56 protein-coding genes and 1 pseudogene (1 of these 57 running past the window's edge) are annotated in these 57,671 nt (G+C 34.1%); 44 read left to right on the forward strand and 13 right to left on the reverse strand.

All coding sequences use genetic code 11. The features are described 5' to 3' along the window. Positions 1-60 precede the first annotated feature (60 nt). The 10 genes and pseudogenes from ACTJFD_RS04915 to fucO form a co-directional block, all read left to right on the forward strand. A pseudogene (locus ACTJFD_RS04915) lies at positions 61-306 on the forward strand (winged helix-turn-helix domain-containing protein); the annotation flags it as partial. Continuing rightward, positions 299-1,426 carry a sensor histidine kinase gene (locus ACTJFD_RS04920; protein ID WP_442260003.1) on the forward strand — a complete coding sequence of 376 codons (1,128 nt, stop codon included), beginning with the start codon at positions 299-301 and terminating at the stop codon, positions 1,424-1,426. The pseudogene ACTJFD_RS04915 and the gene ACTJFD_RS04920, both read left to right, overlap by 8 nt. Before the next feature lie 25 nt (positions 1,427-1,451). Continuing rightward, positions 1,452-2,411, forward strand: a complete 960-nt coding sequence (hemH, locus tag ACTJFD_RS04925) for a ferrochelatase (protein WP_442260004.1) — start codon at positions 1,452-1,454, stop codon at positions 2,409-2,411. A gap of 343 nt (positions 2,412-2,754) precedes the next feature. Next, positions 2,755-3,636 carry a helix-turn-helix domain-containing protein gene (locus ACTJFD_RS04930; protein ID WP_442260005.1) on the forward strand — a complete coding sequence of 294 codons (882 nt, stop codon included), beginning with the start codon at positions 2,755-2,757 and terminating at the stop codon, positions 3,634-3,636. Between the two features lie 20 nt (positions 3,637-3,656). Continuing rightward, positions 3,657-4,589 carry an FAD:protein FMN transferase gene (locus ACTJFD_RS04935; RefSeq protein WP_442260006.1) on the forward strand — a complete coding sequence of 311 codons (933 nt, stop codon included), beginning with the start codon at positions 3,657-3,659 and terminating at the stop codon, positions 4,587-4,589. A gap of 22 nt (positions 4,590-4,611) precedes the next feature. Further along, complete coding sequence (locus ACTJFD_RS04940; RefSeq protein WP_442260007.1) at positions 4,612-5,220, forward strand: NADPH-dependent FMN reductase; 609 nt, start codon at positions 4,612-4,614, stop codon at positions 5,218-5,220. An 18-nt stretch (positions 5,221-5,238) separates the two neighbouring features. Further along, the gene (locus ACTJFD_RS04945; RefSeq protein WP_442260008.1) at positions 5,239-6,426 is read left to right on the forward strand and encodes an NAD(P)H-dependent oxidoreductase; all 1,188 of its coding nucleotides are present in this window, start codon (positions 5,239-5,241) and stop codon (positions 6,424-6,426) included. Positions 6,427-6,514: 88 nt separating this feature from the next. After that, entirely contained in the window at positions 6,515-7,264 is a 750-nt protein-coding gene (locus tag ACTJFD_RS04950; protein ID WP_442260009.1) for a zinc-ribbon domain-containing protein, read from the forward strand. A gap of 601 nt (positions 7,265-7,865) precedes the next feature. Beyond that, the gene (locus tag ACTJFD_RS04955) at positions 7,866-11,333 is read left to right on the forward strand and encodes a hypothetical protein (protein ID WP_442260010.1); all 3,468 of its coding nucleotides are present in this window, start codon (positions 7,866-7,868) and stop codon (positions 11,331-11,333) included. Positions 11,334-11,454: 121 nt separating this feature from the next. Beyond that, positions 11,455-12,594: a lactaldehyde reductase gene (gene fucO / locus ACTJFD_RS04960; RefSeq protein ID WP_442260320.1), complete on the forward strand. Its 1,140-nt coding sequence runs from the start codon at positions 11,455-11,457 to the stop codon at positions 12,592-12,594. A gap of 63 nt (positions 12,595-12,657) precedes the next feature. On the opposite strand, the gene ndk is transcribed toward fucO, so the two are convergent. Further along, a complete protein-coding gene (gene ndk, locus ACTJFD_RS04965) occupies positions 12,658-13,059 on the reverse strand; it encodes a nucleoside-diphosphate kinase (protein WP_442260011.1) in 402 nt (133 codons plus the stop codon). A 200-nt stretch (positions 13,060-13,259) separates the two neighbouring features. Between ndk and ACTJFD_RS04970 the strand changes: the two genes are divergently transcribed. The 9 genes from ACTJFD_RS04970 (at position 13,260) to ACTJFD_RS05010 (ending at position 20,906) form a co-directional block, all read left to right on the forward strand. Then, the gene (locus ACTJFD_RS04970) at positions 13,260-13,895 is read left to right on the forward strand and encodes a hypothetical protein (RefSeq protein ID WP_442260012.1); all 636 of its coding nucleotides are present in this window, start codon (positions 13,260-13,262) and stop codon (positions 13,893-13,895) included. Beyond that, on the forward strand, positions 13,888-14,577 hold the full coding sequence (locus ACTJFD_RS04975) for a class D sortase (RefSeq protein ID WP_442260013.1): 690 nt from the start codon (positions 13,888-13,890) through the stop codon (positions 14,575-14,577). Before ACTJFD_RS04970 ends, ACTJFD_RS04975 begins: the two co-directional genes overlap by 8 nt. An 11-nt stretch (positions 14,578-14,588) precedes the next feature. Beyond that, on the forward strand, positions 14,589-15,497 hold the full coding sequence (locus ACTJFD_RS04980; protein WP_442260014.1) for a hypothetical protein: 909 nt from the start codon (positions 14,589-14,591) through the stop codon (positions 15,495-15,497). A 122-nt stretch (positions 15,498-15,619) separates the two neighbouring features. Continuing rightward, entirely contained in the window at positions 15,620-16,321 is a 702-nt protein-coding gene (locus ACTJFD_RS04985; protein WP_442260015.1) for a GTP pyrophosphokinase, read from the forward strand. Between the two features lie 128 nt (positions 16,322-16,449). Beyond that, a complete protein-coding gene (locus tag ACTJFD_RS04990) occupies positions 16,450-17,244 on the forward strand; it encodes an SDR family NAD(P)-dependent oxidoreductase (protein WP_442260016.1) in 795 nt (264 codons plus the stop codon). Further along, complete coding sequence (locus ACTJFD_RS04995; protein ID WP_442260017.1) at positions 17,241-18,146, forward strand: dihydrodipicolinate synthase family protein; 906 nt, start codon at positions 17,241-17,243, stop codon at positions 18,144-18,146. Before ACTJFD_RS04990 ends, ACTJFD_RS04995 begins: the two co-directional genes overlap by 4 nt. A 2-nt stretch (positions 18,147-18,148) precedes the next feature. Further along, entirely contained in the window at positions 18,149-19,303 is a 1,155-nt protein-coding gene (locus ACTJFD_RS05000; protein WP_442260018.1) for a mandelate racemase/muconate lactonizing enzyme family protein, read from the forward strand. Between the two features lie 14 nt (positions 19,304-19,317). After that, positions 19,318-19,956 (forward strand): bifunctional 4-hydroxy-2-oxoglutarate aldolase/2-dehydro-3-deoxy-phosphogluconate aldolase, encoded by a 639-nt coding sequence (locus ACTJFD_RS05005; RefSeq protein WP_442260020.1) that lies wholly within the window; start codon positions 19,318-19,320, stop codon positions 19,954-19,956. Beyond that, positions 19,953-20,906 carry a sugar kinase gene (locus tag ACTJFD_RS05010; protein ID WP_442260022.1) on the forward strand — a complete coding sequence of 318 codons (954 nt, stop codon included), beginning with the start codon at positions 19,953-19,955 and terminating at the stop codon, positions 20,904-20,906. The genes ACTJFD_RS05005 and ACTJFD_RS05010 overlap by 4 nt, the downstream gene beginning before the upstream one ends. Positions 20,907-20,911: 5 nt before the next feature. On the opposite strand, the gene ACTJFD_RS05015 is transcribed toward ACTJFD_RS05010, so the two are convergent. Further along, a complete protein-coding gene (locus ACTJFD_RS05015; protein ID WP_442260024.1) occupies positions 20,912-21,769 on the reverse strand; it encodes a helix-turn-helix domain-containing protein in 858 nt (285 codons plus the stop codon). Between the two features lie 183 nt (positions 21,770-21,952). Between ACTJFD_RS05015 and ACTJFD_RS05020 the strand changes: the two genes are divergently transcribed. The 4 genes from ACTJFD_RS05020 to ACTJFD_RS05035 are packed head-to-tail and all read left to right on the forward strand — an operon-like array spanning position 21,953 to position 24,560. After that, positions 21,953-22,429: a PTS system mannose/fructose/N-acetylgalactosamine-transporter subunit IIB gene (locus tag ACTJFD_RS05020; RefSeq protein WP_442260025.1), complete on the forward strand. Its 477-nt coding sequence runs from the start codon at positions 21,953-21,955 to the stop codon at positions 22,427-22,429. Positions 22,430-22,452: 23 nt separating this feature from the next. Beyond that, positions 22,453-23,346 carry a PTS mannose/fructose/sorbose/N-acetylgalactosamine transporter subunit IIC gene (locus tag ACTJFD_RS05025; RefSeq protein ID WP_442260027.1) on the forward strand — a complete coding sequence of 298 codons (894 nt, stop codon included), beginning with the start codon at positions 22,453-22,455 and terminating at the stop codon, positions 23,344-23,346. Next, positions 23,333-24,142: a PTS system mannose/fructose/sorbose family transporter subunit IID gene (locus ACTJFD_RS05030; protein WP_442260028.1), complete on the forward strand. Its 810-nt coding sequence runs from the start codon at positions 23,333-23,335 to the stop codon at positions 24,140-24,142. The genes ACTJFD_RS05025 and ACTJFD_RS05030 overlap by 14 nt, the downstream gene beginning before the upstream one ends. Before the next feature lie 28 nt (positions 24,143-24,170). Further along, the gene (locus ACTJFD_RS05035; RefSeq protein ID WP_442260030.1) at positions 24,171-24,560 is read left to right on the forward strand and encodes a PTS sugar transporter subunit IIA; all 390 of its coding nucleotides are present in this window, start codon (positions 24,171-24,173) and stop codon (positions 24,558-24,560) included. Between the two features lie 58 nt (positions 24,561-24,618). Here ACTJFD_RS05035 and ACTJFD_RS05040 read toward each other — a convergent pair whose 3' ends face one another. Then, positions 24,619-25,329 (reverse strand): GntR family transcriptional regulator, encoded by a 711-nt coding sequence (locus tag ACTJFD_RS05040; RefSeq protein WP_442260032.1) that lies wholly within the window; start codon positions 25,327-25,329, stop codon positions 24,619-24,621. A 147-nt stretch (positions 25,330-25,476) separates the two neighbouring features. On the opposite strand from ACTJFD_RS05040, the gene ACTJFD_RS05045 reads away from it, so the two are divergent. Together ACTJFD_RS05045 and ACTJFD_RS05050 are read left to right on the forward strand one after the other, a co-directional pair. Next, positions 25,477-27,246: a glycoside hydrolase family 35 protein gene (locus ACTJFD_RS05045; protein WP_442260034.1), complete on the forward strand. Its 1,770-nt coding sequence runs from the start codon at positions 25,477-25,479 to the stop codon at positions 27,244-27,246. Positions 27,247-27,260: 14 nt separating this feature from the next. Further along, the gene (locus ACTJFD_RS05050; protein ID WP_442260035.1) at positions 27,261-29,261 is read left to right on the forward strand and encodes a hypothetical protein; all 2,001 of its coding nucleotides are present in this window, start codon (positions 27,261-27,263) and stop codon (positions 29,259-29,261) included. A 49-nt stretch (positions 29,262-29,310) separates the two neighbouring features. Here ACTJFD_RS05050 and ACTJFD_RS05055 read toward each other — a convergent pair whose 3' ends face one another. After that, on the reverse strand, positions 29,311-30,195 hold the full coding sequence (locus ACTJFD_RS05055; protein ID WP_442260037.1) for a helix-turn-helix domain-containing protein: 885 nt from the start codon (positions 30,193-30,195) through the stop codon (positions 29,311-29,313). Between the two features lie 130 nt (positions 30,196-30,325). On the opposite strand from ACTJFD_RS05055, the gene ACTJFD_RS05060 reads away from it, so the two are divergent. From ACTJFD_RS05060 to ACTJFD_RS05090, 7 genes are all read left to right on the forward strand, one after another. Continuing rightward, on the forward strand, positions 30,326-33,601 hold the full coding sequence (locus ACTJFD_RS05060) for a DUF5107 domain-containing protein (RefSeq protein WP_442260039.1): 3,276 nt from the start codon (positions 30,326-30,328) through the stop codon (positions 33,599-33,601). Positions 33,602-33,682: 81 nt separating this feature from the next. Continuing rightward, positions 33,683-34,678, forward strand: coding sequence for an aldose epimerase family protein (locus ACTJFD_RS05065; protein ID WP_442260040.1), 996 nt, complete (start codon positions 33,683-33,685; stop codon positions 34,676-34,678). 128 nt (positions 34,679-34,806) lie between these two features. Then, positions 34,807-36,819 (forward strand): hypothetical protein, encoded by a 2,013-nt coding sequence (locus ACTJFD_RS05070; RefSeq protein WP_442260042.1) that lies wholly within the window; start codon positions 34,807-34,809, stop codon positions 36,817-36,819. A 20-nt stretch (positions 36,820-36,839) separates the two neighbouring features. Further along, positions 36,840-37,316, forward strand: coding sequence for a PTS system mannose/fructose/N-acetylgalactosamine-transporter subunit IIB (locus ACTJFD_RS05075; RefSeq protein ID WP_442260025.1), 477 nt, complete (start codon positions 36,840-36,842; stop codon positions 37,314-37,316). Between the two features lie 23 nt (positions 37,317-37,339). Continuing rightward, positions 37,340-38,233 carry a PTS mannose/fructose/sorbose/N-acetylgalactosamine transporter subunit IIC gene (locus ACTJFD_RS05080; RefSeq protein ID WP_442260027.1) on the forward strand — a complete coding sequence of 298 codons (894 nt, stop codon included), beginning with the start codon at positions 37,340-37,342 and terminating at the stop codon, positions 38,231-38,233. Then, on the forward strand, positions 38,220-39,029 hold the full coding sequence (locus ACTJFD_RS05085) for a PTS system mannose/fructose/sorbose family transporter subunit IID (protein ID WP_442260028.1): 810 nt from the start codon (positions 38,220-38,222) through the stop codon (positions 39,027-39,029). Before ACTJFD_RS05080 ends, ACTJFD_RS05085 begins: the two co-directional genes overlap by 14 nt. Positions 39,030-39,057: 28 nt before the next feature. Next, on the forward strand, positions 39,058-39,447 hold the full coding sequence (locus ACTJFD_RS05090; protein WP_442260030.1) for a PTS sugar transporter subunit IIA: 390 nt from the start codon (positions 39,058-39,060) through the stop codon (positions 39,445-39,447). Positions 39,448-39,484: 37 nt separating this feature from the next. On the opposite strand, the gene ACTJFD_RS05095 is transcribed toward ACTJFD_RS05090, so the two are convergent. The 5 genes from ACTJFD_RS05095 to ACTJFD_RS05115 form a co-directional block, all read right to left on the reverse strand. Beyond that, the gene (locus tag ACTJFD_RS05095) at positions 39,485-39,688 is read right to left on the reverse strand and encodes a hypothetical protein (protein WP_442260043.1); all 204 of its coding nucleotides are present in this window, start codon (positions 39,686-39,688) and stop codon (positions 39,485-39,487) included. Then, complete coding sequence (locus ACTJFD_RS05100) at positions 39,654-40,139, reverse strand: NUDIX hydrolase (RefSeq protein WP_442260045.1); 486 nt, start codon at positions 40,137-40,139, stop codon at positions 39,654-39,656. Before ACTJFD_RS05100 ends, ACTJFD_RS05095 begins: the two co-directional genes overlap by 35 nt. 67 nt (positions 40,140-40,206) lie before the next feature. Beyond that, positions 40,207-40,452, reverse strand: a complete 246-nt coding sequence (locus tag ACTJFD_RS05105) for an aminotransferase class IV (protein ID WP_442260321.1) — start codon at positions 40,450-40,452, stop codon at positions 40,207-40,209. Between the two features lie 6 nt (positions 40,453-40,458). Continuing rightward, entirely contained in the window at positions 40,459-41,925 is a 1,467-nt protein-coding gene (gene pabB / locus ACTJFD_RS05110) for an aminodeoxychorismate synthase component I (protein ID WP_442260047.1), read from the reverse strand. Further along, the gene (locus ACTJFD_RS05115; RefSeq protein WP_442260049.1) at positions 41,919-42,488 is read right to left on the reverse strand and encodes an anthranilate synthase component II; all 570 of its coding nucleotides are present in this window, start codon (positions 42,486-42,488) and stop codon (positions 41,919-41,921) included. The genes pabB and ACTJFD_RS05115 overlap by 7 nt, the downstream gene beginning before the upstream one ends. Before the next feature lie 269 nt (positions 42,489-42,757). Between ACTJFD_RS05115 and folB the strand changes: the two genes are divergently transcribed. Genes folB through folP form a run of 5 tightly spaced genes read left to right on the forward strand, consistent with a single transcriptional unit; the run spans position 42,758 to position 45,535 of the window. Further along, the gene (gene folB, locus ACTJFD_RS05120; protein ID WP_442260050.1) at positions 42,758-43,120 is read left to right on the forward strand and encodes a dihydroneopterin aldolase; all 363 of its coding nucleotides are present in this window, start codon (positions 42,758-42,760) and stop codon (positions 43,118-43,120) included. Next, entirely contained in the window at positions 43,089-43,607 is a 519-nt protein-coding gene (gene folK, locus ACTJFD_RS05125; protein ID WP_442260052.1) for a 2-amino-4-hydroxy-6-hydroxymethyldihydropteridine diphosphokinase, read from the forward strand. The genes folB and folK overlap by 32 nt, the downstream gene beginning before the upstream one ends. A gap of 6 nt (positions 43,608-43,613) precedes the next feature. Further along, positions 43,614-44,177, forward strand: coding sequence for a GTP cyclohydrolase I FolE (folE, locus tag ACTJFD_RS05130; RefSeq protein ID WP_442260053.1), 564 nt, complete (start codon positions 43,614-43,616; stop codon positions 44,175-44,177). Between the two features lies 1 nt (position 44,178). Next, a complete protein-coding gene (locus ACTJFD_RS05135; RefSeq protein ID WP_442260054.1) occupies positions 44,179-44,763 on the forward strand; it encodes a non-canonical purine NTP pyrophosphatase in 585 nt (194 codons plus the stop codon). Next, positions 44,753-45,535: a dihydropteroate synthase gene (gene folP / locus ACTJFD_RS05140; protein ID WP_442260056.1), complete on the forward strand. Its 783-nt coding sequence runs from the start codon at positions 44,753-44,755 to the stop codon at positions 45,533-45,535. Before ACTJFD_RS05135 ends, folP begins: the two co-directional genes overlap by 11 nt. A 57-nt stretch (positions 45,536-45,592) precedes the next feature. Here folP and ACTJFD_RS05145 read toward each other — a convergent pair whose 3' ends face one another. From ACTJFD_RS05145 to ACTJFD_RS05155, 3 genes are read right to left on the reverse strand one after another with little or no spacing between them, the layout of a single operon-like run. Continuing rightward, positions 45,593-46,753 (reverse strand): ABC transporter permease, encoded by a 1,161-nt coding sequence (locus tag ACTJFD_RS05145; protein WP_442260057.1) that lies wholly within the window; start codon positions 46,751-46,753, stop codon positions 45,593-45,595. Continuing rightward, complete coding sequence (locus ACTJFD_RS05150; RefSeq protein ID WP_442260059.1) at positions 46,740-47,885, reverse strand: ABC transporter permease; 1,146 nt, start codon at positions 47,883-47,885, stop codon at positions 46,740-46,742. Before ACTJFD_RS05150 ends, ACTJFD_RS05145 begins: the two co-directional genes overlap by 14 nt. A gap of 16 nt (positions 47,886-47,901) precedes the next feature. Beyond that, positions 47,902-48,834 (reverse strand): ABC transporter ATP-binding protein, encoded by a 933-nt coding sequence (locus tag ACTJFD_RS05155; RefSeq protein WP_442260061.1) that lies wholly within the window; start codon positions 48,832-48,834, stop codon positions 47,902-47,904. A gap of 118 nt (positions 48,835-48,952) precedes the next feature. Here ACTJFD_RS05155 and ACTJFD_RS05160 point away from each other — a divergent pair, with 118 nt between their 5' ends. Both ACTJFD_RS05160 and ACTJFD_RS05165 read left to right on the forward strand, forming a co-directional pair. Further along, positions 48,953-50,059 carry a sensor histidine kinase gene (locus ACTJFD_RS05160; protein ID WP_442260062.1) on the forward strand — a complete coding sequence of 369 codons (1,107 nt, stop codon included), beginning with the start codon at positions 48,953-48,955 and terminating at the stop codon, positions 50,057-50,059. Next, positions 50,040-50,672, forward strand: a complete 633-nt coding sequence (locus tag ACTJFD_RS05165; RefSeq protein WP_442260064.1) for a response regulator transcription factor — start codon at positions 50,040-50,042, stop codon at positions 50,670-50,672. The genes ACTJFD_RS05160 and ACTJFD_RS05165 overlap by 20 nt, the downstream gene beginning before the upstream one ends. A gap of 74 nt (positions 50,673-50,746) precedes the next feature. Here ACTJFD_RS05165 and ACTJFD_RS05170 read toward each other — a convergent pair whose 3' ends face one another. Continuing rightward, positions 50,747-52,399, reverse strand: a complete 1,653-nt coding sequence (locus ACTJFD_RS05170; protein ID WP_442260065.1) for a PucR family transcriptional regulator — start codon at positions 52,397-52,399, stop codon at positions 50,747-50,749. Positions 52,400-52,520: 121 nt separating this feature from the next. On the opposite strand from ACTJFD_RS05170, the gene argF reads away from it, so the two are divergent. The 5 genes in view from argF to ACTJFD_RS05195 are tightly spaced (at most 27 nt apart) and all read left to right on the forward strand, a layout consistent with a single transcriptional unit that may run on beyond the window. Further along, positions 52,521-53,459, forward strand: coding sequence for an ornithine carbamoyltransferase (argF, locus tag ACTJFD_RS05175; protein WP_442260066.1), 939 nt, complete (start codon positions 52,521-52,523; stop codon positions 53,457-53,459). An 11-nt stretch (positions 53,460-53,470) separates the two neighbouring features. Continuing rightward, positions 53,471-54,415, forward strand: coding sequence for a carbamate kinase (gene arcC / locus ACTJFD_RS05180; protein WP_442260068.1), 945 nt, complete (start codon positions 53,471-53,473; stop codon positions 54,413-54,415). Beyond that, positions 54,415-55,923 (forward strand): YfcC family protein, encoded by a 1,509-nt coding sequence (locus ACTJFD_RS05185; RefSeq protein ID WP_442260070.1) that lies wholly within the window; start codon positions 54,415-54,417, stop codon positions 55,921-55,923. Before arcC ends, ACTJFD_RS05185 begins: the two co-directional genes overlap by 1 nt. A 27-nt stretch (positions 55,924-55,950) precedes the next feature. After that, on the forward strand, positions 55,951-56,805 hold the full coding sequence (locus ACTJFD_RS05190; protein WP_442260071.1) for a dimethylarginine dimethylaminohydrolase family protein: 855 nt from the start codon (positions 55,951-55,953) through the stop codon (positions 56,803-56,805). 15 nt (positions 56,806-56,820) lie between these two features. Then, positions 56,821-57,671: the 5' portion of an NAD(P)-dependent oxidoreductase gene (locus tag ACTJFD_RS05195; RefSeq protein WP_442260073.1), read on the forward strand. 136 nt of this gene lie beyond the right edge of the window; the window shows 851 of its 987 coding nt (coding positions 1-851); the start codon lies at positions 56,821-56,823; the stop codon falls past the right edge of the window.

A 57,671-nucleotide genomic window follows, 5' to 3' on the forward strand; every position in this document is an offset into this window, starting at 1 on the left:
TTATTAAGTATAGACACCTTATCTTTTTTGTTCAACTAAGTGTAACCTATTCAAGTTGTTCTTAACGAAAGTCCGATTAGTTTAACGCCAAAAGAATTTGGGATTTTAAAATTTTTGCTTGAAAACAAGGGAAAACCACTTACGTCAGAGGCTATTTTTCAAGAAGTTTGGCAAGAAAAATATTTTGAAGCGTCCAATAATACAGTCATGGTACATATTCGTCATATTCGTGAAAAAATGGAAGATACAATGGATAAGCCGAAGTATATTAAAACGGTTTGGGGAGTAGGGTATAAAATTGACTAATAAAAATAAAAGACGTTTTTTTATTTTACTTCTCATCCTAGTTTTGGTCATTGCTTTTTTATATTTTGTCGCAAATGATACGGCACTGGGAAAAATTATCGGTAAGATTGTCAATGAGATGTTTATCGATTTTGAACCACTCTCTCCAGAAAATAGCAATCATGAGTTATCTCGTGTGGACTGGGAATCGTTAAAAAAATTTTTGTTTTTGTCAGCTGTTATTTTTGTTTTATTAACAGGGTTAATTTCCTATTTAATTAGTAAATATCTGTTGAAAAAGGAACGGGAAGATATTAGTCTGTTTATAGCAAATTCTTTATATGCAGATTTGGATAATCTGAATGATGAGTATTCTGATATTCATAATGAATTAGAAAAAATTAAATTTACTAATTTGAAAAACGAAGAGTCTTTACTCCGAGAAACGCAACGTACCAAAGATCTGGTGACTTTTTTGGCGCATGATTTACGTACTCCGTTAGCTTCGGTCATTGGTTACCTAAATCTTTTAGTAGATACAGATGAAGCTCCAAAGGAAGTGCGTTTGAAATATTTGAAGATTACTTTGGACAAAGCCTATCGGTTAGATTATTTAATTGATGATTTCTTTGATATTACTCGCTTTAATTTTCATCATGTCGTTTTAGAAAATACGCCGTTTGATTTGAATTTATTATTTCAACAAATGGTTGAAGAGTTTTATCCGATCCTGAAAAAGAAAAATCAAAAGGTTCGACTTGATTTACCAGAGGTTTTAATCATTGAGGCAGATTCGGCAAAGTTAGCTCGTACATTCAATAATTTATTAAAAAATGCTTCTTCTTATGGTTATGAAAATAGTTTGATTGAAGTAAAAGCAACTGTTAGTGAAGATAAAATTCGTATTGTTATTTATAATGAAGGTAAAACGATACCATCTGAAAAGTTAAATAGTATTTTTGATAAATTTTATCGCTTGGATAATGCTAGAACAACGTCAAACGGAGGAGCAGGATTGGGCTTAGCCATCGCGAAAGAAATCGTTCAAGCGCATGGTGGTGTAATAACTGCTAATAGTGAAGACAATGTCACAACATTTACAGTCGACTTACCCTTAGTACCGTTGAAGGAATTGGAATAAATTAGACAGAATTGGAGTGAAAAAAGTGGTTAGAAAAGGAATACTACTTGCAAATATTGGAACACCAGAAAAACCAGAAAAAAAAGAAGTCCGTCATTATTTGAAACATTTTTTGGGAGATCCACGCGTGATTGATAAGCCGAGATGGCAGTGGTTGCCTATTCTTCATGGGATTATTTTAAATACACGGCCTAAAAAATCGGCTAAGTTATATCGTAGTATTTGGCAAGAAGAAGGGTCTCCTTTACTCATCCATACACAAGAACAAACTCGTTTATTACAAACACTCGTCCCTGAGATGAGTGTCAAGTACGGAATGGCCTATAGCAGACCAACCATTGCTGAATCCTTGCAACAGTTTCATCAAGAAGGTGTTGAAGAAATTGTTGTTTTACCATTGTATCCGCAATATTCAACGACGACAACAGCTGCCATACACGATGCTACCTTTCGATATTATTTAAAAGCTGAGGAAATCCCAACATTACATCTCTTAAAAGAATTTGCGACACATCCTTTGTATCTTACATTATTGAGAAAACAAATAAAAAAAGCGATTGAAGAGGTTCATCCAGATTTACTGATGATTTCTTATCACGGTATTCCTTTATCGTATGTTGAAAAGGGAGATCCTTACAAGGAACAATGTCTAGCGACAACACAAGCTCTTTTCAAGGATTTTTTAATTGGTATCCCTTATCAAGTGGCTTATCAATCCAAATTTGGTCCAGACGAATGGTTAACACCAGCTTTAGATGCAACTTTAAAAGAGTTACCTCATAAAGGAATAAAAAAAATAGTGGTCATTACACCGGGCTTTGTTTCAGACTGTATTGAAACACTTGAGGAAATAGAAGGGGAAAACCGCGAATACTTTATCGAAAATGGTGGAGAAGTCTTTCATTATGTTCACCCATTTAACAGTCAACTTGAGTTTATTCATTTATTGAAAGAGTTAGCGTGCCAACATTTATCTGGCTTCTGATGACTCATCTTACTCAACCGGAGCTGAGTTTGTAGCAGATGGTGGCTTAACCGCTCAATAAAATAATAAAAATAAAAAGGTCGTAAGAATTTTTCTTACCACCTTTTTTATTATTTCTAAGTTTTTATAGAGGTCTGAAGAAGAGTTGATAACTTTAATTGATTAAATAAGGTACAGTAAGTAGGTGAAATTAATTTGAATCGTTAAAAATTCATGTTTCGTTCTTAAAAATAGGTTATATTAAGGGAAACTAATCAAAAATTTAATGTTTCGTCATAAAATTTTGGAAAAGAATCAATACTAACATGTGTTGCTATGAATCTATTTTTCGGGGGGACTAAAGATGAATATTGAGCGATTTATTGAAAGACGTAAAGAATTGGGACTTTCACAAGTTGAACTGGCGTTAGGAATTTGTACACAAGCGACTTTAAGCCGATTTGAAAATAACGGACAAGTACCCAGTTTAAAAATTTTAATTAAACTTTGTGATCGTTTGGGACTACCATTGGGTAATTTATTTCCAAGAGTTGGTATAAAAAATGCCGAGGTAATAAAAAAAATGCACAAGATAGAATACCATTTAATGAGTGCTGACTACAAAAAAGCGAAACAAAATTTGGAACAGCTAGATGTAAAGCAAATCCAAGAAGCTGGTGAAATTCTTCATTATTTGTATTTAAAAGGTTTTTTAATGTGCTTCCTAAATGATGATATAACGAATACTTTATTTACTTTTGATAAATTATTATTGGATCCAAGCATGAAAGAGATCGATGTCTTCCGTTTGTTGGCTTATACTGGAATAGGTACTGTTTATTCTAAACAAGAGGAGTTAGAAAAAGCCGAATATTATTTCAATAAAGTCGTTGCCGAAATTTATTATTTTCCAACGAAAGAGTTAGTCGACACTTGGCGTGTTCTTCAGATGGTTTTAGCCTGTGGTATCTTTTATGCCAAAATGCGTGAATATGAGGCAAGCAATACCTTATTAAAATATGCTTTCTCAATTTGTGCAGATAATCGGGTGACGTATTGTTTGGATGAAATTGCCTTTCAGTTAGCTGAAAATAGTATTCAACAAAAACGAAGTTCAGCTACTATAATCGAAAAATTACATGATGCGCGAGCCTATGCTAAACTGAATCGTAATCAACCATTATTAGAAATGATCTCTAAAATTGAGAGTGACTCTTTAAAAAATCAAACAACAAGTGAGTTGTGAAGCTAAAGTGAGTGGAAGAAATGAAACAAGCAAGCTTAAAAATACAGCGGATGGGAACGGTCATCACGCTCCAAATTGAACATGAAACGCCGGAATTAGTGTTGCAAGGGTTAGACAAAAAATTAGAACGGTATGAAAAAATATTTAGTGCCAATGATATGACGTCAACATTGATGTTAGTTAATCAAAAAGCAGGTCAAGAAGCCGTTCATGTACCTAGCGATTTATTTGAATTAATTAAGATTGGTAAAACTCAAAGTTGTATTGAAGGAAGTTATTTAAATATTGCGATTGGCCCATTAGTTCAGAGTTGGCATATTGGTTTTAAAGATGCAATGAAACCCTCACAAGCAATAATTGACCAAAAATTACTATTGACCAATCCGCAGTTGATTCAATTAGATTCAATTAAACAAACGATTTTTCTAGAAAAAAAAGGAATGATGCTTGATTTAGGCTGTTTGGCAAAAGGTTATTTTGCGGATGAAATAGTTAAAGAGTTACGCCAAATGGGGGTAGAACACGCTCTAATTAATTTAGGTGGAAACGTGGTTGTCATGGGGCATTCACTTAATAACAAAGAGAACAAAAATTGGAAGATTGGTATTCAAGATCCTAGACAAGAAAGAAATAAACAGCTTGTTATAGTTCAAGTGAGTGATCAATCGGTAGTGACTTCAGGAGTGTATGAGCGTCAATTGAAGGTAGCAGACAAGACTTATCATCATATTCTGAATCCAACGACTGGTTATCCCGTTGAAACTGAGATGCTAAGCTTGACTGTTATTTCAAAACAATCGCTGGATGGAGAGATTTGGACGACTCGTTTATTTGGTAAATCAACTGAAGAAGCGTTGAACGTGTTGAATCAATTATCTGGGATAGAAGGATTAATTGTCACCACCTCGGAAGTTGTAATGTCTAAAGGTTTTAGTCAATATTTAAAAATTTAAATAAGAAAGGGAAGAAAATAGCATGAAAAAAATGATAGGTTTGGTTGGTACGAATTCCGACCAATCAACAAATCGTCAACTCATCCAGTTTATACAAAACCATTTTACTGAGCAGGCTGAGATTGAAATTTTAGAAATCAGAGAGTTACCACTCTTTAATAAACCGTCGAATCAAAAATTACCTCATTTAGTTTGTAAAATGGCTCAAAAAATTGAGGCGGCCGATGGCGTGATCATCAGTACACCAGAGTATGACCATAGTGTACCAGCCGCGTTAATCAATGCACTGAATTGGTTATCGTATGACGTTTATCCATTTGTAGACAAACCAGTGATGATAACGGGAGCTTCTTATGGGACATTAGGGTCTTCAAGAGCCCAAGCTCATTTGCGCCAAATATTAGATTCACCAGAATTAAAAGCTCGTATTATGCCCAGTTCTGAATTTTTATTAAGTCATTCTTTACAGGCTTTTGCTGAAGAAGGTCGATTAAAGGATAAAGAACAAGTCGCTAAATTAGAAGGCTTATTCGCTGATTTTATGAGGTTTGTTGAATTAACGAAGCAACTGAATCATGGTCATGCCCTAAATAAAAAAGAAGCAGAAAATTTCACTTGGGATGAGAGTTAAGTAAAGGAGAAAATTATTATGAAACTAGTTGGAATTATAGGCTCTAATTCAGAGCAATCTTATAATCGTTTATTATTACAGTATATTCAAAAGAATTATGTTTCACTTTTTGAATTGGAATTGTTAGAAATTAAGGATGTTCCCATGTTTAATCAAAGTGATGACCAGACGAAAAGTGCTGTCATTCAAAATTTAAATCAAAAGATAACGGAAGCAGATGGTGTAATTATCGCAACACCAGAACATAATCACACTATTCCAGCAGCGTTAAAAAGTGTTTTAGAGTGGTTATCTTTTAAAATTCATCCATTAGAAAATAAACCAGTCATGATAGTGGGGGCCTCTTATTATGATCAAGGCTCCTCACGGGCACAACTTCATTTACGTCAAATATTGAATGCACCAGGTATCCATGCAATGGTGATGCCAGGAAATGAATTTTTACTTGGAAAGGTTAAAACTGCTTTTGACCAAGCGGATAATTTAGTCGATGAAAAAACCAAGTTGCTTTTAGAAGGGACACTAAAAAAATTCTTAAAATATATTGATGTACTGTCAGTTTTAAATGAAGTAGAAACGGTCAAGGATGAAACAGAAGATTTATTTGCAACACAAGCTATTGCAACCACGGTTACTGGTATCGACCCTAAAAGTGAAAACTGGCTAAAAGAAGCTGCGGAGCATGTACAGGCAGTTGAAGGTAACACTTACGTCAAGCTAGCAAACGGCTTGTTGACGGTCGATCAGTTAAATAGTTTATTGGCATCTCTACCGATGGAGATATCTTACACAGATAGTAACAACCAGTTTTTATTTTATAATGCTACAAATAAAGCAGAGATGTTGGCTTCTCGGAAAGTTAGTCAAGTGGGGAATTCTTTAGCGGATTGTCATCCAGAAAAGGCCTATCCTCAAATTGAATGGTTACTACAACAATTACGTTCAGGGAGAGAACAGGCTATTTGTTCGCATGTACCTTCAGCTAATTTGGATAGCTATAATGTTCACCATTATCAAGCAATGTATGACCGTCAGAATGAATATGTTGGAGTTAATGAGATGGTGACGGATATAAAACCTTTAGTTGAATGGTATTTAAAAGAAACAAATCAAATGTTAGTTGGGAATAGCGATGCTATTTCAAGTTCTACGATAAAAGATGAAGATGTTGATGGCACTTCTGGAGCATCAGAAAAAGTTGAATGAGTCATTTAAACCCATTTTTATCCCTTGCTAATTTGTTGTTGGTATGTAAAAATAAATAAGATAAAAAGTTATATTGAGGAGTAATAGAATGAAAAAGTTTTGTGTGAATTGTGGGAATACTTTAGATGAAGGGATCAAGTTTTGTACAAAATGTGGTCAACAAGTGTTGGAGCCAGCTAGTGAAACACCAATTATTCAGCCGATGAATAAAGAAACAACGTTTAATCCTGTTCAGAAACAAGAGATAAAAACAAGTAAACATGATGTTTTAGATTTTATTAAAAAGAATAAAATCGCTCTTGCAATAGGTTGTTTAGTTATTATTGCTCTTATTTTTATTTTAAATAGAAATCCATTGTCTGGAACTTGGGTGGCGCAAAAAGATGATGATTTTCCAGGAACAGTGAAAATAGCAGGTAATAATTTAGAAGCGAACATTTCTGTTGAAGGAAATCATTTTAAACTTAAAGGTAAATTGAAAAAAGAAGAGGAAAATCTATACTCTTTAAATCTTCTGGATACTAAAATATCAGGAGAAATCAAAGATTTTTATGATAGTTATTCGTCAGAGCAAGAATTTGTTGAAGAAGTCATTGATAATATTGCTTCTGAAATACCGATTGATGAAACACAAATTCGTCAAGTTTTAAAAGGTTTTGATAAAAAAGGAAACAACTTAGTTTTTTCAGTTGATGTTAGTAAAATCTCTAAACAAGCGGTTGGTAGTTTGGTGCAAGGAGTTGCTAGTCGTTTTACGAAGCTTAACATTACTAAAATATCTAATAATTTAATTAATGTAACTTTCCAAGGTCAAAAAATTGATTTAATTAAAAAATAAGCGGATTAAATACGAGACTTATTCAATTTTTGCGTGCTAAAGCTAACTTTTAGAGGGAAATGTTATTCATTTCACTAAATTTCATTAAAAAGTTGTTGTTTATTTTTTGTGAATCCGTTATAATAAAGGTGCTTGCAAAAGTAAAAGAAGATTATTTTATTGAACAGTTAAGTTGTCATTGTAAATCGCATGTCATATTTTATCTTAAACTAACTTTAAGAAGAAATAGGTTGATTTTCAAGGCTGACTTGATTTTGGTCATAAAATGCTCTTCAAAAATTGTAACATACTCTCTTATACGCTAGGTCATGTCTTGAAAATAGATGTGGTCTTTTTTTTGTTCAATCTTTATTTGATTAAAATAAGAGATAAAATAAACCTTATCTATATGAGAAGTTTAACTATACTTCTCATTAGATAAGGTTTATTTTTTTATTCAGCGATAATTAGAGTTGCCTTTTCAAAAACGACAATACTTGTCAAAGTTGCCAAAACTAGGGTGAAAAAGAAAGAGTAGTGAACTTGTTTGTTATATATGTTGAGTTATTATATACTATTGCTAAGTTTATTTTACTTATAGTAAAGAAATAGGGGATATATGGTGAATTATGCTAAGTATTTAATGAAATCATTATTAATGACAACTATTTTTTTGTTTTTAAATGGTAGCGTTTTTTTTGCTGCTCAAGAATTTAAATCAATTTTAACATTACCAGGGATAAATAAAGTCGAATCACGAGGGACCGTTCCTTTGCCGGTAGACAATAGTTATACACCTAAATTTAGTCAAGCGGACTCAACAGCAACGGCACAAACAGATGATCAAGAGGTTAAATTATCTATTATTGAAGCAGAAGATAATAATGATGATTCTTTTAAGGGAAAGATAGCCATTTTTGAGAAGAAGGAAGCAAGTAAGACAAATAAAAGTACAGGTTCTGTTCTTTACAAAAATATGGGACGTTATAAAGGTAAAAATGTAAACGTTCGTTTAAAGTTTAGTACAAATTCTAAAAAATTAGTTTTAGGTTTAAGTAATACAAATGCACTTGGTATTTATAATGGATTGTATTCTGACGGAGGAATCTTTATAGATGTAAGTTATGAATTTTTGGATGACCAGCTAGCACCGATGACAATCAGTGGACATTGGACCTATTATGCATTAAATATATTGAAAGATATAAAGTTTTCCAAAAATCAATTTGATAAATATTATGCGATGACTTCAGCTGACTACCAATATGCAATGGATGATTCTGATGAAAAAATAACATTGGGTAAAAGGGATAGTACGACTCATGATAATCGTGATAATTCTTATTTAACTGTAACATTTAATAATAAATCAAAGCTAAACTATCAAATTGAATGTTTAAAACCCAATAATACATTTGGGGTACTTTATGCGTCTAACTCTATTTGTAAAATTGTGAATCATGAGATATTTGCAGGAGGTAAAACGATTCGAGGACAATATCGTAACGAACATCGCCAGATTTACCAACTAGAGCCACGAGTCCCTCATGTCGATAAAAATGCATACTATAAAAATTATCAAATTCTAGCACCATTAGCAGCACCTTTAGAAGTTGAGGCCTCAAAGATAAAAATTACCGATGAAAATGAGGTTGATCGAACGAATTTGTTTGATGTTTCAATATCGGGAACGAATGAATTGAGTATCAAAGCTAAAAAAGAGGGTGAAACGATTAGTAATTCTGAATTTTATGACCATCGATATACCATTAAAATCTTTGGTAAAACGAAAGACAGCGAAAAGAAGAAAGACTTAAAATTACCGTTACAAGCTGTTTTAACCGTTGACGGAACGCCATATTCATCGAATAAAGCTGAAACACAGTTTGATGCAACTACAGAAAATGATTTAAATGTGAAGGTCAAGCGAACAGGACAGATATTGACTTTTACGGATGTTCAGTTGGAGGATAGTACCATTTTAAAAAGAGATTATCAAATGATAGAGTTTAAATTACCTGAGAAGATAGAACCAGAAAAATTAGAATTACCTGATAAGTGGTTTCAATTGAAAAAATCAGATGATGATCAAGATAATATTATTACACTTTCGATGAAAGGAAATAATAGTGCCAAGCAGATTAAAACATTTTTAGAAAAAAATATTAGTTTTCTGGATAAAAATGCGAAAGGCGTATTAAATAAGCAAAAAATAGAAGTTATTATGTTCTCTGAAGTGATTACTTCTTTACAAGATGAGGAAGGGATTCGTCATTATTATCAGTTTGTTTCAGTAGATAAACCGGCAGCGGTCAATGATTATACTTGGTTACACGCGTATAATGATGCTAAGAAAATGAATTTACGTGGCTTACGTGGTTATTTAGCAACGTTGACAAGCTTTGAGGAACATAGTTTTGTTTATGATAATATTGCGAAATACTCTGGTTACTTTGGAGGTACTCGTTTATTGAGAGGAAGTACAAAACAATATATCAACGATCCAGTGTCATTAAGCACGGATATTGGTGACTACTCGTATAATGATCCTGCATCAGATAAATGGTATTGGGCAAATGGTCCTGAGGCGGGAAAAATTTTTTATGACTTTCGAACATATAGTGATTTTAAAGCAGATTCGCGTCCAGTGAATGAAAAAGAGATTGCTTATAATGGATTTAGGAATAAAGAAAATAAAAAATTGATGCTACCTACAGATGATCCCAACGAAATAATGGAAAATTCGGCAGAACCAAACGATAGTGGGAAGAGAGAATTCGTGACCCAGTTTGCTGTAAGTGGTAAGTGGTGGAATGATGTCCCACATAATACAATGGCCACGTCTAATATTTTAGGTTACTATGTTGAATTCTCTGAATATGGTGATCAAGTAGAAACTGAAACAGATGAAAATGAAATTCAAGCAATCGCAACAGCAAAAATACCAGCACCTATTCGTCAATCCTTTAAAAGTGCAACGAATAATCAAGAGCTTTATTCGTTAAAAGATTATGATGATGGAATTAAAATCGGTGACCGGTTGACACTTGAGACTAAAACGAAAGAACATTATCTGATTGAAAAACCAGCGACTCGTGAAGTGACCATTACAGACACAACTCAAGAAATCATAGATAAATACCAACCTAAAAAATATACAATAACGTATGATTTACTTGGCGGTACAAGTGAAAAAGAACTAACGCAAACCTTTACGATAGAAGATAAACAAGTCACTCTTTTATCTAGTGATGGAATTATAAAAAAAGGTCATGAATTAATCAAATGGGAAGCAAAAGAAGTTGGAAAGGACTATACACTTGGGCAAGTCGTTACTAGCAAAGAACTTGGCGGCTCACTCAAATTGTCTGCAAATTGGGAAATAAAAGAAGTCATGATGACAGTTTATTATAAGCTAGAGAATAAAAATGGGAATTTAGAAGACTTAAAGGATTTAGAGCAAGAATTAGAAGTAAAAAAATTCAAACATGTTGAAGTCCAAGTCGATGATCCTATATTGACTCATTTAAATCCACTAATCAATCAAAAAGTGAAAGGCTACCTTTATCAGAGAAGTACGCTAAAAACATTAGATAATGAGTTAGGTGCATTGATGGAAAAAATACCTCAGCATGATTTTGAGGTTAACATGATTTATACAGGAACGTTAGATTTAGAAGTTCCACTCAGTCTAACGTTTAAACCGCAAAAACTATTAGCAACAAAGCAAACCAGGATTCCTTTAACAAGACTATCAACGATAGAAATAATCAATACTCAGGGAGAAGGAAGCCAGTGGAAATTAGGTGTGACGTTGGCCAAAAAAATGAAATTAAAAAAAGGACTAAGTGGCGATCAAAAGTTACTAGGTCAAATTTATTATCAAGAAAATGCGTTAGGAGAACCTAAATTAATTAGCTCAGGGTCAGTGACTGACCTGAAAAAAGAAGAAAATCCAACCATTATAAATGACTTACTATTATTTACAGAAGACCAGTCAAAAGGTCTTTATCTTGATACTTTTACAGGTAATTTGGCAGGTAAATATGAAGATGGCGAAATAGATTGGGAATTAGCGAATGTGAAATAAAAAAATGAAGATTTTAAAAAAACTTGTTCAGTAATACACAAATAACGTTAAATGATGGTATAATAATAGATAAGCTATTCAAAAAATAACAAAAGGATGATGTATTGTGTCAGTTAACCGTATGATTTTAAATGAAACGTCTTATTTTGGAAAAGGTGCCATTCAAGAAATTGTACCAGAAATTAAAAAAAGAGGATTTAAAAAAGTATTGCTTGTAACCGATAAGCAATTGGCGACATCAGATGTTGTAGGTTCGATTAAAGAATTATTAACGACAGCGACGATTAATTTTGAAGTTTATAGTGGAATTGTACCGAATCCATCAATTGAAGATGTTCAAAATGGAGTAGAGTTTGCTAAGAAAATGCAAGCAGATTGTATTTTAGCCGTTGGAGGTGGGTCACCAATTGATACTGCTAAAGCAATTGGGATCATTGTTACTAATCCCGAATTTGCAGACGTACGAAGTTTAGAGGGTGTTGCAGATACTAAGAAACCATGTTTACCAATCTTAGCAGTTCCAACAACAGCCGGAACAGCAGCAGAAGTAACGATTAATTATGTGATTACAGATAAAGAAAAAAACAGAAAATTTGTTTGTGCCGACCCACATGATATTCCCGTTGTTTCTTTTGTCGATAGTGATTTAATGATGGGAATGCCTAAAGCATTGTGTGCAGCTACTGGTATGGATGCACTGACTCATGCGGTTGAGGGATTGATTACTCAAGGCGCTTGGGAAATGACGGATATGCTGCATTTGAAAGCAATTGAAATTATCACGCGTTCTTTAAAAGACTCAGTAGAAGGCAATCAAACAGCTAGAGAAGAAATGGCATTAGGCCAATATATCGCAGGCATGGGTTTTTCAAATGTTGGTTTAGGACTTGTTCACGGGATGGCACATCCATTGAGTGCTTGGTATGATATCCCCCACGGTGTTGCGTGTGCCTCTTTATTACCAACGGTTCTAGACTTTAATAAAGATTTTACGGGTGAGAAATATCGTGAGATGGCAAAAGTGATGGGAATTGAAAATGCTGAGACCTTATCATTAAGCGACGTTCGTGAGAAGGTTGTTACGGCAATTGATACTTTGGGTCAAGCTGTAGGTATCCCAAGAACTATTTCTGAATTAGGTGTGAAACAAGAAGATTTAGAAGAAATTGCTAAGGATGCAATTAATGATGTTTGTTCACCAGGAAATCCACGAGAAGCAAGTTTAGAACAAGTCATTGCACTATATGAAAGTTTAATGTAATAAAATAAACTTATCAACGAACAGTTTATAATCTGTCGTTGATAAGTTTTTTTATTTTAATATTTAACCAAAGAAACGCTTAATTTCAATTTCTGCAGCAGTGGTTGAATCAGAAGCATGAATAATATTCGCACCTGATTCAAAAGCATATTTAGCTCGAATAGTTCCAGGTAGAGCTTCTAAAGGATTAGTCGCTCCCACCATTTGACGGATAGCAGCAATTCCAGAAGGGCCTTCTAAAATCAAACAAACAACAGGACCTGATGTCATGTAATCAATGACATCTTGGAAGAATGATTTTCCCTCTAAATGAGCATAATGTTCTTTAACAATGTTCTTTTCTAATAACTCCATTTTCATTTCTTTGATCGCAAATCCTCTTTGTTCAAAACTTTGAATAATTTCACCAATGATTTGTTTTTTGACACCATCAGGTTTGATGATAACAAGTGATTGTTCTAACAATTAAATTCCTCCTAAAAAGTGATAACGCTTTCATTATACTGAAAGTTCTGAAAAAAGCAACCCTGTTTTTAACTGTTGATTTTATCGTTATAACACTAAGAAAATAAATGAATTGTAAAAAGGTGTTAATTATTTATCTTTTAAAGAATAAAGAAACATGTTATAATAAAGTATGTATATATAAAGGAGGAGTTTTTAGTATGAAACGATTTTTAAGTTTTCTATTAATGGTAGGTTTAATCATGCTTTTTCCAGTGATTACACATGCTGAAGGAGCAATCACTGCTGACGAACAACGTATTTTAGATGCGTTAAATCAAGGGGTTACAGCAAATGGTCAAACATTTTACTTTTCGTCAACTGATATTCAACAAGCAGAAAACGATTTAAAAACATATGATTATGAAGCATCAACAGTTAATCAAATTGTTGGCAATATAAACTCTGCTCGTCAATTAGTTATTGACAATTCAGCAGGAATGACAGCATCAAGCTTAACTGATTTATTAAAACAATTACCTAGAGATGTTCAAAAGCAAGTAGGGTATTATGTAGCCGCTTCGGCTAAAGCATTAGATGTTAAAGTGGATCAAAATGGTTCAGTTGTGACTAATAATTACTATACTAATGGCGAAACTGAAAAAGGTTCAAAAGGTGGAGCAGCAAGTGGAGACGCTGGTCGTAAAGTTTTTGTACCAACGAATGCTAAAAATCCAGTTGTTAAAACAACAGGTGGTAATTATGTGATGCCCTTTGCTGTTTTAGGTTCATTAGCAATTGCAACTTTTGGATTAGCGATTGCATCAAGTAACAAATGGAGTACCATCAATGCGTAAGAATAAATTATTGGCGTATCTCTATATGCCCATAATTTTTTCTTTTTTTAGTGTCCTTTTGTTAGCCCTATTGTTATCTCCTTTTATGAAAACAACAAAAGTTGTTTTGGGAGCAGTAACGGTTAACAACCCGACTGAGATAATGAAAAAAGAAAATAAATCTATTTTTAAGCCAAATGAAGAGATTAAGAAAATTAAACCCGTCAATAATAATAAGCAACTTCCATCGAGCAAAATCGAGTATCCAACTTTAGGTACTGAATATGGACGTGTAATTGTTGATAAGTTTAATGTACAAGCAAAATTGATTTATGGTGACTCGCCAGAGGATTTAAGAATAGGTGTTGGGCATTTTAATGGGAGTGTTTTCCCTGGAGAAAAGGGAGCAACTTTAATTGGCGGTCATAATACAAATGAATTGGCTGCTTTAGATAATGTTATTTCAGGTGATACAATTACAGTTAAAACAAACTATGAAACGTATCAATATCGAGTTTCAGATAAAAAAGTATTAAGATTTGATGATTCAGAGGCCATTAAATCGCTGTATGATAAAACGATTGAAACAAATAAACTCATTCTTTATACTTGCTATCCAATTGATATGATTGGTCTAACGGATGACCGTTTATTTGTCTATGCTGATTTAGTATCTGGTAAGATGCTTGATGATGCTCAGTAGGAGGAAAAGTCGTGCAAAAAAAACTAGTTTCACTTTATCAAGGATTAATCACCATCATGATGATTATGGTTTTATTTTTATTATCCGCTTTAATTCTGACACGACAAACGTATGTGTCAAGTGAGTATCTGATTAAGACAGCTGAAGAAATAAATTACTATGAAGAAACAGCTCAAAATATAAATCAATCGTTTCAAGATATAGGGATGGCAAGTGGAATTTCAAAAGATGGTTTGGAGCAAGTAATCTCAAAAGATCAAGTAAAAAAAGATTTTGATGGTTTCATTAACGCTTCTTTTAAAGGAAAAGCCTATGAAGTCAATCGTAAAGAAATCGAAAATGAAGTCAATCAAGCGGTTCAAAGTTATGCGAAAAAAACAAACAAGAAGATCACCCAAGAGAACGAACAGGCGATTTCTTTTTTTCTAGAAAAAACATCGGAAAGTTATGATCAAGCATTACGTTTGCCGTTAGTTCCGACGATTGGTTTACGAGTTGCTCAATTTAAAAATCAAATAGTCAAATTAATCATTGGATTGTTATTGGTTTTAACGTTACTTATGGGGTTACAATATTTTGCTTCAAAACGTCGGTTGCATATCATGTTACGTTTTGTTGCATATGCAAATTTAAGTACAGGGTTATTGTATTTTCTATCAGCGATTGTATTGAAATATTTTAATCCAGTTCATCGGTTATCATTGACTGATAAAAATTTATTTGATTTGGTAACAACGTATGTCACAGGAACCTTTTCTTGGTTACTTGTTCTTGGTTTAATCTTTATTGTTATTGGCTCAATCTTTGCAATTCTATCCAACTCAATTCGAACTCGCTTGATAAAAAAATCAAGACGTAGAGAATTAGAAAAGAAAAAAGGTTATGACATGTTTTACCATCAAAAAAATGTGTCCAGATAAAGAACAGAAGAGTTGGACATAATTATGACCAATTCTTTTTTTGTTATATTCTTTTTAGCTAAAAATTCATATTTTGTAGTTAAAATGGAAATAATTAATAAAGTTAGGTGGAACGAAAAAATATGGAATTTGCCCCACAAAAATTACTTAAAATGATTGATGAAAATAAAAAGAATACCAATATGTATTTAAAAATTTTAGAGAGTTATGTTAACATGAGTATTTATTATCAGTCAGCGATAGATGAGATTGAAACTAAATTAAAAATTATTGATCGTGAATTAAGCTATCATGAAACGATTGGTCGAGCCAATATGCTTCATCAAGTTCAGTCGCGAGTGAAATCATTTGAGAGTATTTTAAAAAAGCTTGAACGAAAAAATTTGATGTATTCACCTGAAATTGTTGAAAAAGAACTTTTAGATATTGCTGGTATTCGAATTATTTGTTCTTATATTGATGATATTTACCTTATTTTAAATTCGTTAAGTCAACAATCTGACATTACCATTTTAGAAGTCGAAGATTATATCAAAGAGCCTAAAGAAAGTGGTTATCGAAGTTTACATGCGATTCTTGAAATTCCAGTTTTTTTCTTTAAAGAAACGAGAAAGTTAAAGGTCGAAATTCAGTTTCGGACGATTGCGATGGATTTTTGGGCGAGTTTGGAACATGGGTTACGCTATAAAATGACAACGACAGAACCAGAGTTGGCAAAACGCTTAATAAGTAGTGCTTTGACAATAGCGACAATGGAAGAAGAAATGTTAGCTATACGAAATGAAATCGAACAACAAAAATTAAATGCATCTAACAATCGCTAAGTTTTAGATTGTTAGATGTTTTTTTGTTTACTCTACAAAAGTGTAAATAGACTCTTCAAAGTTATATTGGATTAATTATAAGAGAGGGTATACTTAATCTATCAAAATAAACAGGTGGTGAGCATCGAGTGTTGAAAGAAAAAGTCTGTATTGTTACAGGGGCAGGTAAGGGGATAGGTGCTGGTATCGCTAAAGAGATAGCCAAAGCTGATGGAATAGTGATTGTAGCAACTTTGATAGCAGAAGAAGGGCAAGCAGTAGTCGAAGAAATTACTTCCCGAAATGGAAACGCTTATTTTGTTCAGTTAGATGTTTCAAATGAAGAGAACATAAAAGCAATGGTAAACGAAGTAATCGACAAATATGAAAGAATAGATTGCTTGATTAACAATGCAGGCATTACAGAATTTAAACCAATGGAAGATGTGACAGAAGAAGATTGGTACCGGGTGATGGATATTGATTTAAAAGGTGTTTTTCAATGTACGAAATATGTGAGTCATTGGATGAAACAACAACAATCAGGGTCGATTATTAATATCGCAACCAATCATATTTTTTCAACGTTACATCATGCTGAAGTTTATAATGCAGCCAAAGGTGGTGTTAGTGCCATGACACGTAGTATGGCATTGAGTTTAGGTAAAGATAATATTCGAGTAAATACCATTTGTCCAGGTTTTACAGACACTCCTCATCATCAAGAGTGGGTTAATCATCGTGTTGGAACGCCAAAAGAAGTAAAACAGGAAATTCAAGATTTACATGCGATTAATAAAATCTGTAAACCAGAAGATGTCGGCCATTTAGCAGTTTTTTTAGCGAGTCCTTATTCAGAGTGTATTACAGGTTCGGATATTGTGATTGATGGTGGTTTATCAATATCATTATTTAAATCAAAATTATTGGAGGCGAAGAAATGATAAAGGGAATAGCACCAATTTTAGCAGCGACATTTGATGAGACTGGCGCTGTCGACTATGCAAGTTTTAAAGCGTTACTGACTTATTATTCATCATTAGAAGTTGAAACGTTATGTTTATTTGGAATAGCGACTGAATTTTATAAGTTTTCAGGGGATGAACGAGAAAAGGTAGTGGATTTATTCTTAACTAAACAATTAAATAAAAAGGGTGAAAAAATAAAAAAAGTGGTTTCAGTGACGGATCATAGTGCTGAGGTTGCTGTTAAGAGAGCACAAGAGTTGGAGGAGAAGGGGGCCGATTGGCTGATGATTTTTCCACCTTATTTTTTAGGACCTAGTGAAACGGCAATTGTTTCACATATTGGAAAAATAGCTGATGCGGTTGAATTACCTATCATTATTCAGTATGCACCGAGCCAAACAGGGGTGAAAATGTCACCTGAACCTTTAGCTGGACTGACTAAAAAATACCCAAATATTAAAATCATTAAAGTCGAAACACAACCACCGGGAAAATATTTAACGGCATTACTACAAATTGATTCGACGATATCAGGTTTAGTTGGCTATGCTGGAACACAAATGCCAGATTTCATTCATCGTGGGGGAGCAGGTGTACAACCGGGCTGTTCGTTCCCAGAAATTTACTTGAAATTATGGTCGTTTTTAGAGGAGAATAATCCGGTCGCTTTTAATAAATTGTTTCAACGTTTATTACCTTATACGGCTTATTGGATGCAACATGTTGAGCTCATCATTAGTGTTGAAAAAGAAATTCTTTACCGACGTGGGATTATCCAGTCAGCTTATTGTCGAACACCAGCATATCAGCTGGATAAGGTGGAGCAAGAAATGATTAGTGAATTTTTACTTGAATTTAAAGATGAATTGGGGAGATAAAGATGAAAATAACAGATGTTAAAACGTATATAGCAGGTAACGAATGGAAAAACTGGGTTTTTGTTGAAGTTGAAACGGATATTGGTGTGACTGGTGTTGGAGAAGCAACGCTTAATGGTTTTGCAAAAACAGTTGAAGCAGCCATTCACGAAATTAAAAAATTTGTCATTGGAAAAGATCCGTTTGATGTTGAAAAAAATGTTTTGCGTCTTTTTAGAGACAACTATTCGGATGGTGGTCAGATTCATGGTTCAGCGATTTCAGGAATTGAGTATGCTTGTATGGACATTATGGGGAAATATTTAGAGCAGCCAGTTTATAATCTTTTAGGCGGACGGTTCAATCAAAAACTACGTGTTTATGCGAACGGTTGGTATCGCAGTGGCACAACGTCTGAAGAATTAGCCAAACAAGCTCGTGAAACAGTGGCAAAAGGATATACCGCCTTAAAATTTGATCCATTTGGTGCGGCTTGGAAGTCAATGACTATGGAAGAAATTAATATTGCGATGGACAACGTTCGTGTCGTTCGTGAAGCGGTCGGTCCTGATATTGATATTATGATTGAAGGGCATAATCGTCTAAGCACACATACCGCGAAGTTAATTGCTAATCGTTTAGCGCCTTACCAACCAACATGGTTTGAAGCTCCAGTAATGCCACAACGTATTTCAAACGTATCAGAAGTCGCTCGTTATAGTCCAGTTCCAATCGCTTGTGGAGAAGACTTCCATACGAAAGATCAATTTGCAGAATTATTAATGCAAGATAGTGTTCATATCATTCAATTAGAACCACAATATCTAGGTTTAACTGCAGCGAAGCAAGTGTGTGCAATGGCACAAGCTTTTAATGCAGTCACAGCACCTCATAGTGCGCAGGGACCATTGTGTTCAATCGCAGCCGCTCATTTAAATACAGCATCGCCTAGTTTCTTTGTTCATGAAATCTTTGAAGATTTTAACCAAGAAGATTGGACGCAAAATGTTTTAACGAATCAGCTTAAGATTGTTGATGGTCATATTGAAGTGAGTGATGCTCCTGGTTGGGGAACAGAATTAAATAAAGAAATCATCGCAGAACATCCTTACCAAAGTAATCGTTACTTACCACTTTTTAAAAAAGGCTGGGAATCAAGAAAACCAGTATCTGAATAAGAAAGAGGATTAAAATGAAAAAAGACGTTGTAACATGGATCAAAGAGGAAAAAATCTTACCTATTTTAAGAAATGTTCCTTTAGATGTTTTACCTGATTTGCTGGCTCTCTTTGAGAAAAATGAAATTAATATTTTAGAAGTTACTGCAAATAGTCAAAGTTTCATTGAAACCATTCAGTTTATCAAAGAAAAGTATCCTCATTTTATGATTGGAGCGGGGACTGTGACTAGTCTTGAACGAGTAAAATTAGTCGCTGAGTTAGGCGTTTCTTTTATTGTGACGCCCAATGTTAATCTAGAGGTGATTGCCTATGCTCAAAACCATCAATTAGGTACGATTATTGGAGCACTTACTCCAAGTGAAATTGAGATAGCGTATGAGGCAGGAGCCGATATCGTAAAAATATTCCCAATAGGTGTTTTAGGAACAGAGTATTACCGAGCAGTAATAGGCCCATTAGATACTATTCCCTTCCTACCCACAGGTGGCGTTTCCCTAAAAAATATTGCCGAATACCGTGAGCTAGGAGCTACCGGTTTTGGTATTGGTAGCGATATTGTTAATATTAATTTATTAAAAGAAAAGAAAATTACTGAATTGGATACAATCATTAAAGAATTTGTCACCTTAGCTAGGACTGAAAAAATATGAAGGTTTTAACAATTGGCGAAACACTCGCTTCTTTTCAACCGAATGATCATTTGTCATTAAAAATGAGTCAAACATTATCAGCTAGTATCGCAGGGGCAGAGAGTAATGTGGCAATCGGTTTGTCTCGTTTAGGTGTTGAAACGTCATGGTTGAGTTGTGTTGGTCAAGATGAGTTTGGCGAACGGATTCTTGCGACTTTACGTTCTGAACAAGTCAAAACGCACTTAGTCAAAAAACTGACTTCACATTCAACAGGCGTTTTCTTTAAACATTTTAAAGGTTATGGAGAAACCAATGTTTTATATTATCGGAGCCACTCAGCGGCCACTCAGCTTTCACAGCATTTCCAAGAATTCTCTTGGTTAGAGGGGGTAGATCTCGTTCATTTGACTGGAATTACTTTGGCAATCAGTGCTGAAAACGCTAAATTTATCATTGAATTGGCTAAAGAATTAAAGAAAAGACAGATTATTTTAAGTTTTGATCCTAATTTAAGAATGAAGCTGTGGACCTTAGACCAAGCTAAATTTTGGATTGAACAACTTTTACCATATTGCGATTGGTATTTTCCAAGTGAGGTAGAGTTTATAAAACTTCATGGTGATAAAAGTCCAAAAGAAGTGGTTAAGGAATATGAATTAACTTGTTTAACGCTTAAAGAAGGGCTAGGGGCAACTGCCTACACCGATTCTGAAGTGATTACTTACCAGGGCGCGCCAGCTGCTCATATTTTAGATACTGTAGGAGCAGGTGATGCTTTTGTTGCAGGGATGCTATATTCAATTCTTAATCATGACTTTTCGACAGAAGGCGTCTTAATAAAAAAAGCTCTACAAATAGGGCATGAAATGGGAAAAATTGCAGTTCAAACGCAAGGCGATTGGGAGAATTTACCCACGGAGTACGAATTAACGACTCTAATGGCAGAGGGACATCAAGACCTAAGATAATCAAATCAAAAGGAAAAATTTCGTTTTCGAAAAGCACTGGGTGTTATCTGTGTTTGTTTTTTAAAAAAGGTTGAGAAGTGACTAGCAGATGAAAAATCTAAACGTTCAGAAATATCATCCATTGTTAAATCAGTGGTTAATAATAACTCCTTAGCCTTCTCTAAACGAACACTTAAAATATAATCTCTGGGCGACATTCCGTAAACTTTGGTAAATACATTAGTAATATATGTTCGATGTAAATGAAGTCTGTCAGCAATCGTCTGTACTTTTAAATCACTTTTAGTGGTTGTATTAATAATTTCTACAATTTCTGACGCTAAATAAATTTCATTTTGATTTAATCGTTGGTTTTGATTTTGTTCTTGTTCTTGGTTAAATTTAGCCACATTTGCTAATAATAAAGTGATATAAGCATTCAGCTCTAATTCAAAAATAGACACATCGAATTCATTATCAAGTTCAAGATGTTTTCGATTGAGTTGAAATTGTTGAATGATGCTAACAATGATCTTTGAAATATTAGGATAGTCTTTTTCTCGGATAAGGATATTATGCGAACTATGAATGGCTCGATTGACTTCATGGTTCTCAATATCGAAATGAAAACCTAGAAATTCACTATCCGCAATAATCTCAGTTTCGTGAAAGAAACCGCCTTGAATAATTAAGGTATCACCAGGAAAAAGATGATAAGTATGAGACCCGACTTTTTGAAGTATTTCTCCAGAAGAACAAAATAAAAGTTCATAGTAGGGGTGACGATGCTTTTCGTAAGTCCAACCTAAATCAGCATAAGTATATTGGAAATCTGATAATGAAATAGAACTGTAAAGACGGTTCGAATGGAAGATATAATTCATGAGTCTCTCCTTTCAATAGGTGAGTTAATTATATCATAATAAAAAGTGACTTATAATATTAAGTTTATCTAAAAAATAATTGTAAACGTTTTAGACTTATGATATTATTAAGGAACTTAATATATTAAGATGTTATCTTGACATAACATCTGGCATTAACTATTTCATAAGGAGGAATTATTAATGATTACAGGAGTAAGAATTGATGGTCGTTTAATCCACGGTCAAGTCGCAAATTTATGGGTTCCTAAATTAGGAATTACAAGAGTCATGGTTGTTGACAGTGATGTCGTGACTAGTGATATCGAAAAAAACAGTTTAAAACTAGCAACACCATCCGGTATTAAACTTAGTGTGTTAACACCTGAAAAAGCCGCAACTAATCTTTTAGCAGGACGCTATGATTCGCAAAAAGTGCTCATTGTTGTGAAAAGACCAAGCTATTTGGTTAAATTAGTCGAACTTGGTATGCCGTTAGAGGTGGTTAATGTCGGAAACATGTCACGTGTGGATGGTTCAAAAACAATTACTAAATCAGTCAATGTTTTAGATCAAGACGTTCAAGATTTTGAATTGCTTCATGCCAAAGGTGTTAAATTAATTCATCAAATGGTTCCATCAGACAATGAAAGTAGTTTTATGGAATTATTAAAAAAATAAAATAATCTAAGGGAGTGTAACAAATGGAAATAGTATGGTGGCAAATTTTATTAATCACATTATACGCAGGGTATCAAATTTTAGATGAATTGACGATTTACTCTGGTGCAGGCTCGCCTGTTTTTGCTGGTTTGTTTACCGGAATTGTCATGGGGGATATGACCGCCGGTCTAATCATCGGAGGAAGTATGCAGTTAACCATCCTTGGTGTTGGGGCATTTGGGGGAGCGTCAAGAATTGATGCCAACTCAGGAACGATTTTAGCAACGGTCTTCTCGGTTGGTTTAGGGATGAACCCAGAACAAGCTATCGCAGCGATTGCAGTACCTGTCGCAAGTTTAATGATCCAAATGGATATTTTAGGTCGTTTTGCGAATACTTATTTCGCTCACCAAATTGATAAACAAGTTGAAAATATGGATTACAAAAAAATTGAACGCAATTATTTAATGGGTGCACTATCTTGGAGTTTATCTCGTGCCCTTCCTGTTTTCTTAGCCATCGCATTTGGTGGCGAAGCTGTCAATACAGTTGTACATTATTTAAATACAGATTTGAAATGGTTAGGTGATGGTCTATCAACTGCAGGAGCTATCTTACCAGCTGTCGGTTTTGCGATTTTACTTCGTTACTTACCAGTTAAAAAACACATTGCTTACTTAATCTTAGGCTTTGTAATTACGGCTCTCTTAACAACTGTCTTTGGAAACATTCAAGCTGTTGGTGGGGTAGTGGGTACATTATCAAAAGATTTCACACAAATCTTAAATGGTTTACCAATGTTAGGTATCGCATTGATTGGTTTTGCTTTAGCCTATCTCCAGTACAAACGTGCAATTGAAACACCGGTCGCAACATCAAATGGATTGACTATCTCTGATTCAATGGAAGGGGAAATCGAAGATGACGAACTCTAAATATAAGTTAACTAAAAAAGATTTTAACCAAATTAACCGTAGAAGTTTAATGGGTTTTCAGTTGGGTTGGAACTATGAAAGAATGCAAGGATCAGGTTATCTTTATACAATTTTGCCACAATTACGTAAAATTTATGGCGATGATACGCCTGAGTTAAAAGCAATGATGAAAACACATACGCAATTCTTCAACACAAGTAACTTCTTGAATACTTTGGTGACAGGGATTGACTTAGCAATTGAAGAAGAAGAAGGAGTGGACGCGAAAGAAACCGTTGCCGGTTTAAAAACAGGTTTAATGGGACCTTTCGCAGCTATTGGGGACTCAATCTTTGGCGCATTATGGCCAACAATTTTTGGAGCAGTCGCAGCCAACATGGCAGTGAACGGTAATCCCGTCGGGATGTTAATTTGGGTGCTAGCGAACGTTTTAGTAATGTACTTCAGATGGCGTCAATTAGAATTTGCTTATAAAGAAGGGGTTTCACTAGTAACAACGATGCAAAGTAAGTTGACTGCAATCACAGATGCAGCTACTGTTTTAGGGGTTTTCATGGTTGGCGCTTTAATCGCAACAATGATCAATGTTCATATCTCATGGGCTCCAAAAATCGGAGAATTATCGATTGATATCCAAAACAGTTTAGATATGATCTTACCTCGTTTGGTTCCACTAGCGATTGTCGGAATGGTTTATAGTTTATTAGGACGTAAGAGAATGACTTCAACAAAAGTGATCTTTATCGTTTTAATTGTATCAGTAGCATTATCAGCATTAGGTGTGATTAGCAAATAAATTTAAAACACAAAGGTAGGGAAAAGACATGAAAACAATGATTTTAGTCAGTCATGGCTCATTTTGTGAAGGCTTGAAAGAAAGTGTGGAAATGATTTTAGGACCACAAGAACAATTGAAAACAGTTTCGTTATTGCCAGATGAAGAAGGCAGTGATTTTGCAGCGAAATTTGATGCGGTTGTATCAGGAACCGACGGTGACTATGTGGTTTTTGCGGACCTTTTAGGGGGAACGCCGGCTAATGTTCTAACGAATAAAATCATGTCTGGGGAACCGATTGAAGCATATGCAGGAATGAGTATGCCGATGATTATCGCTTATTTGAATAGTGAAATGTTGGGGGAAGCTTTTGACTTAGAAAAAGCAAAAGAAAACAGCGTGGACTTAGCAGCGTACATCAAAGAAAAATTAGGATAAAAAAATAAAGGTTGGCTTATCGAATGACAAGATAAGCCAACCTTTAATCTATAAAAATTTAAATGGTTTCAATTTTAGTTTCATAATAGTCCCAACGTTTAAAACTTTCAATGTATTCAACGACTTGAATGTCATTAAGAAAAGTCGTTCTTTTAGCAAAGCTTGTCGGACAATCTTCACTAATTTGTAAAAGTTGAGCCGTTCTTTTAGGTGTTGGAAATTGAATTGCATAGTATTCAACTGAAGGTGAAGTAGTCAAATGAAAATTATAATCACGCCTCATCTTATCGTAAATCGAAATAAAGTTAGAGGGATCTTTAAGATCTTCTTCTTTGACGTAATCAGAAGAAAGGTAAGTGTATTGTAAAAAGAAAGGAATACCGTTACTTTTTCGTAGTCTTTCAAAACAGTAGATTTTTTTATTGGTATCAATTTTAAGTTTTTTACGAATGGTATCATCGTTAATTTCAGTGATGCTGATGACATGGGTAGTGACATCGGCATCTTCATTGGGGAATTTATCCACATCAGTAAATCGAACAGGTTGACCTAATTTTCCTCTCGAAACAAAACGACCTTTCCCTTGAACACTATATAAGTATCCTTCACTCACTAATTCTTTTAAAGCACGAATGACGGTAATTGAGCTAACTTGGAAGAGTTCAATTAATTCAGATTCGCTATAAAATTTATCACCAGGTTCAAATTCACCGCTCACAATTTTTTGAAGTAGCGCGTTTTTGACTTGTTGATATTTAGGGATTGCCATACTTAAACTCCTTTTTAGTCTTATTTACTTATATAGTACCACTTAGTATATGAAGTGTCACCTACAAAAATGTTTGTAGTCGATTATTTTCTATGGTATATTAAGTTTAACTTAATATATTAACATATTGTTTAGGAGAGGGTAATTATGAATACGATAAAAATAACAGAGGATTTTATGATCAATGGTCAACCAGTAAAATTAGTTTCAGGAGCAGTTCATTATTTTAGAATTGTTGAAGATTATTGGTACGATTCATTAGAAAAATTGAAAGAAATGGGTTGTAATGCCGTTGAAACCTATGTTCCTTGGAATTTCCATGAGAAAGAGGAAGACGTGTTTGATTTTACGTCATATCAACATAATTTAGTGAAATTTGTAAAGTTGGCCGAAGAACTTGGTTTATATGTGATTGTGCGTCCATCTCCTTATATTTGTTCAGAATGGGAGTTTGGTGGGTTACCTTATTGGTTGTTAACCAAAGACTGTCGTATTCGTTCAAGTGATCCTAAATTTATGGCTTATGTCGAGCGTTATTTCGAGCAACTTTTACCATTACTGACTCCTTTACAATGGACGAAAAAGGGACCCATTATATTATTCCAGTTAGAAAATGAATATGGGTCATACGGTAATGACAAAGAATATTTGGAAGCCCACTATGACTTGATGAGAAAATTAGGGGTTGAAGTTCCTATTTTTACTTCAGATGGTGCTTGGGAAGAGGCACTAGAAGCAGGATATTTACCAGGGAAAGATGTTTTCCCAACAGGTAATTTTGGCTCACGAGCAAAAGAAAATATCGCTAACTTGACTCAATTTATGGAGGATAAAGGAATTGTTGCTCCAAAGATGTGCATGGAGTTTTGGGATGGCTGGTTTAATCGTTGGAACGAACCAGTGATTAAACGAAATCCATTAGAATTACGTGATGCTGTGAAAGAAATGTATGATTTAGGAAGTTTAAATCTTTATATGTTCCAAGGAGGAACGAATTTTGGTTTTATGAATGGATGTTCAGCTCGCGGGACGTTAGATTTACATCAAGTAACCTCTTATGATTATGATGCTCCTTTGACTGAGTGGGGAGATGTGACTGAAAAATATAGTTTACTTAAAGAAGTTTTTACAGGATCAAATGAGATCACTGTTAAGAATCACCCTAAAAAAGCGTACGATACAGCTAAACATGTGGCGTCAGTTTCTTTATTTAATACTTTAGAGTCATTATCTAAGCCTATTTATAATAAGTGGCCTTTACCAATGGAAAAACTAAATCAAGGGTATGGTTACATTCTCTATCGTGCGAATATCGGCAAAGCTCGTCAAGTTGATAAAGTACGTGTGATTGAAGCGAGTGATCGGGTGAAGATTTATTTAAATGAAGAAGAAAAAATAACACAATTTAAAAAAGAAATTGGTACAGAGTTTACGTTGGATTTAGAAAAACCTCAAGACAACCAATTGGATATTTTAGTTGAAAATATGGGACGTGTGAACTATGGTTCTAAATTAATCGCACCGACTCAAAGCAAAGGGATTCGTAATGGGGTGATGCTTGATTTGCATTTCCATTCAGATTGGGAGCATTTTAATTTGGACTTGGAAGATATTTCAGCTGTCGACTTTTCAAAAGAATATACGGCAGGACCCGGTTTCCATAAATTTGAACTTGAAGTTCTTGAAAAAGCAGATACGTTTATTGATTGTCGGGGCTTTGGTAAAGGTGTTATGTTTATTAATGGTTTTAATCTAGGTCGTTACTGGGAAGTGGGGCCAATCCATTCTTTATATGTACCAGCACCTCTATTAAAAGAAGGTACGAATGAAATTATTATTTTTGAAACAGAAGGAATTTCTCAAGAAGAATTACATTTTACGGAGTTGCCAATTATTACCAAAATAGAAGAAAGTTAAAGGAGTTTTTAATAATGAGTTATATGTATTCGCTGCGATATGCGCTAGCCTTAGGTCGAGATAATACCAAACGTTTAGCTGATTTGGCTTACTTTTGTGAACGGGCTAAGATTGATGATATTAACTTTTTTATCAATCATGAGGAAATTGGTCGTGGCCATCTTACTTTTGATGAAACACGAGAATGGTTAGAATTATCTGCTGAATTAAAAGAATTTTTAGCAGCAAGAGATATCACTTTTTCAATGAATCCAGGGATTACTTTAATGCATGGGGATCGCGGTCGTGTTTTAAATGGAACACTCGGTTTTGAAACGATGGTCGATGCAACGGGCTTAAAAGCAACAGCAGTGGCTTGTCCTTTTGATCCGAATTTTCAAGCTTACTTAGCAAAGACTTATGCAATGTATGCTGAAGTTGAACCTGATTATCTTTGGTTAGAAGATGATTTACGTCATTTTAATCATAAACCAGTTCAATGGGGATGTTTCTGTGAAAAACATATGGCTGAATATCGTCAACGCTTAGGTAATGACAGTATTACTCGTGAAGAACTAGTTCGTGCGATTTTAAAACCAGGAAAACCAACAATTGAGCGTCTAGCCTATTTAGAGATTGCCAAACAAACCATGATTGATTTAGTGAGTAAGATTGAGCAGGCGGTTCATGGCGTTTCACCAAAAACAAAACTATCATTAATGACATCTCAACCAGATCAACACACAACAGAAGGTCGGGATTGGGACCGAATTTTTAAAGCTCTCTCAGGCAATCAACCATTCGTCGCTCGTCCTCATTTGCCATCTTACAATGAGGTAACACCGAAAGAATATAGCAAAGGTTTTAATAGTATCAGTCGAGTGACAGCTGATTTATTAAAAGATGAAGCAGAGCTGTTTCCTGAGTTAGAAAATTACATGTACTCACGCTATGCGAAATCAAATCATTTTTCTAAATTTCAATTGATGACTTCGTTAATGCTACATCCAAAAGGAACAACGATGAACTTGTTCGATATGATGGGGACAGGGGTTGTTCATGAATATCATTTGCAAGAGATGTTGGCGGAGGTAAAACCTTATTTAAGCCAAGTTAATGCTCTTGATTTGAAAGTTTCAGAACAAAAAGGGATTCACGTTTTATATGCACCTAAAGCCTCTTATGTGGTTGAAACCAAAGAGGGATTAAAACGAGAAGAATTGATAGCTCATGATGATTCATGGCTAGAGTTATTAAGTTCATTTGGTTTCAGTGTTATCCCAGCACAGTTTGATTTTTCGATAAAAAATCAATTTGTAGCCGTTTCAGGTCAGTATTTGCGTACTCTATCTGATGAGGAAGTGATTCATCTCTATCAAGAGAATTTTATATTAATGGATGGAGAATCTGCAAGTATTTTAGTTGAAAAAGAGTTAGGGCATCTTGTTGGAATCCAAGGACTTGAATGGAAAGAAGTCCGTTCAGGCAAACAATCGTATGAACAAGTCACTAATGGAAGAAGCTACTGTGGTGTAGAAGAAGCTCGAATGACCTTGATGCAAAAAACAGGAGACTTTGCAGATATTACTTATGACGAGCAAGATTTAACAGTCATTTCGCGAGCTTTTAATGAGTACGATAAAGAGGAAGGGATTGTTTGTGCCGGATCTAAAAATAGTTTTATTTTACCTTTAGCTTGGGATGAAAAAGATGGCTGGAACAGTCAATACATCAGCTTCAAAGAAGAAATGATTAGAGAAGTACTATTGGAGCAAGAAACAGCACAACGTTTGGTGGTCTCAACGATAGATATGCCATACGTTAATATGTTCCATTATGTTAAAGCGGGTAGGAGTTACTATATCATCGCTAACTTTTCTTCAGAAAACTATAATCAAATTACTTGTAAGTTAGATGAAACAACAGCGAAATTAAAGGAATATCATCTGACCGGTGAAAAAGAAATTCAGTTCCAGAATCAAGTGATTGCCACTCCTTTAGCAGCCTTAGATATCAAAGTATTTGAAGTACTTTAATAGATAAGAGCGTGAGGAAATGAAGACATTCATTCTCTTACGCTCTTTTTTATAAACTGGAGCGATATTTTTGACGGTATTCCTTAGGTGAAAGGTGCATATTTTTTTTGAAAGCTCGTGAAAAGTAGTAAGGATCGGTAAAACCAAGTTGATTACCAATTTCGTAAATTTTAAGATCACTCATTTTAAGATATTTACAAGCTTGTTCGATTTTTATTTCATTAAAGTATTCAATCGGGGATTTATGCAAATATTTTTTATAAATGGAACTTAAATAACTTTGCGAGATGTTTAAATGATTCGCCATCTCTTGTAAGGTTAACGTTTTACTCAGATTTTTATTGAGAAATTTAATGCTTTTAGCGAGGTAAAGATTTTGTTTATCTTGTTGAAGTTCATCTTTTAAAAAGATAATTTCAACGAGTAAAGTGTTTAAGAGTTGTACTGCACAGAGAGCTGTTTCAAAGTCATTGCTTTTTTCTGAGATGTCAAAAAGTTTAATAAAATCATCTTGAATCCAATGGTTTTTTTCTGGAGAGGAAATTTGAGTAAGTAAACGTCGCTCAAGCTGAAAAGTTTCGGGTACTTTAGTATCAAAATGCACCCAAAGAATCGACCAAGGGTTTGTTTCAGAACTATAATAATAATGTCCCATGTTTTTGGGGATACAAAAAATATCGCCACGTTTTAATTGATAAGTGCCTGAGCCATTTAAGGATACAACTCCTTCACCATCTAAACAAAAAATTAAAATAAAATCTGTTAAGTCATGATATCGTTCACGGTAGTGATACTTCGCTTTTGGATAGTAGCCCATCTCTTTAATGGTTGTTCCCTGTGTTAAGGGCAGTTGGTTAAGTTGTTCGGAGTAAGTATCTGAAACAATAATATGGCGTTCATCTTTAAAGCCATCTTTCTTTTTAATTGAGAGCATTTTTTCCCTCCTTTTAGGGTTATTTTAGCATGATAGTGCAAAATAATCCATTAAAAGTGAAGATATCCTATGTTTATGTACCCGCTTTCGTCTTAAGATAAGAGTAACAAAACATTAGGGAGATGAGAAAATGACAGGTCATGTTACGACAATTGAAAAAAAGATAACGATGCCAACTTATTTGACTGCTAAACCAGATAAGAATCCATTGTTCTTTGAAAAAAGAGTTTATCAAGGAAGCAGTGGTAAAATTTATCCACATGCTATGACAGAGAAGATTTTAGATGAAAAAGTGGATGTGGACTATCCTTCTGTAACCTTAGAAAACGATTATTTGAAAGTTGTTATTTTACCAACATTAGGTGGACGTATCCAACGAGCATACGATAAAACTAATGATTATGATTTTGTTTATTATAATCATGTAATTAAACCAGCTCTAGTCGGTTTGATTGGTCCTTGGATTTCAGGAGGAATTGAATTTAACTGGCCACAACACCACCGTCCGTCGACTTATATGCCAACAGAATATAAGATTGTTGAAAATGAAGATGGTAGTAAAACAGTTTGGGTAAGTGAAATTGATAAAATGTATGGAACAAAAGGGATGGCAGGCTTTACACTTTATCCAGATAAAGCGTATATTGAAATTACTGGAAAAGTTAACAACTTAACCGATACTCCGCAAACTTTCTTATGGTGGGCGAACCCGGCAGTACCTGCAAATGATCACACAGCATCAATTTTTCCGCCAGATGTTCATGCGGTAATGGACCATGGAAAACGTGCAGTTTCAGATTTTCCAATTGCAACAGGAACGTATTACAAATATGATTATTCGGATGGAATTGATATTTCACGTTATAAAAATATAAAAGTTCCAACATCGTATATGGCTCATCACTCTGATTATGATTTTATTGGAAATTATGATGAAGAGAAAAAAGCTGGTTTACTTCATGTGGCCAACCACCATGTTTCACCAGGGAAAAAGCAATGGGTTTGGGGAAATAGCGACTTTGGTTTGGCTTGGGATCGTAATTTAACGGATTCAGATGGCCCTTATGTCGAGTTAATGACGGGAGTCTTTACAGATAATCAACCAGACTTCACTTGGTTAAGACCTTTTGAAGAAAAGGAATTCCAACAATACTTCATGCCGTATAAAGGCGTTGGCCGTGTTAAAAATGCGACAATTGATGGCGCAGTTAATTTAGAAATTGAGGGTGAAGAGTTAGTTTATGCTTGCTATACAACGAGTAAACAAGCCAACTTAAGATTAATCATCACTCACTTGGATGACATTATTTTAGAAGAAAAAATTGATTTAGATCCAGCGACTTATTATGAAGGTAAATTAACAAGTCCTCAATCTGAGATGAACTCAGATTTAAAAATTACTTTGGTTAATACTGATAATGAAATTATTGTTGAATATGTTGGCGTTAAAGAAAAAATTAATGAGTTACCAGATCCAGCTGAAGCTTTGCTAGAACCAGAAAAATTAAAAACAACAGAAGAGTTATTTTTAGCGGCAACTCATATTGAACAATATCGTCATGCCACCTTGAATGCTGTTGACTATTACTTAGAAGGGTTAAAACGTGACCCAGAAGATATTCGCTTAAATAATGGGTATGGTTTACATTTATATAAACGTGGTTTGATTGCTGAAAGTTTAGAATATTTCAATCGTGCTGTGAAAAAACAAACGTGGAAATCACCAAATCCATATTATGGCGAGCCTTTATTTAACCAAGGATTAGCGCAGTTACGTTTGGGACAAACAAATTTAGCGATTGACAGCTTTTTTAAAGCAACATGGAATGAAGATACACAATCATCTGCATTTTATCAATTAGCTACGATTTCAGCGCAACGAAAAAAATGGGATGAAGTTTTGAAACAAGTCAAACAAAGTTTAATCCGTAATGCCCATCACTTGAAAGCCTTACAATTACGCTTAGCAACACAACGTCATTTAGAAAAAACCAATGATTTTGCATCTGTTTTAGACATTGATCCACTATACTTAGGTTTTCACTTTGAGCAGTTCTTACAAGACGAAACGTATGACTGGGAACGTGTGATGCGCGGCGAAATTAACAACTATTTAGAACTTGCTTTAGATTATATCGCATGGGGAATGTATGAAGAAGCAGTTATTATTTTAAATCATGCACCACAAAGTAGTCCACTGACTCATTATTATGCTGCTTTTGCTAAACGTCATCTAGGAGATGTTGAAGGAGCTAAGAATAGTGTTCGCTTGGGTGAAGCGGGTTCGACAGACTATTGTTTCCCGAATAAATTAATGGAAATCCCGATTTTAAATACTGCGATTGATTTATTACCAAATGAATCAGGCTATGCTAAGTATTATTTAGGAAATCTTTTCTACGATAAAAAACGTTATGAAGAAGCGATTGAACTTTGGGAACAAGCAATAGAAGAGATATCAGAATTCCCAACAGTCTTTAGAAACTTATCAATGGCTTACTATAATCGCCAGGATGATTTAGCTAAAGCTAAAGAAATGATTAGCCGTGCCTTTGATTTAGATCCAACTGATGGACGTGTTTTATTAGAGAAAGATATTTTGGCACAAGTTAGTCAAGAATCTATTTCGTCTCGTTTAGTTGAATTAGAAAAACACTTAGAAACGACGAAAGATCGTGATGATTTATTTGTTACGTATCTCTCTTTATTAAATAATCAAAAAGAATTTACCAAAGCATACGATTTGATGATGGCAAGACAGTTCCATCCATGGGAAGGTGGAGAAGGAAAAGTTTCTGGCCAATACATGTTTAACTTAATCGAATGTGCGAGAGAATTAATGACGACTGAACCAGAAAAAGCAATTGACTTATTGAAACAATCTCAAGTTTATCCTGAAAACTTAGGTGAAGGAAAATTACCGAACGTTCAAGATAATTTATCAGATTACTATATTGCTAAAATTTACGAAGCACAAGGGAAAGTAGAGCGAGCTAAAGAATATTATCAAAAAGCAGCTCTTGGTACGAGTGAGCCAGAAAGTGTTTTATATTATTATGATCAGCCAGCTGATTCAATTCTTTATCGAGGCTTAGCTCAAGAAAAATTAGGAAATCAGAAAGACGCTCGAAAATGGTTCCATCAACTGATCCGTTATGGAGAAATCAATATCTTTGAAGAAGTAAGTTATGATTACTTTGCCGTTTCGATGCCTGAAACAGTGGTCTTTAAACGTGATTTAACTCAAGAAAATAAAACGTACTGTCGTTATTTGATGGCATTAGGAAATATTGGCTTGAAAAATTATGAGAAGGCAACACAAATGTTAACAGACATTGTTAAAGAAGTGCCAGATCATCAGGGAGCACTAAGTCATTTATGGATGTTAGAATCTAAGACTTATTAGGTTTTTAATTGATGATTGAAACGAGCAGAAAATCGTAACCTTCGATTTTCTGCTTTTTTGTTAGTTAGGAGGGGAAGGTCAGTGTTAACAGTTAGTACCAAGGATGAGGAAATAACATCCGGAGAAAAATTAATTGAATATACAATACAAAACGAAAAATTCAAAGTTCGATTATTAAATTATGGGGCCACATTACGTGCAATTGAACTCCCTAATGAAGCTGGTGTATTTGAAAATATTATCTTAGCACATGCTAATAATCAAGATTATCTTAAAGAACGTAGTTTTTTAGGGGCAAGTGTGGGACGTGTGGCAGGCCGAATAAAAAAAGGGGAATGGGGAACCGTTCAATTAGACCAAAATGAAGGAGTTAATCATCTTCATGGTGGAGATATCGGTTTTGATAATGTTTATTGGGAAGCAACTATTTCTCGAAAGAAAGAGAGTGTGACCGTTTCTTTTACACATTTCTTTGCCTCTGGGGTCGGAGGATATCCAGGTAATTTAAAAATGACAATTCATTATGTGATCTATGAAACAAAGGAACTTAAAATTATCTTTGAAGGGGTAACAGATCAAAAAACGTTATTAAACCCGACGAATCATGCTTATTTTAATCTGAGTGGAGGAAAAGAACCAACGATTGCTTCACATGAGCTATTTTTGGCTAGTGATTTTTATCTTCCTTTAGAGGCAGATCATTTACCAACGGGTGAAGTTTTGAAAAAAATAAAGCTTCTAGAACAAGCGGAGTTATTAGGAAATATTTTGAAATCTTCACATTTAGAAATTTATCAAGAAGATGGACTAAATCATGCTTTTCTTCTTAAAAAGGGAGTAAAACCTAGTGTTATACTGAGTCATACTCAAAGTAATCGGAAGCTAAAAATAACGACAAGTTACCCAAGTGTGGTATGCTATACAGGTAATCATTTTAGTGACGATGATTTCGGTAAACATATTGCTATTGCTCTGGAATTTCAGAAAGTTCCTGATGTAGACCATTTTGATTATTTGGGGAGTCATATTTTAAATAAAGAAACAAAGTATAGTGAATTCATTCACTATGTATTTTAGGAAATAGTATAAGATAATCCATGTTAGTTAGTAATAATCCATGTCGGAATTGTAAGCGCTGTATTATCCTTTACATATAGAGAGATTTCAATGTAAAGAAATGCTTACGGAATAAAGGAGGAATAATAATGTCAAATGATACCTTTTTCTATTCTCTACGTTTAGGGGTCGACCCTAAAAGTTGGGATCAGCAAAAAATGTCAGATTTAAAAAGATTCATTAAAGAAGCTAAAGTTGCTGATATTAATATTATCATTAATAGTGAGGAATTAAATGTTGGTCATATAACCAAAGAACAATTAGTTCCTTGGCTTGACATAACAGATAAATTTAAGAAAGAACTAACACCACTAGGAGTTAGCGTTTCAATGAACCCTTGGACGAGTATCCTACATAGCGACCGTGGGCGCGTCTTAACGGATGACTTTAATTTTAAAACGATGGTTGATTATCAAGGTCGAGCAGCAACTGCGGTCGCTTGTCCTGCAGATTTAAACTTTATAACGTATATTGCTGATATTTATGGAGAATACGCTAAAAAGAATCCTGAATATTTATGGATGGATGATGATTTCCGTCATTTTAATCATAAACCTTTAGTTTTTGGTTGTTTTTGTGAAGCCCATCTTGAGTTATATAATCAAGAATTAGGAACGAGTCATACTCGTGAAACTTTTGTTGAAAAAGTCTTTCAACCAGGTGAGCCGACAGTAGAAAGAAAAGTGTTTCTTAATCAAGCAAGAGCAGAGATGAAAGTTATTGGAGAAGCTATTGCAAAATCAGTTCATGAAAAATCACCAACAACAACGTTAGGATTGATGACTTCACAACCAGAGTGGCATGCTCTAGAAGCGCGTGATTGGCAAGGCCTTTTTGAAAAATTGTCAATAGATCAGCTACCAACATCAAGACCGCATTTGCCAAGCTACAATGAAATACCAGGTTTAAAATATATTCGTGAGTTTAATCGAAATGTTCGTCCTATTGCACAAATGATGGGGAAAAAAGCACAAATGATGCCTGAGCTTGAAAATTATATGTATTCTCCTTATGCTAAATCGAATAAATTTACACAGCTTCAGTTGGAAACTGTTTTATTAATTGGAGCGAAGGGAATTCTTTTCAATTTTTATGACATGATGGGAAATGGTGTTGTTTTTGGCTATAAACACCAGCAAGTCTTGGCTGAGAGTAAACCATTACTTGATTACTCTGTGGCAAATCCTATTGATTTAACAAATTTATCTGGGGTTAAAGTTCTTTTTAGTCAAGATACGGTTTACACACGTCATAGTCAAACAGGTCAATTAGAAGAAATGTTGCCTCGAGAATACGAGTGGTTATCCTTACTTTCGACATTTGGTATTAGTAGTGCCTTAGTAACGACAACAGATGTAGGAACCTTAACCAATCAAGTAGTGGCTGTGAGTGATCAAGTTTTACGTAATCTTTCTAACTTAGAAATCAAAACTTTATTTGAAAATAATCAAGTCTTACTAGATGGAACAAGCGTTAGTGTTTTATTTGAAAGAGAGTTAGCTTACTTAATCCATGCAACTGAGATGGAATGGTTAGCACCTCACACAGGCTATCATACTTATGAGGAATGGAACGGTCCTGAAAAGATTGAAGGTGTCGAACATGCCCGAATGACAGTGATGCAACAGACGGGTGATTTAGCAAACGTCACATATCAAGATGACCAAGTAGAAGTACTAACCTCTCTCTATAATGAAACTAATCAATGGGTCGGCAATGGCATGGCAGTAATTGCTCAAAAACATTTCGTCTTGCCGATTAGTTATCATTTAAAATATGGCTGGGATGCGCAATATGTTAGTTATAAAGAAACGATTTTTAAACGCTATTTAAAAGAAACAAAGGTTGATTACTTAGTTGAAATGCCAGTCAGTCAATTAATCAGAGAAGCGAAACGTCTATATTTAACTAACTTTACATTAGATGATTACGATACAATTCGTATTCATTTACATGATTATAAAAACGAAGCAACAATTGAAGCTCATTTAATGACACGTTATGGCAATCAAAAAGTCACGTTAAATAACGCTGGAGAGTATTTTGAAGTAGCAGTTCCATTAAATTCATTTGAAACAATAATTATTGAATTATTGGGTTAAAAATAAAGGAGGAATTATTAATGATTACAGGGGTAAGAATTGATGGTCGTTTAATCCACGGTCAAGTCGCAAATTTATGGGTTCCTAAATTAGGAATTACAAGAGTCATGGTTGTTGACAGTGATGTCGTGACTAGTGATATCGAAAAAAACAGTTTAAAACTAGCAACACCATCCGGTATTAAACTTAGTGTGTTAACACCTGAAAAAGCCGCAACTAATCTTTTAGCAGGACGCTATGATTCGCAAAAAGTGCTCATTGTTGTGAAAAGACCAAGCTATTTGGTTAAATTAGTCGAACTTGGTATGCCGTTAGAGGTGGTTAATGTCGGAAACATGTCACGTGTGGATGGTTCAAAAACAATTACTAAATCAGTCAATGTTTTAGATCAAGACGTTCAAGATTTTGAATTGCTTCATGCCAAAGGTGTTAAATTAATTCATCAAATGGTTCCATCAGACAATGAAAGTAGTTTTATGGAATTATTAAAAAAATAAAATAATCTAAGGGAGTGTAACAAATGGAAATAGTATGGTGGCAAATTTTATTAATCACATTATACGCAGGGTATCAAATTTTAGATGAATTGACGATTTACTCTGGTGCAGGCTCGCCTGTTTTTGCTGGTTTGTTTACCGGAATTGTCATGGGGGATATGACCGCCGGTCTAATCATCGGAGGAAGTATGCAGTTAACCATCCTTGGTGTTGGGGCATTTGGGGGAGCGTCAAGAATTGATGCCAACTCAGGAACGATTTTAGCAACGGTCTTCTCGGTTGGTTTAGGGATGAACCCAGAACAAGCTATCGCAGCGATTGCAGTACCTGTCGCAAGTTTAATGATCCAAATGGATATTTTAGGTCGTTTTGCGAATACTTATTTCGCTCACCAAATTGATAAACAAGTTGAAAATATGGATTACAAAAAAATTGAACGCAATTATTTAATGGGTGCACTATCTTGGAGTTTATCTCGTGCCCTTCCTGTTTTCTTAGCCATCGCATTTGGTGGCGAAGCTGTCAATACAGTTGTACATTATTTAAATACAGATTTGAAATGGTTAGGTGATGGTCTATCAACTGCAGGAGCTATCTTACCAGCTGTCGGTTTTGCGATTTTACTTCGTTACTTACCAGTTAAAAAACACATTGCTTACTTAATCTTAGGCTTTGTAATTACGGCTCTCTTAACAACTGTCTTTGGAAACATTCAAGCTGTTGGTGGGGTAGTGGGTACATTATCAAAAGATTTCACACAAATCTTAAATGGTTTACCAATGTTAGGTATCGCATTGATTGGTTTTGCTTTAGCCTATCTCCAGTACAAACGTGCAATTGAAACACCGGTCGCAACATCAAATGGATTGACTATCTCTGATTCAATGGAAGGGGAAATCGAAGATGACGAACTCTAAATATAAGTTAACTAAAAAAGATTTTAACCAAATTAACCGTAGAAGTTTAATGGGTTTTCAGTTGGGTTGGAACTATGAAAGAATGCAAGGATCAGGTTATCTTTATACAATTTTGCCACAATTACGTAAAATTTATGGCGATGATACGCCTGAGTTAAAAGCAATGATGAAAACACATACGCAATTCTTCAACACAAGTAACTTCTTGAATACTTTGGTGACAGGGATTGACTTAGCAATTGAAGAAGAAGAAGGAGTGGACGCGAAAGAAACCGTTGCCGGTTTAAAAACAGGTTTAATGGGACCTTTCGCAGCTATTGGGGACTCAATCTTTGGCGCATTATGGCCAACAATTTTTGGAGCAGTCGCAGCCAACATGGCAGTGAACGGTAATCCCGTCGGGATGTTAATTTGGGTGCTAGCGAACGTTTTAGTAATGTACTTCAGATGGCGTCAATTAGAATTTGCTTATAAAGAAGGGGTTTCACTAGTAACAACGATGCAAAGTAAGTTGACTGCAATCACAGATGCAGCTACTGTTTTAGGGGTTTTCATGGTTGGCGCTTTAATCGCAACAATGATCAATGTTCATATCTCATGGGCTCCAAAAATCGGAGAATTATCGATTGATATCCAAAACAGTTTAGATATGATCTTACCTCGTTTGGTTCCACTAGCGATTGTCGGAATGGTTTATAGTTTATTAGGACGTAAGAGAATGACTTCAACAAAAGTGATCTTTATCGTTTTAATTGTATCAGTAGCATTATCAGCATTAGGTGTGATTAGCAAATAAATTTAAAACACAAAGGTAGGGAAAAGACATGAAAACAATGATTTTAGTCAGTCATGGCTCATTTTGTGAAGGCTTGAAAGAAAGTGTGGAAATGATTTTAGGACCACAAGAACAATTGAAAACAGTTTCGTTATTGCCAGATGAAGAAGGCAGTGATTTTGCAGCGAAATTTGATGCGGTTGTATCAGGAACCGACGGTGACTATGTGGTTTTTGCGGACCTTTTAGGGGGAACGCCGGCTAATGTTCTAACGAATAAAATCATGTCTGGGGAACCGATTGAAGCATATGCAGGAATGAGTATGCCGATGATTATCGCTTATTTGAATAGTGAAATGTTGGGGGAAGCTTTTGACTTAGAAAAAGCAAAAGAAAACAGCGTGGACTTAGCAGCGTACATCAAAGAAAAATTAGGATAAACTAAAAAGAGTTGAGAATATTATTCTCAACTCTTTTTTAATTTATTTTTTCGGAAAAAATAGTAGTGGCACATTCTAAGCAAAGAATCGGTGCATTTTTATATTCTAAAGTTTTAATGGGTTTATCTTGGAAGGCAGTTACTTTCGGTGGAAAAGGTTGTTTAATCCAACATTCTTCATCTGTCTTGATTTTTTTTTGACAGTGATTACAATGAAAGCTTTTCGTGGTTGATTGATACATGTTTTTCTCTCTCCTTATTAATCAGATGTTGAATTTCTTGTTTTGGTTGATAAATAAGTTGTTCTAAAATGAGTGGCTTGAGTGCTCTTATTTCATTTTTTTTAAGCCATTCGGACGAAACGGTTTCTTCTTTACAGCAAATATCTTGAATAGAAGTAGTGACGAGTGAAAGTTCATAAACGAAAATAAGCTGTTGGTAAGGAACCTCATCTAAGATAAAAAAGTTTTCAACAATTGCTACGAGTCGCTCGACTTTAACGTGCAGATTGGTTTCTTCTAAAACTTCTCTTACAACAGCTTGTTCTGTTGTTTCACCAATTTTTATAGCTCCACCAGGTAAAGTTTGTGAGCCATCTTCCTCATTTGAGATGAGAACTTTATCTTCTTTTTTTAAAATACCGCAAGAGCGAATATCGAATTTAGTTTCATTAAAAAAAGTTCGGATATACAAATCATTTCCCTCCTTATCTGTAATAGAAAAAAGCTGAGAAATATTTAGTCTCAGCTTTTTTATTGTATCATAATGTGAAATGAACTGGGACCCATTCTCGAACGCTATTGATTAAGAAAATGTCATCCGCTTCGAGTAAATCTGCAGTCGTTAGAATGCTTTCTGTCAATAATCCTTCAGCTAAGAGCGTTTCACGCATAATCCCAGGTAACAGCCCACAATTACGAGGTGGGGTATAGAAGATTCCTTCTTTTTTTATAACAAGATTGCCATTAATGAACTCGGTCAGTTCATTTTCAGTATTCCAAAGTATCGTTTCTTATGTGGGTTGTTGGTGTTTTGTATAAAGATGTCGATAATTTGTTTTATGATTTAGCAAGACAGTAGTATCCATCGGATGTTGGGCTAAACTAGCTGATAATTCATGACTTTCTTTCTCGATAGCCGTAATTTCGATTTGTCCTACCCCTCGATGGTTGATTTCAAAACGAAATTTATAGCAGCCTTCTTGATAGTCTGTTATTGCTTGTTGCCATAAAGACTCAGTCTCCTCCCGATTGAATGGAATTTCTAAAGCCGTCGTACTTTCTTCTAAACGTCTTAAATGGCGGTCTTTTCTGAGTAATTGTCCCTCTTCAAGACGTAGCGACTCAATCAAACCAACGCGGGGGAAGCTGGTGTTTAGAACTTGTGATTTGGCATCGACTTCATAAAATTCATCCTCAGCAATCGAATCCCAGGTAATTCCTCCACCGACACCATAACGAGCCTTTTTAATTTTCTTATCGACTTGGATGGTTCGAATAGGGACACTAAAAATCATATCACCATCGGGCTTAATCACCCCAATCGCTCCACAATAGACGCCACGAGGGCTATCTTCTAATTCAGTGATTAATTCCATGGTACTCTTCTTCGGGGCGCCTGTAATCGAACCACAAGGGAACAACGCTTTAAATAATTCATAGATTGTTTCGTCTGGGCTAATTTGAGCAGTAATTGTCGACGTCATTTGCCATACGGTTGGATAAGGTTCAACTGTACAAAGTTTGGTTACTTTAACGCTGCCAGCTTCAGCGAGTTGACCTAAATCATTTCTAAGCAAATCAACAATCATGATGTTTTCTGAACGATTTTTTTCATCATTAAAAAGAAATTCTTTATTCTTTTGATCAGTTTTTTCGTCACTACTACGCTCGATTGTACCTTTCATTGGACGAGTCTCAACTTCATTATTGGTCATTTTGAAGAATAATTCAGGTGATGCAGATAGGATTTGGTAACGAGAAAAGTCAAAATATGACGCATATTTGACGGAGCTATGCTTTAATAAGGCATGGTAAGCTTTTAGACCATCAAAATCAGTTAAAATTTGACTATTTAATCGAATGGTATAGTTGGTTTGGTAAGTATTGCCTTCTTCGATTTCGGCGTGTATTTTAGCAATTTTATTTTGATAGAGAGAGAAGTCTGTATCTTTTTCAAAATAAAAGGGACTGATTGCTAATTCATCATTAATTATTGGAGCTATTTTATTTTCAGCGAATACGCCAAAGAGGGCAAGTGGAAAATCTTTCATTGGTTCATGTGTTTTGAGTTGTGGATTAAAGGTGTTAGCCGCTTCGTAACTGACAAAACCAGCGATGTAATAACCTTTCTTTTGATACGCATCGATTTTTTCAAAGACCGGTGCTACCTCTTCTGAAGTATTAGCAATTAAAACATCAATTGGGTCTGTAAAGTAATAGGTTTGGTTTTCAAAATCAAGTCTTGCTGTGGTTAACATGATACCCTCCTAGAATCTAAAAAGTTTTTTAAGATGTGATGCCCGTGTTCTGTTAAGACAGATTCAGGGTGGAATTGCACACTCATAATAGGAAGTGTTTCGTGTTCTAAAGCCATGATAATCCCATCTTTTGTCCAAGCAACTTCTTTTAAAGGTGTTTTAATATTCGTAACCATTAGAGAGTGATAGCGTCCAATTTTAAATTCTTTGGGTAAATCTTTAAAAAGAGTGGTTGATTGATGAACAAGTGGACTTTGCTTCCCGTGTTTGACTTCAGATGAGTGGCTAACTTTTCCACCAAAAAATTCAGCTAACATTTGGTGACCAAGGCAAACGCCTAAAATTGGTAAGTCTGCTTGATGATTTTTTAAAAAATCCAAGCTATCAGGGTAATCAGAAGGTTGTCCCGGTCCCGGAGATAAAATAACAGCTGAATAAGCATCAAACGATTGAATAGTATGAAGGTCGTCATAATTAATAATGGAAACCTTTTCATTAAGTTCTAGAAAATACTGATAGAGATTGTATGTAAACGAGTCATGATGATCAATCATTAAAAGCATTTTTTTCCTCCTTAAGTAATAACAATTTTTTATTTCTGAAAGAGTGAGGCCGATTTTAAAGCGGTAACCTCCTTCAAATCAAAATCAGATTAACACAAATTAAGGAAAAGATAAATGCTAAATTAGAAACTAAGGAGGATTTTTTGATTAAAAAAAGAAGGACTAAAAAAAATAAATGAGTCGTGTTAAACAACAAAGAAAGCGCATATAAAAGACAAAGCTATGCTATAATTGAACGTATCTAAAAAAATTTTAAGGAGTGAATTGATATGGGAAAAGTTCGAATTAATAACATGTTAGTTTATACGTATAATGGTGTTATGGGAGAAGAAAAAGTCCTAGGCCAAAAGCTAGAACTTGATATCGAATTGACATTACCGATGGAAGAAGCAGGTAAAACTGATAATTTACATAAAACAATAAGTTATGCAGATGTTTATACCGATGTTAAAGCGTATTTAGAACAAAATTCATTTGATTTGATTGAGGCTGTGACTTATCATGTTCTTGATTTGTTAGGTGAAAAATATGGTGAATTATTGACGCATGCACTGGTACGTGTTCGTAAATATCATGTTCCAATTCCAGGTTTCTTTGATAATGTCGAAGTTGAGATGGAGCGCGATTATTAAGATGAGAGCTTACTTAGCATTAGGTAGTAATTTGGGTGACCGAATGAATTACTTAAGAGAAGCCGTTCGTCGATTAGATGACGTTTCAGGAATTAGAGTTTTAGAGAAAGCTAAAATTTATGAAACAGACCCTTATGGTGATGTTCCTCAAGATAATTTTTTAAATAGTGCAATTGCAATTGAGACGACACTAGAACCTTTAATCTTATTGGAAAAAATTCATGAGGTTGAAGCCTCATTAAATCGAGAACGTTTGATTCATTGGGGACCTCGAACGATTGACATTGATATATTATATATGGATGAGATTGAAATGAATGAAGCAGTGTTAACGATCCCTCATAAAGAATTAACAAAACGTTCCTTTGTTTTAATTCCGTTAGCGGATGTTTTTAAAAAAGATAATTTACTAGGTCAACCAATTAAGCGTTGGATAGAAAAAACTGGCAATGCAAATGAAGTCAGAAATACAAAAGAAAGTTGGTAAAATAAGATGAATGAAGAGCAGCACAAAGCAATTGAGGATGCGGTAAAGGTTATTTTAGAAGCAATAGGGGAAGATGTTAATCGTGATGGTTTGAAAGAAACACCAAAACGTGTTGCGAAAATGTACGCTGAAGTTTTTTCCTCAGTTCGTGAAAAAGAATTTACTAATTATAAAGTATTTCCTAGTATGAATGAAGATGATATGGTGTTAGTGAAAGATATTGAGTTTTATTCAATGTGCGAGCATCACTTACTGCCATTTTATGGAAAAGCACATGTGGCTTATATTCCAAGTGATAACAAAGTATTGGGTTTAAGTAAAGTGGCGCGAATGGTTGATTTTTGTGCGAAACGCCCAAATGTCCAAGAAGATTTAACGATTCAAATTGCCAATCTTTTAAATGAAAAGGTTCAAACAAAGGGTGTTGCGGTTTCAATTGAAGCAGAGCACATGTGTATGTCAATGCGTGGAGCGAAAGCCCGCGGTAGCTTTACGAAAACATTCCATTATGAAGGTGTTTTTAAAGAAAACAGAGAAATTAAAGAAGACTTCCTAAGAGCTCTCGACTAAGATGACGATTTACATAGCGAGTCATAATGAAAAAAAAATTAAAGAAATTCAGACGTATGCAAAAGAGCTAACCATTCAGTCTTATCAAACTCTGTCTTCAGAAAAGATAAAGGTTGAAGAGACGGGAGCTACTTATGCAGCTAATGCAAAACTAAAAGCCGAAACGATTGGATCTAAACTGAAGGTCCCTGTTATTGGAGATGATGGTGGCTTAGAGCTACTAGCAAAGCCTAATATCTTAGGGGTACATACGTCACGCTTTTTTGAAAAAGGAGCTAGTGATTCTGCGATGAATCAAAAAATATTAGCCCTTTTAGAAAATGAAAGTGACCGTCGTTTTGTTTTAAAGGCAACTCTTGCTTACTATGTTCCACATCAAGAATTAATCTTGGTGGAGAGAGAGCTCAACGGAACGATTGCAAGAGAAGAACGAGGAAGTGAAGGCTATGGTTTTGATACACTTTTAATTCCAGAAGGGTACCAAATAACATTAGCTGAATTAAGTGAAAAACAAAGAGCTGAATTCAGCCCACGAATTCAAGCATTTAAAGAGTTGTTAGGGAGGATATCGAGACATGTTTCATAAAAATCAAATTATGGGTATTTTAAATGTAACCCCCGATTCATTTTCTGATGGTGGTGACTATAGCCGAGTAGATAAGGCTATGGAGCATGCTAAAGAAATTATGGAGGCAGGCGTTGATATTATCGACATTGGTGGTCAATCAACCCGCCCTGGTTACATTGAAATTCCCAAAGAAGAAGAATTAGCACGTGTGCTACCCATTGTTAAAGGCTTACGTCAAATGACCGATTTACCTATTTCAGTGGATACTTACTTTCCAGAAGTAGCTGAAGCGGTCATCGAGGCTGGAGCAACGATTATTAATGATATTAAAGGATTAGACATGCCTGGTATGGGTGAGGTAGTTGCTCATTATCAGGTTCCAGTCGTATTAATGCACTCACGTTATCGAGATGAAACGGTTGATGTCGTGACAGATATGCAAAAATTTTATGCTGAAAAGATAGCACTTTGTCAAAAGTTAGGAATAGCGCCTGAAAAAATTTGTTTTGACCCAGGGGTTGGGTTTCATAAATCCATAGAAGAAAACAAACTAATGATTGCTCAGCCGAATAAATTTCGTTTTGAAGATTATCCACTATTATATGGTGTTTCTAGAAAAAGAACGATTGCTCAATTGACAGATGAAATCAATCCTAAAGAACGTGATTTTGGTTCTGTTGCTGCATCTTTATATGTTTTAAATGAAGGGGTCGAAATTGTTAGAGTTCATCAAGTGAAAGGCATGCGTGATGCTTTGTCTGTATGGACAAAGCTAGAGGCTTTAAAATAAATGATTAAAAATAGCATTAAATCAAAGGTTTTTAGGACTTGATTTAATGCTATTTTTTTATTTTGTTTTTTTCTGCTTGTCTTCCATTTTTAAAAGATATTGAATGACTATAAAAGCACAAGTAAAAGCAAGCAAGATGAAACAGTGGAAAAAGAACTGATGGAGAGTTTGCTTCGTGTATTTAAGAGTTTGACCTAGAAGTAAGTTGTTTTGAGTAAACCAATAAGTTGGTGTAAAGCTGGCTAACTTGTTGATAAAATCGGGTAAAATTTGACTAGGGACAAAGACCCCACCGATAAAACAACTACCAATAACAATTAAATTACTTGCTCCATTAATTGCTTCCGCATTTTTTAAATTCGTAGTTACTAAAGAAGCAAGACTAATCATAGTTGTCGTAAAGAAAAGAGCATTGATGATTAGTAGAAAAGTCATTAGGTTGACTTCCGCCTTCGTAAAGATAAGTAGAAAAACAATAAATAAGAAGGTTAACGCACCTATATAAGCTAAAATAGATAATTGGACTTTGCGATTGAAAACTCTTTTTGATAAGGGTGCTAAGTTATTACGTATTTTAAGATTGTCGTGACTAAAGGTTAAATTAATCGTAGTAAAACTAGCAAAAATGATCAAAAATAAACCATAAGCAATCACGTTAAATGTAATAGAACGCAACATATTATCTTGTTTTTTTTGATAGGTTGGGTCTAAAACAACGTTACCTGTTTTATTAACAACTTGAGTAGTCATTGTGATTAAATCATTCGTTTCTTTTTCAGGATTGTTTTTTTGGAGTAATTGATAGGTATTAAAATAATGGTCAACTACTCGATCGCCCCAACTAGCTTTATAACTGCCTTCTTTAGTCTGTGTTTTTAGTTGGTTTTTTTGTGGTTCTTTTAGTTCATTCATCATTGTATGAGGTAACCATACAACATAGTCGACTTCACCAAATTGTAAAGCATCTGTAATGGTTTTATTTGAAATATTAGGTAAGTTAACGAGACTTTGATTTTTTTTAATATAGTCTTTAAAAGAGTCTGTTAATGCGTTATCCTCTTGAGTAACGACTGCGATTTTAAGTGTGCTTTGATCCAAATAGTTAGTTTTTAATTGGCTAGAGATGAAAAAAACTAGAAGTAAAGTTATTCCAATACTAATGATCAAATTTTTTTTATTGCGTTTTAAAATTTGTAAAATTGTTTTAAAGATGATCATACTGGACTCTCCTTTCAATAAAAAAGTTAAGTAGGATAGTGATTATTAACCAACCCAAAAGATAAATCAAATTCTGATAGAAAAAGATTGGATTGGTCTGCCTTAATAACTGGAGTAAGCTATCACTCATTAAATTAACTAAATTAAGTTTACCAATGAGAGGAAGGTGAGTATCAATCCAATATTTTAGTTGTTCAGTACCCATCATTCCAGCGGTCATACTCATTAACATAGATAGGCCAATTCCTAAACCAACTTTTTGATTGAATGACCATTTTGAAAGTAAGTTACCGATAAGTTGACCGAAAGAGATGGCACTCAAAGAACCTAAGGCACTTAAAAGGAGGATTTCTCCCCAACGATTGCCAAAATCTATTTGATAAATAAAATGGAAAATACCTAATAATATTAAAAGTTCACCATAAAAAATGGTAAAAGCGGCTAAAAGATTAGCACTTGAGATAAGCAATTTATTTCTAGGAGTTAGTGATAAACGTATTCCTTTTTCAGACTGATTAGCTTGTTGATCATGTGCGTTAAGTAAACCAAACATATAAGAATACATAATCGTCATTCCAATTAAAGTGAAAAAGTAAAAAGTGACCATTTTAACTTCTTTGCCTTGATTTCTAGTGGCAAGTAAAGAAGGTTGATTTGTCCATGATTGGATAGTTGCTTGAAAATCCTCAGGGGCCATTTTTTGAAGGAGTTGTTGTCCTTGCTCAAATTGATTGAAGAAGTCCGTTAAAATATTTTGTGACGTTCCTTTTTCATTGATCGTGAGTTGGAGTGACTCTGTGTTTTTATTTGTGGTAAAATAACCAGTAATCTTATTATTCATTAAAGCGGTTTGCGCTTGTTTTTTTGATTTAAAGAAGTTAACTTTGAATAGCTTTTTCTTTTGATAAGTTGTTTCCTTTAAAGTTTGGCTAAAAGCTGAGATGCTCTCGTTGGGTGAATTATTTTCAATAATTCCTACAGAAATGGCCTCTAAATTTTGTGTTTCTTCTAATTTATTAAAAGCGATAAAAAAGAGACCACTCATGACAAGAGGGAAAATCAAGGTCCAAAAGAGAATACTTTTATTTTTTAGAATAATACGGATACGATAAGTAAAAATATGAAAAAACATGGTTAAGTCCCCCTTTTTATTTATCTCTAAGCTCTTTGCCAGTGATTTCTAAGAAAACATCATTTAATGTGATTTCTTGGGTGTGTAGATTACCGAAAGCGATATTTTTAAGTTTCAAGAAATTTAGTAACTCCAATAAATGCTGACTAAGTTGGGTCATTTGGATACTGAGTAGATGTTCTTCATAATGAACGGCAACGATTCCTGATAATTCAGTTAAAAGTTTTAAGTCTTCTTGTTGAATAAAAGGGACTTCGAGAATAATTTTTTCATTTGTTCGGATCATATTTTTAAGTTCTTCTTTGTTACCTTGAGCAATCACTTGTCCTTTATCCATTATGACAATTTTATTGCATAGTGCTTCGACTTCCTCCATATAATGGCTTGTATAAAGAATAGTTGCTCCTTCTTGATTGAGCCATTTGATGCTTTCTAAAATTTTATTCCGACTCTGAGGATCAACAGCGACAGTGGGTTCATCAAGGATAATTAATTCTGGTTGGTGAGCAATCCCACAGGCAATATTCAGTCGACGTTTTAAGCCTCCGCTAAGTTGTTTAGGGTAAAAATTTTGAAAGTCTTTTAAACTAACTAATTCAATGGCTTTATTAACTAAGTCTGTTCTTTTTTTTCGATTGGTAACATACAGGCCACAAAAATAATTGATGTTTTGTTGGACCGTTAACTCATCAAAATAGGCTAACTCTTGAGGAACAAGCCCTATTTTTTGTTTTAGTGCATAGCTATGGCTCGTCATTTCTTCGCCAAATAGTTTAATCATGCCACGATCATATTTAAGTAAAGCAAGCATACAAAAAATAGCGGTTGATTTTCCACTGCCATTCGGACCTAAGAGGCCTAAAATATCACCTTGCTTAACAGTTAAGTCAAAATGATTAAGTGCAAGTAAAGAATCATAACGTTTGACGATATTTGTCATTTCAATCATGGTTGAAGCACCACCTTTAAATTTTTTATATCCTTAGTATAAGGGATATCTGATTCATGATATAGTGATAAAGAGCTAATACTAGAGATGACAATTGTCATGAAAAGGGAGTTTGATTATGAAAAAACGGCATCTACTCTTGATTGAGTATTTCTTATTTTTAATTTTAGGTTGCTTATTATTAAATCAACTAAAATTTCTTGAAATAAATATTATTTATCTTTTAATAAGTATTCTTTTTTTTATTCCTTTTTTATTAAAAATAAAGCAACCTTATTTACCTATTCTATTTCACAGTTTATTGAGTTTGAATTCCCCCTCGTTTACTTTCTTTATTCCAGCAACTTTTTATCTTTGCTTGACTTTGATAGTGAGTTCGCCAGCTACTAAGTCAGTTGTTTTTTTCTTAAGTGGCGTAATCATTTTAGTATCCCCTCTTGAAATAATAACTAAGGTCATCTTAGTTTTGTATTTAGGTATTGGAACGATCTTAACTCAGCTTCATCAAGAAAACGATAATTTAAAGAAGGAAAAAATTGCTTTAGTTGATGATAGTTGGGAAAGAGAAGAAAAATTAGCAACGAGTCAACATAATTTACGTTTAGATCAAGAACATTTGATTGAACTGAAAATAATGGCAGAACGAAATCGAATTGCTCGAGATATTCATGACCAGGTCGGACATTTACTCTCAAGCTCATTGCTTCAGCTAGGGGCACTTGAAACACTTAATCAAGATGCAACCTTGGAACCTTTACTTGTTCAATTAAAAAAGACAACAAATCAAGGAATGGATAATATACGTTGGAGTGTACACAATCTTTATGACCATTCATTGACTTTGACAGAGGGAGTTCGCATCTTATTAACTACTTTCGAGCAGTTACCAATCGAGGTAAAAGGAGTCCCTTTTGAAAGGTTATCAGAGAAAGAAACGAGGGAGTTACTGATGGTTCTAAAAGAAAGTTTAACAAATATTAAAAAGCATAGTAATGCAACGCTCATTACAATTTCTTTTACTGAATTACCAGGTTTTTATCAAGTAAAAATCAAAGATAATGGGACCGATAATAGTCTAGAGTTAACGGGAATTGGGTTGATAACGATGCGTCAAAGAGTGGAAACAATCGGTGGTCAGCTGTATGTTCAAGCAGAAAAAACAGGTTTTACTGTTCAAATCGTGTTGTCAAAAGGGGGAGAAAAAAATGAAACTAGTCATAATTGATGATGACCCATTAGTAACCACTTCGCTAAAAACAATCTTAGAAATGGAAAAAGATTTTGAAGTGGCTGCGGTTGGACACTCAGGTGAGGAAGCTTGCCAATTATATCAGAAGTGGGAACCTGATATTTTATTAATGGATATTCGGATGGGTGAGATGACAGGAATAATGGCTGCTAAAGTCATTTTAAAAGCTCAACCAACAGCAAAAATTTTACTTTTAACAACCTTTTCAGATGATGAGTATATTCATGAAGCATTGAATTTAGGGGTGAAAGGCTATTTAGTGAAACAGGATTTTCCAAGTTTAATCCCTGCCATTAAAGCAATTCAAAGTGGTCAATCTGTTTTTGGAACAGAGATCACAGATAAACTGATACATTTAGTTAATCACCCTAAAAAAGAAATGTCCCCCGTATTTTTTGATAAGTTAACGCAACGAGAACAAGAGGTTTTATTAAAAATAGCAGAAGGAAAGAATAACAAAGAGATTGCTAAAGAATTATTTTTAAGTGAGGGAACAGTTCGCAATTATATTAGTTTATTACTAGAAAAGCTTAGTTTACGCGACCGTACACAGTTGGCGATTTATTATTATCAAGAGAAAAATGAGTGAAAAGATTAAGTGAATTATTAAATAATAATAAAACAAGATGTTTATATTTAAATATAAAAACATCTTGTTATTTTTTAATCATTTATCTGACTAAGATTAACTTGATAAAGTCGAATAGCTAAAAACATGTTCATCAAATGATCACTTTTGTTTAGATTAATACTTAATAATTTCTCTATTTTTTTAAATCGAGCTCGTAAAGTATTTTTATGAATAAAAAGACATTCGCTAGTATTAGTATGCGAAAAATTATTTTCGATATATGTTTCAAGAGTGTTTAAAAGTTCGCTTTTATATTGTTTATCGTGATTTATTATAGGAATAATATATTGATTTAAAATTTGTTCAATGAATAATTCGTTAATATTACCAGCTTCATTAGTGAATAACTTTAAAATTCCTAAATCATTGTAATTTTGGAATTTTTCGTTAGATCTTCTTTTTTCAAGATAATGCAAAGAATGTTCGGCTTCTTTCCAAGAAGAACTTAAGTGATAGTAAGGAGAAGAGCCCCCAATTCCAACATAGAAAGAGTCATGTTGGAAAAAGTTAGTTAAGAATTGAACAAGAGAATTAATAAAAATATTAATATTTTTCTGTGAATCTCCAACAAGTAAGACCCAGTATTCTTGTCTTGAAAAAATCAAGATATTTTGATTTGTAAAATACGTTTTATAAAACTCATTGTAAAATTCGGAAAAACTAGTTGCTTTATGGATAAGATCATATGTTGTATTCCATTTATAATTTTTGACAAGAATAACTTGATAACTTAGTTCTAATCGAGTCCCTAGTATTAAACTATAATGATTTCGATTTTTATTAGAAGCTTTTTTAAGATTAAGCAACTCTTCAAAAGCTAAGTCTCGATAAACTAAATTTGTTTTTAGGACCTCTTGATAAAAGGTCTTTTTTAATTGATAAATAGATTCTATGGTTTCTAATTTCGCTAATGTTTCTGGTGTGAGTATGTTAATTTCAATAGGAATTTTGATTAAAAGATAAAAAACATCATTTTTATTATCTTTGTTTTTTATAAAAATGATTTGTGAATTAGTATCTATTAATTTGTTTTTATAGCGATAACCTTGAATAATACGATTATTCATATTGTAACCAATCATTTCTTTGTGTATTAAATCTTTTGTAGTAATATTCTCAATCACTTTTTTCCATTTGTAGTCAAATGAAGCATCTAACAAGTTGAAACGACTGTCTGTAATTGCAATAGACAGATTTGTTACGTTGTAAATAGATGAGCATAAATCATTTAAGCCGTGATTATCACGAAGGTAATTTAGAATAGTTTTATGAAATTTTTCGGTATCTTTAATTATATTTAATTGTTTTTGAAATTGTAGCTCTTGTACAGTTGTAGTTACTTCGCTCCATGCATAATCATCGTCAATTAAGATAATAGGGATATTGAAATGTAGCGCTGCATCTATCTCGCTCTGAGAGATAAATTGTTTGAATTTTTTTTTAGTGATAATACCAGAAATATTTCTTTGAGAGAGTTGTTTAATAAAATTGACATCAAAGTTATATTCCATAAAACGTCCAATGATGATGAGTTCATTTTCTTTTACCCAATTTACAATATCTGGAATATCCATGATTGTGACTGTTTCAATAGTATTAGTAAAACTTTTTTTTGTACATATTAAATCTGATGTGTTGAATAGTTCTTTTTTTAACATTTCTTTAACGCTTATCCTATTTACCATCTTATACCTCCATTGTTCTAACACACAAAGAAAGCGCTTTCTTTGTGTGTCTTTATACAATATATTCTACTCTATTTTTCAATTATTATAAAGGCATCAAGTTAAAGGAGAGAAACATATTATGAGAAATCGTTTTAAAGGAAAAAATTATCTAGCATTTAAGGACATGACAAAAGAAGAAATTGAGTTTATTACAGACTTATCACTGGATTTTAAAAAGAAATGGACTGTTGGTGAACCACATGAATATTTAAAAGGTCAGGTATGGGCAGCTCTATTCGAAAAAAATAGTACTCGTACTAGAAATGCATTTGAAAGAGCAGCGGCAGATTTAGGTGTTAAAGTTGTTTATTTAAGACCAGATGAAATGCAGATGTCTCGTGGCGAACCTCTTAAAGATACCGCACGTATTTTAGATCGTTATTTTGATGGATTATTCATTCGTACATTTGGTCATGAAATTGTTGAAGAGTGTGCTGAGTGGATGCAAAACCCAATTATTAATGGTCTGACTGCGTTAGAGCATCCAACACAAGGTATCGCTGACTTAATGACAATTAAAGAAAAATTTGGAAAATATGAAGGTTTAAAAATGTGTTATGCGGGTAATCTTTATAACGTTGCCTATACGACAATGATTTTCTGTGCAACTTTAGGTATTGATCTTTACTTAGCTTGTCCAGCTGAATTGAAACCAGATCCTGAAATCATGGAAGAAACAATGAAACGAGCAAGACTTTCAGGTGCGAAGATTGTCTTTACAGAAGATTTTAATGAAGCACTTAAAGATGCAGATATCGTTTATGGTATGTCTCAATACAGTATGGGACAACCAGAAGAAGAAATTGAACATCTTAAAAAAATATTTGCACCTTATCAAATTACAATGGATGCAATGAAAAAAGCTAAAGAAAATGCCATTTTCATGCATTGCTTACCAGCTCATCGTGGTGAAGAAGTTACAGATGAAGTAATGGAATGTGATCAATCTGTTATTTTTGATGAGGGTGAAAACCGTATGCATTCAATTAAAGCAATTTTAGCTGCAGTAGCTGACTAGGAGGAAAGTAAATGTCAAAACTAGTAATTGCTTTAGGAGGCAATGCTTTAGGAAAAACTGTATCGGAGCAAAAACAAGCAACAAATCTTGTTGCTCCGATTCTTGTTGATTTGATTGAACAAGGACATGAAATAATAATAACACATGGAAATGGTCCACAAGTAGGCTTAATTAATCATGCATTTACAGATTTTATTGAAGAAACAGGAATAATTGATGAGATGCCATTTTCAGAATGTAACGCTATGAGTGAAGGTTACATAGGATATCATATTCAAAACTCAATAAAAAATGAATTAGAAAAGAGAAAGTTGTCAAAAACTGTGTGTACTTGTGTAACTCAAATTTTAGTAGATAAAGATGACCCAGCATTTTCTAAACCAACAAAACCAATCGGAGTTTTTTATGATAAAAAACGAGCAATGGAATTAAAAGAAACAAAAGGGTACCAAATGAAAGAGGATTCAGGACGTGGATATCGCCGAGTTGTTGCATCACCAATACCTATTGATATTTTAGAGAAAGAAGCAATATTAGCTTTATTCTCTGCAGGTCAAATAGTTATTGCTTGCGGTGGCGGTGGTATTCCAGTTGTGAAAGAAGAAAATACTTACTACGGTGTTGATGCTGTTATAGATAAGGATTATTCTAGTGAGAAATTAGCAGAATTAGTTTCTGCAGATATTTTTATTATCTTAACAGCAGTGGATCAAGTTTTTATCAATTATGGAACAGAAGAAGAAAAAGGGTTGGATAAAATAACGAAAAATGAAGTAGAAAGATTAATAGCTGAAGAACAGTTTGGTGAAGGTTCGATGTTACCTAAGATTCAAGCAAGTCTTGATTTTGTAACACATGCTTCAAATAAAAAAGCGATTATCACTTCTATAGAACAAATAAACAATGCATTATCTGGCCGTGGAGGTACCGTGATTATTGGAAATGAGGTAGGCTAATGGAAAATGTAAAAGAAAAAAAGAAGTTTAAATCCCCCAATACGTATGTCATCATATTTATTGTTCTCTTAATTGTTGCTATTTTAACCTGGTTTATACCAGGTGGTAAATATGAGTTGGATGCTTCCGGACGAGCAATTGCTAATACATATACAAGAATTGCTTCAAATAGACAAGGTTTATGGGATGTTATTATGGCACCAATCATTGGAATGGTTGGTAATGAACAAGTTTCGGGAGCGATAACTATTTCATTAAACGTCATGTTGTTTGGTAGCTTTTTAGAAATGATGGATACAACTGGTGCTATCAATATAGCTTTAAAGGGTGTTGCACGTAAATATCAAAAAAATTATTATGTTTTGATAACAGTATTAACATTTATTATGGGTATTTTCGGAACGGTTCAAGGAGCGTATGAGGAAGGATTTGTTTACTTACTGATGTTCTTACCGATTATACTGGCACTTGGTTTAGATACTATTGTAGCTTTGATGATTGTTATTTTTGGTACTCAGGCTGGTTGTGCAGCCTCAATTGTCAATCCGTTTTCAACAGGAATTGCATCAGGGATTGCAGGTATTAGTCCCGGAGATGGAATTGTTTATCGTACGATTATCTTTGTTGTATTAATGTCATTGTGCTCTTTTATGATTTGTCGTTACGCAAATCATATTCAAAAAAATCCTGAAAAATCTGTTCAATACTTCAGACATGAAAAAGATTTATTAGAATTTGCTGGTGGTACTGACGATGTGGAGAGTCTAAATAAAAAACAAAGAAAAGTATTTAGCGTTTTTATTCTAACTTTTGTTATTATGATCACTTCACTTATTCCGTGGACATCATTAAATCCTAATTGGACATTCTTTGAGAACGTTACAAAATGGCTGATGAATGCTCCAATCATCGGTACGATTTTGGGTAAAGATTTAGTTCCATTTGGTGAATGGTACTTTAATGAAATTAACGGTTTACTAATTATTATGACAATTGTTGTAGGAATGATTATGGGATATACCATTGATAAAACCATAAATATCCTAATTAAAGGAGCGGCAGCGTTGGTCTCAACTGCATTTATAGTTCCTTTAGCTAGAGGGATCCAAGTAATTATGACTGATGGAAATATCACAGCGACCGTTTTAAATGCAACTGAAAAAACATTAGGTAGTTTACACCCGGTTGTATTTATTATTGTTTGTTTCTTAGTTTATATCTTATTAGCAATGTTTATCCCAAGTTCAACAGGCTTAGCAGCAGCAACAATGTCGATTATGGCACCATTAGCTGTTTTTGCTGGTGTATCTGAATCTGCAATGGTTGTTGTTTATAACCTAGCGTTAGGCTTTGTTAAAATTTTTGCACCAACATCAATTATTGTAATGACTTGTACACAGGCGGTGCACGTCGATTATGGATCATGGCTTAAAGCAACAGGAAAATATATCGCAGTATTCTTTGTAGCTTGTTGCTTAATTTTATTAGTTAATGTATTAGTATTCTAAATTAAATAAGAAATGGAGCGTAATGAAATGACTGAAAAATTTTATGTGAAAAATGGAACAAATGTATTGAAAAAAGTGCTGGTGTGCTCACCACGATTTTATAAATTTAATGGAATTAATGATATTACTAAGAGTTGGATGGAAAAAGGAGAAACAGAGAAAAATGAATTAATGGTTAAAGAATGGGACACATTAATTCAAGCTTATAAAGATAATGGAGTGGAAGTAGTAGAAGTGGCTTCATATGAAGAGTTGGAAGTTCAAACATTTGCACGTGATTTTGGTGCAATGGTTAAAGAGGGGGCAATTATTGGTAAGTTTCGACACCCAGCACGTCAAAAAGAAACAGAAGTTTATGAACAAAAATTAAAAGAAATGGGAGTTCCAATCATAGCACGTTGTAATGCAGGGTGTTTTGAAGGTGGCGATTTCTGGATGATTGATGATCATACAATTGCATTTGGATTAGTCGATCGTACAGATAAAGCAGGCGTTGATAATTTACGAGAACAATTAGAAAAATTCGGTTATACCGTAGTAGGTGTTGAATCACGTCCTACTAACTTGCACTTAGATATGATTTTTAATATTGTAGCACCTAAGGTTTGTATTGCTGCAACAGATGAATTACCATATCAATTTTTAGAGATGCTAAAACGTCGTAACTTCAAAATTATTCATGTTCCAAGTGAATTAGTATTTAAACATGGTTGTAACGTTCAAGCATTAGGAAATGGTAAAGTTTTAGGTATTGAGAACAATAAATCGGTTAACGAAGCAATGGAAGCTGAAGGGTTAGAAGTAATCAAATTACCATTGGAACAAATTTTAAAAGCAGGCGGTGGACCACACTGTATGAAATTCCCTGTTTCAAGAGATTAGAAAAGAGGCAAATAAATGAAAATAGTAATTACTGATTATCCTGATTCAATGATGCCTACTCATGATTATGAAAGAGAAATCTTAATAGATGGTTTGGGTGAATGTGAAATTGTCGTTTATGAGTATGCGGATGAAAAGCGTGAAGAGTTTTTTGAGGTAATTAAAGATGCTGATGCTATTTTGACTGCTTTTACTAAGATTGATGCAGAAGCAATGGATCATGCCAAAAATTTGAAATTAGTTTCTCTAAATGCAACTGGGTATGATAACGTCGATCTAGTTGAAGCAAACCGAAGAGGAGTTGGTGTTTGTCCAGTAGGGGAATATTCAACTATAGATGTAGCTGAATTTACAATTACATTAATGTTGACATTGATAAAAAATTTAAAAGCCTATATTCAAGATATCGATATCAATCATAAATGGCGTTATGACGTAAAGCCACCAAATGCACGCGTCGAGGATATGACACTAGGTGTTTTTGGATTTGGAAAAATAGGTAAAGCTGTAGCAACTAGAGGCAAGGCTTTAGGTATGACTGTCATTACTTGCGATCCTTATGTTGACCAGAAACTAGGTGATGAGTACGGTGTTATATTTGTAAGTAAGGAAGAACTTTTAGCAACATCTGATGTAATTACAAATAATATGAATCTAAATGAGAGTAATCAATCATTCTTTAATTTATCAGTTTTTAAAGAGATGAAAAAAGCACCATTTTTTATTAATATGGGGCGTGGTGCGAGTGTAAATGAATCGGACTTAAAAATAGCTCTAGATAATGGTTTAATAAAAGGAGCTGGTCTTGATTTACTTGCTGATGAGACACCAGATTTAGAAAACCATCCCTTAGTTGGATTAGATAC

Origin of the sequence: Vagococcus sp., assembly GCF_052102835.1 — a bacterium.
Classification (GTDB): domain Bacteria; phylum Bacillota; class Bacilli; order Lactobacillales; family Vagococcaceae; genus Vagococcus.

Bases quoted from the DNA above. Each gene is read 5' to 3' on its own strand.
- fucO (WP_442260320.1), top strand. From the start codon at position 11,455: ATGATTTTAAATGAAACGTCTTATTTTGGAAAAGGTGCCATTCAAGAA.
- ACTJFD_RS04945 (WP_442260008.1), top strand. From the start codon at position 5,239: ATGAAACTAGTTGGAATTATAGGCTCTAATTCAGAGCAATCTTATAAT.
- ACTJFD_RS05035 (WP_442260030.1), top strand. From the start codon at position 24,171: ATGAAAACAATGATTTTAGTCAGTCATGGCTCATTTTGTGAAGGCTTG.
- ACTJFD_RS04975 (WP_442260013.1), top strand. From the start codon at position 13,888: ATGCGTAAGAATAAATTATTGGCGTATCTCTATATGCCCATAATTTTT.
- ACTJFD_RS05040 (WP_442260032.1), bottom strand. From the start codon at position 25,329: ATGGCAATCCCTAAATATCAACAAGTCAAAAACGCGCTACTTCAAAAA.
- ACTJFD_RS04930 (WP_442260005.1), top strand. From the start codon at position 2,755: ATGAATATTGAGCGATTTATTGAAAGACGTAAAGAATTGGGACTTTCA.
- ACTJFD_RS05080 (WP_442260027.1), top strand. From the start codon at position 37,340: ATGGAAATAGTATGGTGGCAAATTTTATTAATCACATTATACGCAGGG.
- ACTJFD_RS05150 (WP_442260059.1), bottom strand. From the start codon at position 47,885: ATGTTTTTTCATATTTTTACTTATCGTATCCGTATTATTCTAAAAAAT.
- pabB (WP_442260047.1), bottom strand. From the start codon at position 41,925: ATGTTAACCACAGCAAGACTTGATTTTGAAAACCAAACCTATTACTTT.
- ACTJFD_RS05050 (WP_442260035.1), top strand. From the start codon at position 27,261: ATGAGTTATATGTATTCGCTGCGATATGCGCTAGCCTTAGGTCGAGAT.
- ACTJFD_RS05090 (WP_442260030.1), top strand. From the start codon at position 39,058: ATGAAAACAATGATTTTAGTCAGTCATGGCTCATTTTGTGAAGGCTTG.
- ACTJFD_RS05135 (WP_442260054.1), top strand. From the start codon at position 44,179: ATGACGATTTACATAGCGAGTCATAATGAAAAAAAAATTAAAGAAATT.
- ACTJFD_RS05010 (WP_442260022.1), top strand. From the start codon at position 19,953: ATGAAGGTTTTAACAATTGGCGAAACACTCGCTTCTTTTCAACCGAAT.
- argF (WP_442260066.1), top strand. From the start codon at position 52,521: ATGAGAAATCGTTTTAAAGGAAAAAATTATCTAGCATTTAAGGACATG.
- ACTJFD_RS05055 (WP_442260037.1), bottom strand. From the start codon at position 30,195: ATGCTCTCAATTAAAAAGAAAGATGGCTTTAAAGATGAACGCCATATT.
- ACTJFD_RS05190 (WP_442260071.1), top strand. From the start codon at position 55,951: ATGACTGAAAAATTTTATGTGAAAAATGGAACAAATGTATTGAAAAAA.
- arcC (WP_442260068.1), top strand. From the start codon at position 53,471: ATGTCAAAACTAGTAATTGCTTTAGGAGGCAATGCTTTAGGAAAAACT.
- ACTJFD_RS05045 (WP_442260034.1), top strand. From the start codon at position 25,477: ATGAATACGATAAAAATAACAGAGGATTTTATGATCAATGGTCAACCA.
- ACTJFD_RS05020 (WP_442260025.1), top strand. From the start codon at position 21,953: ATGATTACAGGAGTAAGAATTGATGGTCGTTTAATCCACGGTCAAGTC.
- ACTJFD_RS04950 (WP_442260009.1), top strand. From the start codon at position 6,515: ATGAAAAAGTTTTGTGTGAATTGTGGGAATACTTTAGATGAAGGGATC.
- ACTJFD_RS05115 (WP_442260049.1), bottom strand. From the start codon at position 42,488: ATGCTTTTAATGATTGATCATCATGACTCGTTTACATACAATCTCTAT.
- ACTJFD_RS05160 (WP_442260062.1), top strand. From the start codon at position 48,953: ATGAAAAAACGGCATCTACTCTTGATTGAGTATTTCTTATTTTTAATT.
- ACTJFD_RS05145 (WP_442260057.1), bottom strand. From the start codon at position 46,753: ATGATCATCTTTAAAACAATTTTACAAATTTTAAAACGCAATAAAAAA.
- ACTJFD_RS05030 (WP_442260028.1), top strand. From the start codon at position 23,333: ATGACGAACTCTAAATATAAGTTAACTAAAAAAGATTTTAACCAAATT.
- ACTJFD_RS05070 (WP_442260042.1), top strand. From the start codon at position 34,807: ATGTCAAATGATACCTTTTTCTATTCTCTACGTTTAGGGGTCGACCCT.
- ACTJFD_RS05155 (WP_442260061.1), bottom strand. From the start codon at position 48,834: ATGATTGAAATGACAAATATCGTCAAACGTTATGATTCTTTACTTGCA.
- folB (WP_442260050.1), top strand. From the start codon at position 42,758: ATGGGAAAAGTTCGAATTAATAACATGTTAGTTTATACGTATAATGGT.
- ACTJFD_RS05075 (WP_442260025.1), top strand. From the start codon at position 36,840: ATGATTACAGGGGTAAGAATTGATGGTCGTTTAATCCACGGTCAAGTC.
- ACTJFD_RS05185 (WP_442260070.1), top strand. From the start codon at position 54,415: ATGGAAAATGTAAAAGAAAAAAAGAAGTTTAAATCCCCCAATACGTAT.
- ACTJFD_RS04940 (WP_442260007.1), top strand. From the start codon at position 4,612: ATGAAAAAAATGATAGGTTTGGTTGGTACGAATTCCGACCAATCAACA.
- ACTJFD_RS04995 (WP_442260017.1), top strand. From the start codon at position 17,241: ATGATAAAGGGAATAGCACCAATTTTAGCAGCGACATTTGATGAGACT.
- ACTJFD_RS04985 (WP_442260015.1), top strand. From the start codon at position 15,620: ATGGAATTTGCCCCACAAAAATTACTTAAAATGATTGATGAAAATAAA.
- folP (WP_442260056.1), top strand. From the start codon at position 44,753: ATGTTTCATAAAAATCAAATTATGGGTATTTTAAATGTAACCCCCGAT.
- ACTJFD_RS05085 (WP_442260028.1), top strand. From the start codon at position 38,220: ATGACGAACTCTAAATATAAGTTAACTAAAAAAGATTTTAACCAAATT.
- ACTJFD_RS04970 (WP_442260012.1), top strand. From the start codon at position 13,260: ATGAAACGATTTTTAAGTTTTCTATTAATGGTAGGTTTAATCATGCTT.
- ACTJFD_RS05170 (WP_442260065.1), bottom strand. From the start codon at position 52,399: ATGGTAAATAGGATAAGCGTTAAAGAAATGTTAAAAAAAGAACTATTC.
- ACTJFD_RS05015 (WP_442260024.1), bottom strand. From the start codon at position 21,769: ATGAATTATATCTTCCATTCGAACCGTCTTTACAGTTCTATTTCATTA.
- folK (WP_442260052.1), top strand. From the start codon at position 43,089: ATGTCGAAGTTGAGATGGAGCGCGATTATTAAGATGAGAGCTTACTTA.
- ACTJFD_RS05060 (WP_442260039.1), top strand. From the start codon at position 30,326: ATGACAGGTCATGTTACGACAATTGAAAAAAAGATAACGATGCCAACT.
- ACTJFD_RS05025 (WP_442260027.1), top strand. From the start codon at position 22,453: ATGGAAATAGTATGGTGGCAAATTTTATTAATCACATTATACGCAGGG.
- folE (WP_442260053.1), top strand. From the start codon at position 43,614: ATGAATGAAGAGCAGCACAAAGCAATTGAGGATGCGGTAAAGGTTATT.
- ACTJFD_RS05095 (WP_442260043.1), bottom strand. From the start codon at position 39,688: ATGTATCAATCAACCACGAAAAGCTTTCATTGTAATCACTGTCAAAAA.
- ACTJFD_RS05165 (WP_442260064.1), top strand. From the start codon at position 50,040: ATGAAACTAGTCATAATTGATGATGACCCATTAGTAACCACTTCGCTA.
- ACTJFD_RS04935 (WP_442260006.1), top strand. From the start codon at position 3,657: ATGAAACAAGCAAGCTTAAAAATACAGCGGATGGGAACGGTCATCACG.
- ACTJFD_RS05005 (WP_442260020.1), top strand. From the start codon at position 19,318: ATGAAAAAAGACGTTGTAACATGGATCAAAGAGGAAAAAATCTTACCT.
- ACTJFD_RS05000 (WP_442260018.1), top strand. From the start codon at position 18,149: ATGAAAATAACAGATGTTAAAACGTATATAGCAGGTAACGAATGGAAA.